We start from the raw sequence: 57,671 nt of genomic DNA, 5'->3' as shown, positions 1-57,671 counted from the left end.
GAGGCAATAGTAAAGATAAGCTAATGCCTTTTTTACTCTTTGTCGTAACATCTTTGCTTCTGTTGAGTGGATGTTCCGGCAAGTCACCGCAAACAAAAGAGTATGCAACCTTAACACCCTATTCCCCTTCTCCAAAACAAGAACTATCATATAAATTACGCAATAAAAATCCCGTAACGCTTACGATCTATGAACAATATAAAAAATGGGTAAACACTCCCTATAAATATGGTGGGACTACCTGTTACGGGATAGATTGTTCCTCATTGGTGCAGCAAGTTTACAAAGACGGTTTTGGATTAAATATCCCAAGAGATACAAAGCATCAGGCTAAAGTAGGAACCTTCGTAAAAAAACCTGCAATAAAAGAGGGAGATCTGCTCCTTTTTAAAACAGGTTATAGTTCAAGACACTCAGGAGTTTATCTTGAAGCGGGAAATTTTTTACACACCTCAACAAAACACGGTGTGACAATCTCTAACCTCAATAACCCCTATTGGAGAGAGAAGTATTGGCAGGCTAGACGTATCCTGAATTACTAAACTATTTTTCTCGGTATATATGATTTTAACGATGTTAATAATTCATACGAGATAGTGCCGGCAAATTTTGCAATATCTCTTGCATCATTAAAAATCAGCAATTCATCTTTATCACTTAAAAACGAGCTGTTATCCATAGAAATTTTTCCGGCAATGCTAACATTTTCAGGTGTTTTATAGATATTTGAACAAGCACGTAAAAAACCGTCTCCGTAACCAAAATCATAGTTACTTACCACCTGTTTCTTTGTACTTTTAAAGTTTGCACCATATCCGACACAATCCCCCTCTTCTAAAATTCTTGAAGAGTTTTTTTCAGCATAGATACTTAGTACCGGTTTTAAATCTATTTGAGGCAGACTAGATGGAAGTTCCAAACATCCATACGTTGCGATCCCTATTCTTGCCATATCTTCATCAAAGTTCTCTTCGCGAAAAAGTGCAGCCGAGTTTGCAGAGTGAAAGGCAAGTGTATATCCGTACTGTTCTGCCAACTCTTTTGACTTCTGTTTGATCAAAGAAAAATTTTGTTTTTGAAAAGAGAAATAATCCCCCTCTTCATCTGCAGATGAATGGTGTGTGAAAACCCCTTTTAGATCTAAAGAGTTTTCTTTAATTAAAGCAAATGCATTCTCCAGTTCTTCTAATTCAACACCGTTTCTATGCATACCGCTATTTGTTTTAAGCTCCACTTTCGTACCTTTTGGGAACTTAGTAATGAGCTTTATATCATTGATAGTATAGTGAATCTTTTCATCTGCTTTTTGTGGCATCTCGGCAAGTACTAAAATATAGTCAAAATATTCATAAATAGCCTCTGCTTCTGTATGCGATCGAACTACTGCTTTACTGATTCCATACTCTTGTGCCATCTTTGCAACTTCGCAAAGTCCATGTCCATACGCATTATCTTTTAAAACAACGGCAACTTTATCTTTGCTTTTAGTTTTATCTGCGATAATGTCAAAATTATAAAAAAGATTGTTTTTATTTAAAGTTATATAAGCCATGGAGAAATTATACTATGTTAATACCAGAGTTTGAAAAACAAAGCTTCACTCAAGTTGTTTTTCCTCATAAAAATACAGACTGGAACTGTTGTTTAGAGGATGCTAAAAGAAATTTTGTAGCTATCATCAATGCGATCAGAACTTTTCAACCTTGTTTAGTTGTGTGTCATGACACAAAAGAGGTACAAAGCTATTTTGAAGATCATACAAATATAAAGTTTATAGAGTACACTGCAAACGATACGTGGGCTCGTGATTCTTCTGCACTAACTGTTGAAAATAACGGTGAAATCAAACTACTTAATTTTACATTTAATGCATGGGGCGGTAAGTTTGATGCCGAACTTGACAATAACATGTCCCCTGCCATCGCTTCTGTTTATTCAGCTCCGCTAGAAGATGTAGATCTTATCTTAGAGGGTGGCGGTGTTGAAAGCAACGGTGAAGGGCTTATCCTTACAACATCGGAGTGTATGCTCAACCCAAATAGAAATAAAGAGTTTACAAAAGAGCAGATGACACAAAAGTTAAAAGAGTATTTTGGGGCTAAAGAGATCTTATATCTTGATCATGGTTATCTTGCAGGGGATGATACAGACTCCCATATAGATACACTGGCACGTTTTATCTCAAAAGATACAATCATGTATGTAGCGTGTGATAACCCACAAGACGAGCACTACGAAGCCTTAAAAAAGATGGAGGATGAACTTAAAGAGTTTGTGATAGAGCATAAACTAAAACTGATCAAACTTCCGATGAGTTCAGCTGTATACGATGAGGATGAAAGACTTCCAGCAACATATGCCAACTTTTTACTTGTTAACGGAGGTGTCATAGTTCCGACTTACAATGTGAAAGAGGATGCTGAAGCTCTGGAGATCTTTAAATGGGCATTTCCCGATCGCAGAATAGTTGGTGTTGATTGCTCAACACTGATCCGCCAACATGGTTCACTTCACTGTGTCACTATGAACTTCGCTAGTGGAGTTACTCTCCTTTAGTTCCTCTTGTTCTAATATTGCCATGCCACTCATAATCAAATATGTGGCAAGGGCAAAACCTATCGCTATCATTACCGTTCGTTTCAATTTTTCCATTTTTGTCATAATAAAATTGTATCAAATACTCTCTTAACAGTTTTGTAACATTATTTGATTAGAATAGACAAATTTTAGTTTAGAGGGTTATTTATGAAGAAAATCATTCCATTATCATTACTTGCCGTATCTTATCTTGTTGCCAACGATCTTCAAGTTGATACTATCAATGTCGAATCAACGGTGATTTCAGAAGTTGCAGAAAATGCACAAACTTCAGCTGATGTTGCAAAAGCACTTAGTGATAAAGTTCCAAGTATCGATATGAACAGAAGAAGCGCTATCGCTAACGATATCTACATCCGTGGTCAAAAAAGGGATAACATTGTTGTAGAGGTTGACGGTACAAAAGTATGCGGTGCATGTCCAAACAGAATGGATCCGCCGACATCACACATTGTTGCAAATCAGGTTGACAAGATAACGGTTATTGAAGGTCCTTACGATGTAGAGAGCTTTGGAGTTCTTAGCGGTGGTGTAAAAATCGAGACTAAAAAACCGACAAAAGATCTTCAAGCTTCTATTAATCTAGGTTTTGGTGCATGGAACTACAGAAAATTCGGTGCTACTGTAAGCGGTGGAAATGATTTTATCAGAATGATTGCAACTGTATCAGATGAATCTAGTGATCAGTATAAAGACGGTAACGGTGATACACTGGCAGAACAAGTTGATAATTACGGTACTTCACTCTTTACATCAACATATCATGACGTACCAGCGTATAAGAAAAAAAGTGCAATGGCAAAAGCTTATATCTCAACTTTTGAAAATCAAGAATTACGTCTTAGTGTAACTGCAAACAGAAGTGATAATGTTCTTTATCCAAACTCTAAAATGGATGCACGTTACGATGATTCAAACATCTATAGTGTTGAATACAATATAGACTCGATTAATGAAAACTATAAAAATGTAAATCTACAATACTACTACTCTGATGTAGATCATCCGATGGATACAATGTACAGACAAACGATGAATACACCAAATTACATGACAAATCATCTTAAAACAACTATGCAAGGTTTAAAACTAAAAAATAGTTTTGATGTTATGGCACATGAAATCTTAATAGGTTTAGACACAAGTAAAAGAACTTGGGAAGGTCAAAAGTATATGTCAAATGCTTCAGGAGTAGTTATGCCTGCTTCTATTGCTGTTTCACTAACTCCTACAAAAACAGAGAATGCAGCGATTTTTGCAAAACTAAAAAAATCATATGCAGATCTTGATGTTGAAATAGGTGCTAGATATGATTCAACAAAAATCACACCTGAAGATACAGCATTACAGTCAAATGATTACACTGCATTAAGTGCAAATATTATGACTACATACAACATTAACAAAGAAAATAAAGTTTTCTTAGGAATCGGTCAAGCTTCACGTGTACCAGATGCTAGAGAGTTATATATGGGTATGCATGCTACTAATAATTTAGACCAAGTAACAAATCAAGAAGTAGATTTAGGTTATGAAACAGATAATCAATATTTTAAATTAAAAGCTAAAACTTTCTACTCTATGTTAGATAACTACATTTATTATCAAGATGGTTTAGCATCAAGCAATTTTAAAAATATAGATGCAACTGTTTATGGTGTAGAATTAAGCGCGTCAGTTTATGCAACTGACACAATCACTATCGATATGGGAGCATCTTATAAAGTTGGTGAAAAAGATCAAGCACTTACAGGTCAAACAGATAAAGATCTAGCAGATATTGCTCCGTTACGTGGAAATATCGGTGTAAACTATGAGTATAGAAACAACTCTATGGCAACTTTAGAACTACAAGCAAGTGACAGATGGGACAAATTTGATGAAGACAACGGTGAACAAGAGATCGCTGGTTGGGCAGTTGTAAATGCAAAAATCAAACATGCCGTAAACAAAAAATTTGACCTTACTCTTGGTATGAACAATATCTTTGATGTTACATATGCTGTAAACAATACATATAAAGATTTAACTCTATTAACTGGTGGAACTACAGGTGATGTTATGCTTCTTAACGAACCTGGCCGTTATTTCTATACTAACTTAGATTTTAAATTCTAAAACTACTTTTTTTAGCACCTTTTCGGTGCTAAGACTTCACTAACACTTGCTTAAGACAATAGCAAAATACAACAAGGCAAACTTATGAATAAATTTTCAATTATTCTCTCTTCGTCATTAATTTTTACAACAATATTTTTTACAGCTTGCGGTGGTGGAGGTTCTTCAGAAAATACTACGACAACAATAGTATCTGAAGATAGAGCTTTCACCTCTACACATTTTTCTGGCTCACAAAACTGTGCGCTTTGTCATAACGGCATTGTTGATGGAAATGGAGCAGATGTCTCTATTGAAAGTGATTGGGCAGCTACTATGATGGGGAATTCTTCTAAAGATCCGTTATGGAAAGCAAAAGTTGCATCAGAGCTCAAACGTAATCCCGATCTTAACACTACTATCAACGACAAATGTACAAAATGTCATGCCCCTATGGCAAATTATGAAGCACATTATCTCAGTGATGAAATAAAAGTCTTTGAGAATGGATTTTTAAACAGTTCTAATGCCCATTACAATGAAGCTATGAACGGAGTAAGCTGTGCACTTTGCCATCAAATAGATGCGACAAACCTTGGTACACTTGATGGTTTTTCAGGAGGCTACTCAATCAATTCAAATCGTGAGATCTACGGACAGTTTATTAACCCTCTCGTTACCCCTATGCAAAACTCTTTAAACTATACACCTGTTCAAAGTAGTCATATAAGTGAATCAAAAATGTGTGCGACATGTCATAATCTTAAAACGCCATTTGTAGACAGTAATGGTGATTTGGTTTCAACAACAGCTGAAAGTGAATTTCCTGAGCAGATGCCATATAGCGAATGGGAACATAGTGACTTTAGCACTACAACGATCTGTCAAGAGTGTCATATGGAAAAAACTGATGGTGTTATTATATCTACTCGTCCGGACAACGGTACTTTATCTCCAAGAAATAACTTTTCACGCCATAATTTTGTAGGCGGAAATAAATTGATGCTGGATATTCTTAACAATAATAAAACGGCTTTAGGTGTTGTAGAGAGTGCAAACTTTACCAAAACACTGACAAAAACTGATGAGCTTATACAAAATGCCGCATCGATCACACTTACAGACAATGGAATAACAAATAATATACTCAGTATTGATGTAAATGTTAGTGCTAATACGGGGCATAAGCTTCCAACTAGTTTCCCTTCACGTCGTGCATTTATTCACTTTACACTTTATGATGTAAATGATTCAGTCTTATTTGAATCAGGAAAGGTAGATGCTAACGGAAGCATTTTCGGTGCTAACGGTGATATGGACAAAACTACCTACGAACCCCATTATGATGTTATTAATTCAGAAGATCAAGTGCAAATATATGAAGCGATTATGCAAAACAGTGATAATGAAGTAACATATACACTGCTTCGTGCAGCAAGTTATGTAAAAGACAATCGTCTTTTACCAAGAGGTTTCGATAAAACAACAGCCACAAGTGACATTGCAGTTGTAGGTGCTGCTAATGGTGGTGATGCAAACTTTATAGGTGGTGGAGACATTGTAACTTACGATATAAATACAAGTAGTTTTTCTACAACTCCAACTCGTGTAGAGGTAGAGTTACGTTACCAGACACTTAGCTATCCGTTTGCTCAAGATCTCTTTGAAGACAACACTACGCAATCTAATAGTTTTAAAACTATGTTTGATGCTTCACAACTAAAAACTACAATTTTAACAACAAAGAGTCTTGACCTTTAGACTCTTTAATAATGCTTTTTAGCCCGTAAAATACGGGCTAAAAATATGACTTAAAAAATTAACCACTTTTTTATATCAAACAAGCTAAAATCCTTTTTATGATAGAAAGATACCCAACGAAAAAAATATATGTCGGAGATGTTGCTGTAGGTGGAGATGCACCTATCTCTGTACAGTCAATGACATACTCGGATACTCATAATGTTGCTGCAACTGTTGAACAGATCAACCGTCTCCATTTTGCAGGATGTGACATTGTTCGTGTAGCCGTTCCCGATATGGAAGATGCATTGGCATTAAAAAGTATCAAAGAACAAATTTCACTTCCGCTTGTAGCCGACATACACTTCAACCATAAGCTAGCACTTATAGCAGCCGAATCTGTTGATTGTATCCGTATCAATCCTGGAAATATCGGCTCTAAAGAGAAAGTTGCTGAAGTTGTAAAAGCATGTCAAGAGCGTAACCTTCCAATTAGAATCGGTGTAAATGCCGGGAGTCTGGAAAAAGAGTTTGATAACAAATACGGTCAAACAGCTGAAGCGATGGTAGCAAGTGCCGAATACAACATCAAATACCTTGAAGATTTAGGTTTTAGCGATATCAAGATCTCACTTAAAGCAAGTGATGTACAAAGAACTGTTGATGCCTATAGAATGCTTCGCCCTAAAAACAACTACCCTTTCCATCTTGGAGTTACAGAAGCAGGGACACTCTTTCATGCAACGGTAAAAAGCTCGATCGGACTTGGAGCACTTTTACTTGACGGTATCGGAGATACTTTAAGAGTTTCAATTACTGGTGAACTTGAAGAGGAGATCAATGTCGGACGTGCAATCCTTAAAGATAGCGGGGCATTACCTGATGGTCTAAACATCATCTCTTGTCCAACATGTGGAAGAATTGAAGCTGATTTAGTAAGTGCAGTAAGTGAGATTGAAAAAAGAACTGCACATATTAAAACACCACTCAATGTAAGTGTAATGGGGTGTGTCGTAAATGCAATCGGTGAAGCGGCTCATGCAGATGTTGCGATCGCGTACGGAAAAGGAAAAGGTTTGGTTATGGTTAAAGGTGAGGTTGTAGCAAATCTTGATGAAAAAGAACTTGTTGACAAATTTGTCGATGAAGTTGAAAAAATGGCAGGGCAGGAGTAATATGCAAGACAACCTATATAATTTAGCTTTTGAACGTAGTATACTGAGTTCAATCGTTTTTGAACCTTCACAGTTTGATGATCTCAGTGTGATGTTAAAAGTAGATGATTTTTATCTTCCAGCTCACCAAGATATCTTTAAAGCGATTATGACACTCTTTCAAAACGACTTACCGATCGATGAGGAGTTCATTAAAAAAGAGCTCAACAAAATGAAGAAGTTTGATGAGCAGGTACTTTTAGAGATTCTAGCAGCCAACCCTATCTCTAATACAAAAGCGTATGTGGATGAAGTAAAAGACAAATCTTTAAAACGTCACCTCTTAACTCTTACAACAGAGATCAAACGTGTAACTGTTGAAGAGGAGTTACCATCAGCTGATGTTGTAGATATTGTAGAGAAAAAGCTCTATGAGATTACGCAAGACAACCAAACAAGCGACTTCCTTGACTCTCCGACCATGACATTTGCAACAATGGAATATATCAAAGAGATGAAAGCTCGCGGTAATTCTGTACTTGTTGGTGTAGATACTGGTTTTAAAGACCTCAACAAAATGACGACAGGTTTTGGTAAAGGGGACTTGGTCATCGTTGCCGCTCGTCCTGCGATGGGAAAAACTTCATTTATTTTAAATACGGTTCACAATCTTATCATGCAGGATAAGGGTGTGGCATTTTTCTCATTAGAGATGCCGGCTGAACAGTTAATGCTTAGAATGCTCTCTATTCAAACTTCTATTCCACTGCAAAAACTACGTGTCGGGGATATGAGTGATGAGCAGTGGAGTCAGTTAAACGGAGCAATTGATCAGATGAACAATGCTAAGCTTTTTGTAGATGACACAGGTAGTGTAAACATTAATCAACTTCGTTCAAAACTAAGAAAACTAAAAGCACAACATCCGGAAATCGAAATGGCAGTTATTGATTACCTCCAAATTATGCAGGGGATTGGAAACCAAGACCGTCACTTACAGGTTTCAGATATCTCTCGTGGATTAAAGATGCTTGCCCGTGAACTTGGGATTCCTATCGTAGCACTCTCACAGCTCAATCGTGGACTTGAATCTAGAAATGATAAACGTCCGATGCTGAGTGATATTCGTGAATCTGGTTCTATTGAGCAGGATGCCGATATTATCCTCTTTGTGTACCGTGATGATGTATACCTCTACAAAGAAGAAAAAGAGCGTGAAAAAGCTGCAAAAGCTGAAGGAAAAGAGTTTACTCCAACCTATGTTGAAAAAGAGGAGGAGGAAGCTGAAATCATCATCGGAAAACAGAGAAACGGTCCAACGGGACATGTTAAACTGGTATTCCAGAAAAAGCTTACCCGCTTTATCGATCAACCGAGTTTTGCACAGGCTACCGAATTTGTCTATGAAAACGTCGATACAAAATCGGCAAATATAGATGTTGGCGGAGCTGATAAAATAGAGATGCCGACACTGTAACATCATGATAGAGAGAGTAGAACTGCTTCAAACAAAGAAGGAGTGGTTCTCTCTTTTTCTTCTCTTTTTTATACTTCTAACACTCAACCTCTCTTATGAATACTACAAATACAAACAACTTATAAAATTTGACTCTGCTCTTGTAGATGCTACTGTTTTAAAACAATATAATAAAACTAAACTGACAAAAACCAGGAAAACAAAACACTACCAGGTATTAAAGCTAAAAGCATCCGAGGGATATACCTTTTATACGATTGCAAAGAAAGATCTTCCTAACATCATCTCTAAAGAGATACACCTTGAAATCTTTACAGGAGAGATTGGTAATATCACCTTTATGGAGTACATCAAAGGATTTTTTGCCTTTAGTAAGATTTTAAAAATTAACAACTCCACTACTACAAAAGATAAGCTTTCACAATTTATAAAAAAGCAGCATAAAGATAAAGAGCTTACAAATATCTATGAAGCGCTCTATCTTGCAAAACCATTACCGAGAAAACTTCAAACAACATTTTCCACTTTAGGGTTATCCCATCTCATAGCAATTAGTGGCTTTCATTTAGGGGTACTCTCAGCCCTGCTCTATTTTCTACTCAAATACCCCTATAGAGTTTTTCACAACAACTACTTTCCCTACAGGAGCTATAAAATAGATAGTTTTTTTATTATCGCGACGGTTTTATTATTCTATACCCTCTTTTTAGAATCACCGCCCTCTTTGCTTCGTGCTTTTGTAATGTTATTAATAGGATTTTTTCTCTACGATCGGGGAATTAAAATTATCTCTATGCAGACACTGCTCTTGACTATTTTGTTAATTCTGGCACTTTTTCCACATCTTTTTTTTAATATCGGATTATGGCTAAGTGTAGCAGGTGTGTTTTATATATTTCTGTTTTTTATCTATTTTCAAAAACTAGGTAAAGTGTATCAGTTTTTTCTCCTGCCTATCTTTGTCTATCTCTTGATACTTCCATACTCTCTAACACTATTTGGAAACTTTTCATATCTGCATCCACTCTCGATCATCCACACGACACTCTTTACACTGTTCTATCCATTTTCATTAGTATTGCATATAGTTGGATTGGGAAGTCTATTTGATCCACTTTTAGTAATGCTATTAAAGAGTGCAGATTTTGGAACTGTTGTAGTTCTTGATCAGAAAATATTATGGCTGTTTATCGGTGTATCACTCGGCAGTATCTACAACAGAGTTCTGTTTTACATTCTCAATATCTTTGCTTTGTCTGTTTTTATATATGCTGTCTATAATGTGACATAATTTCAGACCGTATAAGAAGATGATCCAAGAGACATATATCCATAAAAACAGGAACATCACTATTGCAAAAGAACCGTACATCGTAGCGTATGACTTATTTAAAAATACATAATAGATAAAACCGTTTTTACTGATGCTGAATATCACTGAAACGATTAATGAACTAATAGCCGATGCACGGGGATTCACCTTCGCATTTGGCCCTATTTGAAAGATAAGAAAGAAAACTCCCCAAATAATCAAGTATGGAATAAGAGGAAGGATATTAAAACCTGATGTAAGCTCATTTGAAGCCATAAGAGCCGCAATCTTTCCTGTAATATAAAACGATATCCCGAGTCCGATAGGTGTGAGTGTCATCATAGTCCAGTATGTTGTAATCGACTCCCATAAGCCTCTTGATTCTGCATGAAAAATTTTATTTGCGATATATTCAAAGTTTTTGAAAAACAGCAGAGATGCCACTAAAACAGCAGCTAAACTCATAATTCCCATTTTCGCGGAATTTGCTAAAAAGCCATCAATTTTACTAATTATAACTTCCGATTGTACAGGCATAAGGTTTGAAAAGATAAACCCTTTTATACTCTCATAGTGTTCTTGAAAACTTGGTAATGATGTAAGTAAAGACATCATAATGATAAGCAGAGGAATAATCGTAAAAATAGTATAGAAACTAAGCGATGCGGCAAAAAGAGTGAGCTCCTTATCTACAAACGATAAAACAAAAAGTTTAACCTGTTTGTAAAGTTCAGAAGCTCGTAAGTTCATTTTAGTTGAGTCCCATCTTTGCAGGATTTAAAATGTTGTTTGGATCAAACGCTTGTTTGATTGACTTGAAGAGGGCCATCTCTTCAGGTGTAAATGCCATTGACATATACGGTGCTTTTGCAAGCCCGATTCCGTGTTCACCTGAAAGTGTACCACCAAGGTCAACTGTTGCCTGGAAAACCTCTTCGATCGCTTGATAAGCAATCTTTACTTGTTCAGGATCACTACCGTCAACCATAACGTTTGTATGTACGTTTCCATCACCTGTATGTCCAAAACACGGAATATTTACATTGTACTTTTCTGCAATCGCATAGAACTTCTCTAGAAGTTCAGGAAGAACTGCACGAGGTACAGTTACATCTTCGTTAAGCTTTTTGCTTCCGTACACACTTAATGACGGTGAAGCATTACGGCGGGCAAACCAAAGATCAGCCGCTTCTTTGTCGTCTTTTGCGATCTTAAATTCAGAACAGCCGTTCTCTTTAAAAACTTTTTCAATCTGTTCTAGCTGAAAGTTAAGGTCATCTTCTAAGTTTCCATCAACATCTGTTACAAGCAGTGCACCAGCATCTACCGGTAAACCTTTATGGAAAGTCTGCTCAACCGCGCGGATAGTTAAGTTATCTAAGAACTCCATAGCAACTGGAGTAACACCGCTTGCCATAGTTTTATATACGGCATTCATAGCTTCTGTTACACTTGGAAAGATTCCCATTGCAGTTTTTGTCATTTTTGGTTTTGGAATAAGTTTAAGTGTAATCTCCGTAAGAACCGCCAGAGTCCCTTCACTTGCTATTAAAATACCGCTAATGTTGTACCCTGCAACATCTTTGATCGTTCTTTTTCCCGCTTTGATGATATCACCGTTTGGAAGTACTGCACGAGTTGCCATTACGTAATCTTTTGTGATTCCATATTTGGCAGCTCTCATACCGCCGGCATTTTCACTTACATTTCCACCAATAGTTGAGTAGTCCTGAGATGCAGGATCAGGTGGATAGAATAAACCAACCTCTTCTACTGCTTTTTGGAGGTCCATATTTACAACACCCGGTTGCACGATCGCTACCATATTTTTCATATCGATCTCAAGGATCTTGTTCATATGTTTTTCCATCGCTAACACAATACCACCGTTACTTGGCAGTGCACCACCCGTAAAACCGCTCCCGGCTCCACGAGGAACAATAACAATCTTATGTTCGTTACAATATTTTAAAATCTCACTAACATCTTGCTCATTACGCGGGAAGATAACTGCATCAGGTTCAAAATGCTCACGTGTAGCATCATAAGAGTAGGCAATTAGGTGTGCTTTATCACTGTAAATATTATCATCGCCAACTATTTTTGTAAAATGTTGTATATGTTTTGTATCTAACATCTATTCTCCAATCTTAAATTGTTCAACTAAAGAGTTTATCTCTTCATTTTTACTATTTTTTATCGTCTCATATAACGTTTTATTTGTGTTGTTATTTTGTACTAAAAGTTCATAGTAATGGGGCTCATAACTTTCAAGTTCATCACTACCCTCACCAAACCATGAATCTTCTATTGTCTCAACTCTTGAGTAAAATGGAAGTTGTTCTTTATCTTGTGTTAGCGGAGCATCGCTTATATATAAAATTTTAAAACTTTTGATATCTACAGTATAAAGCTTTTGGTCTAAATAGATAAATAATAATCCTGCACTTGAAGCTGTAGCAATATCGCTAAAATCCTCTTGAAGTGGTGTCGGATGCCCATGCATCGATAAAAGTGTTGCAAAAATATCAGGATGCACCCACTGAGTCTTTACAGATTTTGAGATCTGATAATAGATCTCTTCACTCGGTGCAATTAGAAGTGAACGTGTATATCCAAAAGCAAGTTCTACACTATCACCAACCTTAACTTCCCATTTTCCCTTTGGAAGTGCGTTGTTTCTTAAGAGGTTAAACTCTTTCATCTCTACAACTGCTGTTTTAGTTTGAGGATCAAAACTTTTTACGACACAACTTTTTAAAATAGAGCTATGTTCAGCAGTTATATGATGAACAACATAACCGCTTACCCCTACATCAACTTTATCTATATTTATCGTTGCAGTTCCTTGTTCAAGATCAAGATTAACAATCTTTGAACTTAATAAACCTGCAAATAGGTTAAACTGTATTAAAAGTACTAAAAAAACATATCTCATTAAACTTCTCTTTTGTAATATCTTTGAGATTATATCAAATAAAACTCAGACTAAGCCAAAATTTGATAATCTCTCACAATTATTTATTATAGGTTTATATTTAATGATACGATTTTTCATACTACTTTTTATTACACTCTTTTTCTCAAATACGCTACTGGCTTCTCATGTGGAACGCTTTAGATGGCAAAATGGAGAAACTTACTTAGTCTTTCTAGAGAAATTAAACTTGCCTGTCAGACAGCTTTACTACAACTTAGATAAAGATGACCAACGTTTAACAGAAGAGATGAGAGCAGGTGTTCACTATCAGATCTTAAAAGATACGAACAATGATATTTTACAAATTTTACTCCCTCTAAATGACGAACTTCAGGTTCACATCTATAAAAACGGTGACGGCTATGCATTTGAGGCAATCCCTATTATCAGTACTACTAGAAATGAGGTTTTATATACTCAGATAAACTCCTCTCCAAACTATGCAATACTTAAAAAAACGGGAAGTCGTAAAGTTGCAGGTGTTTTTGTTGCGGCATTTAAACATTCACTTAACTTTAAAAACGATATCCGCAAAGGGGATGAGCTTGTAATGCTTTACTCTCAAAAATATCGTCTAGGACAACCTTTTTCTATGCCCACACTAGATGCTGCTATGATCGAGATGGGTTCAAAAAAACACTATATCTACCTTAATGACGATGATAGATACTACGATGAAAAAGCACATGAGGTTGAGGGTTTTTTACTTGCTCGTCCTGTTAGAGCCAGAATCTCTTCATACTTTACAAAAAGAAGATTCCACCCTGTACTACATAAATGGAAAGCTCACCTTGGAGTTGATTATGCAGCACGCCGCGGAACACCTATTGTTGCAGCAGGAAGTGGTAAGGTTATCTATGCTGCACGTATGGGAAGTTATGGAAATCTTATAAAAATACGCCACAACGATGGTTATGAAACCCGCTATGCCCACCTCAAATCATTCCGCCGAGGGATCTATAGAGGTAAGTATGTTAAAAAAGGACAAACTATCGGTTATGTAGGTTCAACTGGGCGTTCAACTGGTCCACATCTTCACTTTGAACTTCGTAAGCGTGGAGTTGCTATCAACCCTCTACGAGTAGTTCAGGTAACGACAAAGAAACTTAAAGGGAAAGAGAAAAAAGCATTCTTACAACTCAAAAACAACTTTGATGAACGTATAGATTTACACCTTAATAATAAAACTCCATATAAAAAACCTCCACGCTTTGAGGATATGTGTTATATCTATATGATGGATGATATAAATGGATAAAATCACTTGTGTAAAAGCACTTGAAGATCCAAAATATATAAAACCGATAGAGATCCATTACACACAAAAAGATCAAAAGAAAAAATGGGAGGCTATCATCTCCCATGATTCTGTAGCAATTTTATTATGGCATAAAGAAAAAGATGCTTTTATAATAGTAAAACAGCTTCGTCCCCCAGTTTTTAATCTTCATAAAGATGGCTACATGCATGAGCTGTGTGCTGGTATAGTCGATAAAGAAATTCCCCTCTCAGAGATTGCGAAAGAGGAAGTTTTAGAGGAGTGTGGTTATGATATTCCTACAATAAACCTGCGATATGTAACAAGTTTCTTTACATCCGTAGGTATCTCAGGAGCTAAACAAACACTTTATTACGGTGAAATCGATGAGAGTATGAGAGTTCATGACGGTGGCGGTATCCATGACGAAGAGATCGAAGTTATAGAGCTAAATACGAATGAAGCAAAAACCTTTATATTTGATGAGAATTTTCAAAAAACTCCGGGGATGATGATGGCATTTTATTGGTTTTTTGAAAATATCAAAAACTAAAGGAAGAGAACACCTTAAGCAAAATCGATTGGGTCCATATCGATCTCTGCCATAGAGTTTTTACACGACTTTACAGCTTTTATGAGGTCTGTCGCCTTATCTGAACGAAGAAGAATCTCAAACCTATACTTATTTGCCACCTTTTCAACAGCACATTTTTTTGCACCTACAACTTCAATTGTATCAAACTTTTTAAGACATTCTTCCATTTCACGCATCTTTTCTTGCGCTTTGAGTCCATTTTTATCGGCAAAAAGTACACGACAGAGCTTTTTGTACGGCGGATATAGCCCTTCACGAAACATTTTTTCATACTCTAAAAACTCTTCATAGTTCTCTATATATGCCTTTATAAACTCTTCGTTAAATGTTTGTACCAATACCTTGGCATCACTTGCCCTTCCACTTCTACCTGCAACTTGGATCAAGGATGAAAGTGCTTTCTCACGTGCACGATAATCTGCAATGCTGAGCATATTATCAACACCTAAAATAACTGCCAGCTCTACATCATGATAATCATGTCCCTTAGAGAGCATCTGTGTCCCTACAAGTATGTCAACCTCTCTATCGTTAAAACGTTTGAGTGCTTTTTTTAACTTGTTCGCAGTTGTGATCGTATCTCTGTCAAACTGCTCAACTTTTACATCCTGCATCTCCTCTTCGATCTCTTTTAAGGCTTCTGCCGTACCTATACGTGAACTTGAAAGATGATCACTACCACACTCTGCACACACTTTAGGAATAGCTTGCATATAGTTACAATAGTGACACTTGATCGCATTTGCCTTTTGATGTATACTCATTCCTACACTACAATACGGGCACTTGTAGGTTGCCCCGCAATCTTTACATACCAAGTACTTAAAGTTTGCCCGTGTCGGTAAAAAAACTATCGCCTGTTTTTCCTGCTTAATCGTGTTTTTGAGATGGTAAAAAATAAGAGGGGTTAAACTCTCCTCTTTTGCTTCATATATAAACTCTCTTTTTGCACGAAAATGTCCACCTTTAAGTCTTATGTGCGGATATTTTACATACGAATTCAATGATGGTGTTGCACTTCCAAGTACTACCGGAATATTATAAAGTTTGCCCATATATACTGCTAAATCACGAGCATTGTAACGCGGTCTTGAAGATGATTTATAACTGTCGTCATGCTCCTCGTCTACCACGATCAAACCTAAATCTTTTATAGGTAAAAAAAGGCTTGAGCGCGCACCTGCTATAATCTTGGCTCTACCGTCATAAATTTTTTCTAGGGCCTCTTTTTTTTGTTTAGGGGTAAGTTTTGAGTGCCACATAATAAACTGCTCACCGAAATGCTCCTCCAAACGCTTAGACATTTGTGGTGTTAACGAGATCTCCGGCATAAGAAATATTGCCCGTTTATCTTGACTTATAATCTCTTCAAAATATTTCATATAGATCTCTGTTTTTCCACTACCGGTATCACCAAAGAGTAAAGAAACCTCATGCTTATGCAAAAATTTTAACGCCTCATTTTGTCTTTGTGAGAGTGTAATAGAAGATGGAGTACTTTTATTTTCATTATCAACTGTTTTAGAATCTTCAAATGGGAGCATTAAAGCAAAAGCTTCACCCAAAGCACAGATATAGTAACCTGCTATAAACTTGGCTAGTTCATACTGTTTTTTCGAGTAATAGTGTGTAGAAATATCTAAAACTTTGAGTGTTTTAAAATCAGGCTCTGATGTTTCTTCTACAACAACACCATTTTTTTCTTTGTTGTTTAATAAAACAGTAACTTGTGAATAAAGTGAAATTTTTTCTTCTGAGTGGTAAGTTAAAGGCTCTAAGACAGAGCCTATTATGGAGATTTTGTAGTAGTACAATAGAATAAATTATTCTGTTAATTTTTTACAGACTGTATTTGAATGATCACAATTAAACTCTCCGGCTGGGTGAAAGACACCATCTACAGTAGCATCTTCAGGGTAATATGTAAAAGTAATCGAACTCCCACTTATCTTATATGCATACGTATTATTTCCAGTTTTTATCCAGTGTCCGTCACCTTCACCAGAAATTATAGGCATACTTAAAAGACGCGGAGATGTAGAGGATAAAGTAGTATTAGAGTCAAACAATTTCTTCCCTGCTGCATTTGCAGTAACACCGTTATCAAGTCTATTTATATAACTTGAATCACCTTTAATCAATCTTGTTTGTCGCTCCGATATAATTGCTGAACGAATAGCCATCACATCAGCTTTTCCACTAGCTATTCTTGCTTGCGTACCTGTTGAGGCAAATCTTGGTAGAGCAATTGCAGATAGAATGCCCAGTACGACAATTACAAAAACTAATTCGATTATAGTAAAAGCGTTTGTTTTTTTCATAATAAGTCCATATTTTTCTTTGATTAAATCATTCGAAAATAATTCAAGCAAAAAAAGATTATACACCTTTCTTTCGAAAGATGTATAAGTTTGGTACAACTACCCTAGATTAGTTTTTCTTCCAAACTAAAATTGGAGATTCACTTGTACTTGCTGAAACATTTCTTTCAATTGAATATGAAGTATCACCAAATGTAATTGTACGTGTAGTACCATCTTGAAGTAGACCTTCCACATCTGCTGCACTAGCGTTACAGTCAGTCGTCGGATAATCACTCATTTGTGCAGTTAAATTACCTTCCGTAAAGTAATCAGAAATGTTATCATCTGTAGCCTCATCTGCAATAGCACCAGCCCAAATACCAGGTAATACTGTACGGTTCATCGTACCAACGAATGCTTTACATTTTCCAGCTTTCGCTTGCTCAGATACACCAATAAATTTCGGTAAAGCAACTGCTGAAAGAATACCTAAAATAACGATAACGAAGATCAATTCGATCATTGTAAAACCAGCTCTTTTCATAAGAACTCCTTAATTAAGTAAATTGGATTACTCTTGTAACCTTATCGCTAATTATGAGCCTATAAATATTAAAATATGCTTAAACATTACTTTTTCACTAAAAACTAGAGTATTTCTCATTTTTATTATCACAATTATATATTTGGAATAAAAAATGCTTGTCTTTGTACAATAAAAACTAAAAGGTGTATTTATGAGTATAGAGATTTCAAAAACGCATTCACTAATCAAAGATGCTCTTGATTATCGTGCGGCACGTCAAGATATGATCGCTTCAAATATTGCCAATGCAGATACACCTTATTACAAACCTAGAGATATTAGTTTTGAAAATGCACTAAAAGCAAAAGAAGCAGCTCTGTATGCCAAAGATAGCAATCAACTGCAAATGGCTACAACTGATTCTAAACACTTAACACCGAGTGCTCAAAATTCTGAAACGAAAGCAACACTCTTTTTCAGAGATGGTCATATGGCAAGAAATGACGGAAACAGTGTAGATATAGATGTAGAAACAACAGAGATGAGTAAAAACTCTATTATGTTCAATGCTTTAATACAAGCCAATAAAAAAGATGGTGCAATTTTTAAATCTGTAATAGAAGCATCACAAAAAGTAAGTTAGTAAAGGTTTAACAAATGAGTAATTTTTTAAATAGCTTTGATATCAGCGGATATGGTCTCTCGGCTCAACGTGTTCGTGTAAATGTAATATCATCAAACATTGCAAATGCACAAACAACACGGACTGATGAAGGTGGACCATATCGCCGTAAAGAGGTAGTATTTAAAGCTATCAACTTTAATGATTATTACAATAAAGCACTCACAGATGAGACAAACAGTGCTGAGTATCAAGACCCCTTAAATGAAGGTGAATTTGGAAAAAAGGTAAATCCTGCTATAATGAGTGTAGTAGTTGATAAAATCTCTCGTGATGATTCTAAAGCACAACTAAAATATGAACCAAATCATCCAGATGCAGATGCAAACGGATATGTTGCCTATCCAAATATTAATCCTGTTGTGGAAATGGCCGATTTAGTTGAAGCGACTCGTTCATATCAGGCAAATGTCGCTGCATTCGAAAGTGCAAAAAATATGGCAAACAGTGCAATATCACTGTTACAGTAAAGGAAGTTGTAAAAGATGAATAACAATGTAAATAGCTTAGCAAATATCTCAACAGCTGATCTACTTAAAAACAATGCAAAATCAGCTCCATCAAATGCTTCAGATGAATTTGCTAAACAATTAAAATCTGCCATCAACGAGACAAATGAGATTCAACAAGATAAAGAGCAGGCAATTGCAGATCTCGCAACAGGACAAGTAAAAGATCTTCATCAGGCTGCTATGGCTATCGGAAAAGCAGAAACAAGTATGAAACTTATGCTAGAGATTAGAAACAAAGCATTAAATGCTTATAAAGAGATCAGTAGAACACAACTCTAATCTTCTCTTAGCAATACTCCAAACTATATGATCAACCAAAACCAAAGTGGAAAAATCCTTCTTCTCTACGGCATAATATTTACAGGATTTTTAGTATTTCTTGCCGTAATGCTTTTTACGGTTCTTGATCCAAGACACATCCCTTCAAAGTACACGGCTGAAAGTTCAAAAGCATCACGCGGTAGCATCATTAGTGCTGACGGCTTTCACATAGCTACTACCAAAAAACTTTTTAAAGCTGTTGTCAATACCCGTTATATAGACCCGCAAAAAAAAGATCTTTTTGTAGAACTTTTCTCTATCTATTCGGGGATGGAGAAAAAAACTATCCTCAAAAAAATCAATAATCATAAAGGTGTTGTCGTTTTAAGTTACAACATTCCCCAAATCCAAGCACATTATTTAAAAAAACTTGCGTATGAACTTAGACGTTTTAAAGTATTCAAAGCATTAAAAAATCCTCGTACAGGTTTACTCTCAGTTCATGGTCTTAATATTATTGAAAGTGGGGAGAGTCGTGAATATAATTACGGCAACCTTCTAACTCCTATCATCGGTTATCCACATAAACTCGAAGAAGATGGATACACATTTGTAAAAGGTGTTAAAGGATTAGAAAAACGTTTTGATGATGAGCTTTCTGCAAGACAAGATGGGTACTCTCGAGGTAAACGTGATGTCAACAGCTATATATTATTAAATAAAGAGAGTTTTACAAAACCCCAAATTAACGGACTTGATCTAAAGATAACTATCCCTGTAGCTTTACAGATAAAAATAGAAAAAATGCTTGATCAGATGAAAGAGGAACTAAGAGCAAAACAAATTATGCTTGCAGTTATGAGCTCTACTAACGGTGATATCCTTGCAATGGCGAGTTCCAACCGTTACTTTCCAAAAGAGATTAAAAAAAGTGACTACCCCTCTTTAAACAGTGGGATGATTGAGTATAGCTTTGAACCGGGAAGTGTACTGAAACCAGTCACTTTCTCTTTACTCCTGGAAAAAAAACTTGTTAATCCTTATGATCTAGTCAATGGACATAACGGCCGCTTTAAAATTGGTAGAAAAATGATCACTGATGAACATAGATTTGACTGGTTAAGTGCTGAAAATGTTATTGTTCACTCATCAAATGTGGGTATTGCTCAACTAGCCCAAAAACTATCCGGTTTTGAGTTTTATGATGGGCTGAAAAAGTTTGGCTTTTCAAAATCCTCTACTCATGATCTTATCTATGAAAAAAAAGGTTCTATTCCAAGTGCAAAACGTTTAGAAAATCAGATCTATAAAGCTACTTGTTCATACGGGTATGGCCTGCGAGCAAACCTCATGCAACTCTTACGTGCCTATTCAGCCTTTAATAATAACGGAAAGATGGTCTATCCAAAACTTTTACGCTCTTTGATCAACGAATACAATCAAGAGACTAAAATTCCTTACGAAGAACAAGTGGAAGCTATAAAAAGTACAACTGCTCAAAGAATGAAAGATATCTTGATTAAAACAGTAAATAAAGGAACGGGGGTAAAGACGATCACTCCCGGCTTAGAAGTGGGTGGAAAAACTGGGACTGCCCATATCGTTGAAAAAGGGAGATACGTTAACAAATACAACACCTCGTTTATCGGTTTTGTCAATGACAAAAAAAGAAAATATACAATGGGTGTTGTAGTTGTTCAACCGAAAAAGAGTCAGTTTGCCGCACAAACTGCTGTACCCGTATTTAAAAAAGCGATTGATATTATGGTTGAAGACGGGTATCTACAACCAGATATTGTCGAGTAATCTTGTCTTACCGACAACTACTTCTACTAAAATAACAGTGTTCCCTATTTCAGCTTTTTTAATTGGCTCAAATTCACGATTCACTATTTCAACATATCCGATCTCTAAAGGTGATAAAATTGTAAGCATCTCACCTTTGATCTCCTCCACATCAAGAATATTTTTTGATATCATTTTAGAAGCTGCATATAATGATGCCGATATTTTCAGTGCTTCTTTTCTCTCATCAGTACTCAAATAGATATTTCTACTGCTTCTTGCAAGTCCATCAGCTTCTCTAACAGTATCTACAGGAACTATCTCTACATCCATATAATAGTGTTTTACCATTAGTTGAATCAGATTTAGCTGTTGTGCATCTTTTTTTCCGAAATAAGCACGTGTAGGATTCACTATATTTAAAAGCTTCATAACAATTCTAAGAACTCCGGAAAAATGTCCCGGACGTGTTGCACCTTCAAGTACATAGCCTCTAACCTCTGGAGCTTCAATCTTTACTTCATCTTCAAAGTAGATATTTTCCTTACTTGGAAAAAATACAACATCTACACCGGCTAGTTCACATATTTTTTTATCAGCTTCATCACGACGGGGATATTTATCTAAATCTTCCCCTTTTAAAAATTGTGTCGGATTCACAAAAATAGATACAACAACAAGCTCATTTGCTTTTCTAGCATTTTTTATCAGCTCTATATGCCCTTCGTGAAGTGCACCCATTGTCGGTACATACCCTATAGTTTTATTTTGCTCTTTTAGATATGTCTGTAACTCTAATGGTTCATAAATAATCTTCATTTTAAGTCCCAATATAATATAATCGCAATTATATAACAAGTATCTATGATATATCTTTATAACATAGAAGATAATGGGAAAACTATGGATAACTACGAATACACAGAACTTTTAAAAAATATCAAAATAAAAATGGAGAATATTACGGGTGTAGTTGAACCTGCGAAATTGCAAGAGAGACTCCAAGAGATCGAAACACTTGAAAACGATCCTGAATTTTGGAACGATGCGACAAATGCTGCAAAGATCCAAAAAGAGAAAACTCAGATTCAAAGAAAACTAGAAAAATATAATATTGCCAAATCTGCCGTTGATGATGCAGCTGATCTTTATGAGATGGCAAAAGAGGAAGATGATGAAGAATCTATAGAGGCACTTTTTGCGGATGCTCCCGAACTTGAAGAACAGATCCGTTCTATGGAGATCGAAGTTTTACTCAGCGGTGAGAGTGATGCTTCAAATGCAATTCTTTCGATCCATCCTGGAGCCGGGGGAACAGAATCTCAAGACTGGGCAAGTATGCTGCTACGTATGTATAAACGTTGGGCAGAAAGACATGATTTTAAGGTAGAAGTACTAGATTATCAAGCAGGTGATGAAGCGGGTATCAAAGATGTATCTATTCTCATTAAAGGTGAGAATGCTTATGGCTATTTAAAAGTTGAAAACGGTATCCACAGACTTGTTCGTATTTCTCCGTTTGATTCCAATGCCAAAAGACATACATCATTCTCCTCTGTTATGGTTTCACCGGAAATTGATGATGATATCGATATTGTTATAGAAGATAAAGATATTCGTATAGACACTTACCGTGCGAGTGGTGCAGGTGGACAACACGTTAATAAAACTGAATCTGCTATCCGTATTACCCATATAGCAACCGGAGTAGTTGTACAGTGTCAAAATGATAGAAGTCAACATAAAAATAAAGCTACTGCAATGAAGATGTTAAAATCACGTTTATATGAATTAGAACTTGAAGAGCAAAAAGCCAAAGAAGCTGGTATAGAAAAAAGTGAAATTGGCTGGGGGCATCAGATCCGCTCGTACGTTATGCAACCGTATCAACAAGTAAAAGATACAAGAAGTAACGAAGCTTACACAAATGTTCCGGCTATTCTTGACGGTGATATCGATAAGATGATCGAAGGGGTACTTATAGCACAGAATAAAGAGGAGTAATCATCTCTTTATTCTTTCTTTTTTAAAAAACTGTATCCTAAAAACCCTGCGCCAAATATCATTACCATAATCATTAACATTCTAATCTGTTTTTTTTGTGTTTCTTGCATAGCTGCAGATATTGGTGAAGCATTTGATTGCTGTCGTGCTGAAGCCTTTGATGAACTACTGCCACTTACAGAAGCTTCCATACGTGCTAAGTTTGCAGCTGCCCTTTCATTCTCACTTAATACTTTTTGCGGCGCTGCCCAAAAGTAAAGTGCGAATCCCATTACAAGTAAAAAAGCACCTACACTTCTAAAAATAACTGTCTGATGTTTTAAAAAAAATTCCACAATTAACCTTTAGCTTTTAATAAAGCAAAATTATGTCAAAATTCACTTATGAACTTACTTAAAGAATTTCTACTCGAAGATAAATGCTCATATCTAGAAAATATGCAACAAACTACACACTATAAAGTAATAGACAAATGTTCTGCTACTGCTTGTCAAGAGTTAATAGAAAGAGGATATAGAAGATTTGGGAAAATGTATTTTCGACCTATATGTACAGATTGTCATGAATGTCAAAGTATAAAAATAGATGTTAATAATTTTATATTTTCAAAATCTGCCAGACGTGTACTAAAAAAAGCTAAAGATATCTCTATTGTTGTACAACACCCTACAATGACAAAAACCCATCTAGAACTTTTTGATAAGTACCATAAATATATGAATGAAAAAAAGGGGTGGGATTATTCTCCAACTTCTCCTGATCATTACTTTAATTCTTTTGTCAGCGGATATGAAAATTTCGGTTATGAAGTGTTATATTTTTTTCAAGACAAACTTATAGGTGTTGATCTTATAGATATTTTGCAAGATGGAATATCTTCGATCTATTTCTATTACAATCCGGACTTTGCACAATATTCTCTTGGTAGATTATCTTTATATAAACAGATAGAATTTGCAAAGCGATACGAAAAAAAATGGATATATTTAGGTTACTATGTAGAAGGATGTCCATCTTTAGAGTATAAGAAAGATTACACTCCATATGTCACTTTAGAAGGCAGACCGAGTGAGTATGAAGAGTTTAACTGGTCTTGATATTATCTCGTTTTTAACAGCTCTCTTTTTTGTTCTTCACGAACCTCTTTTTTCTTAGCTTCTAACTCTTTTTGCAGTTTTTGCTCTAGTGCTTCTTGTTCTCTTTTGTCTTTTTCTCTTATCTGCTTAATTCTCTCAAGTTCACGTTCTCTTTTTGATTTTATATTTTTTAGCTCAGTCTCTTTTTTCCCTCTAAGACCTGCATCTGCATCAAGAAATGCTTGTATAACACCTGAAGCATTTATATCTTCTTGATGTGCAAAATAGTAGTCAATAATCTCTTGTTTATGTTCATCAGTATTAATAAGACCACTGTTGATTATCTCAGAAAAAAGTTGCGAGTTTTCTGTTGTAATTGAATCTTCATAAAATTTTTTAGCTAATCGCAAAAAGAAATCATTATCTCTGGAAAGTGCTCTTAAACTTGATAAATAGGTTTTTTTATCAAAGTTTGGTTCCCCCTGTTCTATTTTAAAACCAAAAGCTTTTGTAGCATTTACTTTTTGAGTATATTTTTCTATTTTATCCTTGTAAACACTAAATTGATTTATATCTTTTAACTTACTAATATTGTCAACATTATTATATATAACATCACCTAAAGCAGCATATACATCGGGATTTTTCGAAAAAAGTAGTGTAGATAATAATACTAATAAGAACAATTTACGCATTTTATAACCTATTAATTTTTGTGGTATTATAGCAAATTTTTGATTTATTAGATAATGAAGGGGTTATAAGACCTCCAAATGGAAGTCTTATAGAGGATGGATAAAAATTATCCGTTACGTTTTTTGATGATCTCTTCAGATACGTTTCTTGGAACTTCTTCGTAGTGATCGAATTCCATAGCGTATGTAGCACGACCTTGTGTATTTGAACGTAGATCAGTAGAGTATCCGAACATCTCAGAAAGAGGAACGTGAGCGTCAACAATTTTGTTACCGCTTCTATCACCCATAGAGTTAACTTGACCACGACGACGGTTAAGGTCACCGATAACGTCACCCATATACTCTTCAGGTACTTCAACTTCAACTTTCATGATTGGTTCAAGAATAGCTGGGCTTGCTTCACGAGCAGCTTCTTTGAATCCCATTGAAGCAGCGATTTTGAATGACATCTCATTCGAGTCAACTTCGTGGTAAGAACCATCGTAAAGTGTAACTTCAACATCTTCAATTGGGAAGCCAGCAAGTACACCGTTTTTCATAGACTCTTCCATACCTTTTTCAATAGCAGGAACGTACTCTTTAGGAATAACACCACCTTTGATTTCGTTGTGGAATACAAGACCTTCACCAGCTTCACCTGGTTTCATTTTGAATACAACGTGACCATATTGTCCACGACCACCAGACTGTTTAGCATATTTGTAGTTTTTGTCAACTTCGCTTCTGATAGCTTCACGGTAAGATACCTGTGGAGCACCAACTTCAGCTTCAACTTTAAACTCACGCTTCATACGGTCAACAATAATCTCAAGGTGTAACTCACCCATACCAGAAATAATAGTTTGACCAGTCTCTTCATCAGTAGCAACACGGAAAGATGGATCTTCTGCAGCTAGTTTACCTAGAGCGATACCCATTTTTTCTTGGTCAGCTTTTGTTTTTGGTTCAACTGCAACAGAGATAACCGGATCTGGGAAGTCCATTCTTTCAAGAACAACTTTATCTTTTTCAGAACAAAGAGTATCACCAGTTGTAGTATATTTAAGACCAACAACCGCACCGATCTCACCAGCGTAGATCTCTTTAACTTCTTCACGTTTGATAGCATGCATTTTCATGATACGACCAATACGCTCTTTTTTATCTTTAGTTGAATTGTGTACGTATGAACCTGATTCTAAAGAACCACGGTAAACACGGATGAAAGTTAACTGTCCAACGAATGGGTCAGTCATAATTTTGAATGCTAATGAAGCGAATTCACCATCATCAGTTGAAGGAACTGTAACTTCTTGCTCTTCATCATCCATCATTGTACCTTTAATAGCCGGTACTTCAGTTGGAGCTGGAAGGTAATCAACAACAGCGTCAAGTAAAGTTTGAACACCTTTGTTTTTAAAAGCTGTACCAACAGTCATTGGAACAATGTGCATACCGATAGTAGCAGCTTTGATTGCAGCTTTTAATTCTTCTTCAGAGATATCTTCACCCTCTAAGAATTTTTCCATTAACTCTTCATTACCGTCAACTGCAGAGATCTCTTCAATCATTTTTTCACGGTATTCTTCAGCTTTTTCTTGATAATCAGCACGGATATCTTGTGTATTGTATGCAGAACCCATAGCAGCTTCAGCATCCCAAACAATCTCTTTCATTTGTACTAAGTCAATTACACCTTCGAATTGATCTTCAGCACCGATAGGAAGTTGAATAGGAACCGGATTCCCTTTAAGACGCTCACGAATTTGACGCTCTACTTCATAGAAATCAGCACCAGTTCTATCATATTTGTTTACGAAAACGATTGAAGGTACACCATAACGGTTTCTTTGTCTCCAAACTGTTTCAGATTGAGGTTGAACACCACCAACTGCACAGAATACAGATACAGCACCATCAAGTACACGCATAGAACGCTCAACTTCAATAGTAAAGTCAACGTGACCCGGAGTATCGATAATATTAATTTGTTTACCGCTCCATTCACATGTTGTAGCAGCTGAAGTAATTGTAATACCACGCTCTTGCTCTTGCTCCATCCAGTCCATTGTTGCAGCACCATCGTGAACTTCACCGATTTTATGCTCAACACCTGTATAGAAAAGGATACGCTCAGTTGTTGTTGTTTTACCAGCATCAATGTGAGCAGCAATACCAATGTTTCTTACATCGCTTAATTTATGAGATCTTGCCATTTTATAATTACCTTATTATATTACCAACGGTAGTGAGCAAATGCTTTATTTGCTTCAGCCATTTTGTAAGTATCTTCTTTCTTCTTGAACGCAGTACCTTTTTCAGCAGCAGCATCCATAAACTCGTTAGCTAATCTCTCAGCCATTGTTCTTTCATTTCTTTTTCTTGCAGCATCAACTAACCAACGGATAGCTAAAGACTGTTGACGCACTGGACGTACTTCTACTGGAACTTGATAAGTAGCACCACCAACACGGCGACTTTTAACCTCAATAATAGGTTTAATATTCTCAATAGCTTCGTTGAATGTATCGATTCCTGATTTCTCACCTTTTGCAGAGATTACATCTAACGCACTGTAGATAATTTTTTCTGCAGTAGATTTTTTACCATCTAACATTACTTTGTTAATAAATTTCGTTAAAACTTTGCTTCCATATACTGGATCCGGCATAATTTCACGAACAGGAGCTTTTCTTCTTCTCATTTGTTTTTTTCCTTATCTTCAATTTTTTTCAAAAAATTTACTCAAAGTACATCTAGTTGTACCCTGCAGCTATCTTTGAATATATCTTAAAAAAATAGTTCTACTATTTTTTAGGTTTTTTAGTACCGTATTTAGAACGACCAACTAAACGGTTAGCAACACCAGCAGTATCTAGTGCACCACGAACGATGTGATACTTAACACCCGGTAAATCTTTTACCCTACCACCACGTACTAGTACGATAGAGTGCTCTTGAAGGTTGTGACCCTCACCACCAATATATGAAATAACTTCGATTCCAGAAGTTAATCTAACTTTTGCAACTTTTCTTAAAGCCGAGTTTGGTTTTTTAGGTGTAGTTGTGTAAACACGAGTACATACACCACGACGCTGTGGACAAGCTTTTAAAGCAGCAGATTTTGATTTCTTTACTACTTTTTTACGCTCTTTACGAATCAATTGATTGATTGTAGGCATATATTTCCTTTAACTTAATTTTTCCAGTAGAATGTAACTCACTAAAATTTAGAGAGTTATAGACACGAAATACTACAGAAATAGTAATTAAAGTTTGCTTATTTTAAGTGGTTTTTAATTTGTTTTAAAATAGATGTAGATTTTTTGGATAAATAGTTGAAAGTTGTAAAGAGTAGCCTAAAGGCTTACTCCCTACTCTTCTGAAGATTCAAAAGTTACTGTTTTATCTTTGTAGATACCTGTACCAACAGGGATAGTTCTACCAATAATAACGTTTTCTTTTAAGTTGTCTAAGTTATCAACTTTAGCACTTACAGCAGCTTCAGTTAATACTTTAGTTGTATCTTGGAATGATGCAGCTGAGATAATAGAATCAGCAGATACTGCAGCACGTGTGATACCAACAAGGAATGGCTCAGCAATCGCAGGACGACCACCAAGACGGATAATTTTTTCATTCTCTTGAGCAAATTTTGCTTTAGAAACTAAATCACCTTCGATAAACTTCGTATCTCCAGATTTTAAGATCTTAACTTGTCTTAACATCTGAGTGAAGATAACCTCAATATGTTTATCAGCGATATTAACCCCTTGAGAACGGTAAACTTGTTGTACTTCAGATACGAGGTAATTATAAAGTGCTTTAACACCCATAATTCTTAATAACTCGTGTGAAGACAAGATACCAGTAGTTAAACGCTCACCAGCGTGAACAAAGTCACCTGCATTAACAACTGCTTCGTGTGATTTATCTACAAAGTACTCTTTTACAATACCGTTTTCAGAGTTGCTTACAATGATACGCACTTTACCACGTAACGGTTTACCAAAACTTACTGTACCATCTATCTCAGAGATAAGTGCAGTAGCTTTAGGACGACGACCTTCAAATAGTTCAGATACACGTGGAAGACCCCCTGTAATATCCGATGACTTTTGAAGTGCTTTTGGTGTTTTCGCAATGATATCAGCAATTTTTACCTCTTGACCATCTTTAACGAATAAAGAAGATTTAGGCTCAATTGCATAACGTAATAACTCACCATCTTCAGTAGCTAACACGATTGTCGGCTTGTACTCAGATGAGATGTGATCATTAATCATTAGACGAGTTTTACCAGTTAGCTCATCAAGTTGCTCAGTTGCTGTAGTACCAACAATGATATCTTCATATTTCACTTTACCGCTTGCTTCAGAGATAATAGGATTTGAATATGGATCCCATTCTGCAATTACAACTGATTCATCAGATGCAGGTTTAGCGATAAGACTAGTTGATTCAACTACTTCATCATCTTCTGTAACGATAACTGAACCACGTGCGATGTAGTGACGTACAGCCTCACGGTTGTTCTCATCAATTACAGCTGCAAAAAGACCTTTCTCTTTTACTTCGTAACCAGATTTAAGACCTTCAAATCTTTCTAAATAGTCACCTTTAAGTAGGAAGTACTTAACAGTTCCTTGCTCTTTAGCATAGATTTTTTGTGTAACAGGTGCACCGTTATCAACTAATAATTCAGATGCGTATGGTACACGTGATGGTACGTTCCATCCGTCTTTAATAGTTTCAACGATAGAATCTTCTGCTTCTACTTCTGTTCCATTTGCATATGGGAAGTAGTACTTTCCTTCAATTTGACCGCTTACACCAGCAAGCTCATTAGGCTTAGCGATCTCATTTTTACGAAGTGCGTAACGAACAGTTTCATCTTTACCTGTAATGCTTACTAATACTTCATCGTGGATAGTTTGAATTTCAACTTTTCCAGAGAAAGGTGCTTTAATTTTTGGCTCAACAAGTAATACAGCCGCATTACGACGGTTAGCTACTATGTTTTTACCCTCTTTGTTTTGGTACGTTTTAAGGTTATAATAACGGATAAAACCTTCTTTTTCAGCTACAACTTGACGCTCTTGAGCAGTTGAACTCGCAGTACCCCCAACGTGGAATGTACGAAGTGTAAGCTGTGTACCCGGCTCACCAATTGATTGAGCAGCTACAATACCAACAGCCTCACCAGGACGTACAATGTGACCAGTTGCAAGGTTAACACCGTAACATAGTGCACAGATACCCTCTTCACTTTTACATGTTGTCGGAGTTCTAATGTGAGCTGACTTGATTCCAGCCTCAGCAATAACTTTTGCACTCTCTTCGTCAAGTAATGTACCCTCTGCAAAAAGGATCTCATTAGAGATTGGGTCGATTACATCATCAGCAAGTACACGACCGTTAAGTCTGTCTTCTAAAGACTCGATTAACGTATTTTGATCAGAGATATCTGTAATTTCGATACCTTCGTGAGTATGACAGTCATGCTCAACAATTTTCACGTTTTGTGCAACGTCAACAAGTTTACGTGTTAAGTAACCCGCATTCGCTGTTTTAAGTGCTGTATCGGCAAGACCTTTACGCGCACCGTGAGTTGAAATAAAGTACTCGATTACGTTTAGACCCTCTTTGAAGTTCGAGATAATCGGAGTCTCAATAATGTCACCACTTGGTTTAGCCATAAGACCACGCATACCAGCAAGCTGACGAATCTGAGCTGCAGAACCCCTCGCACCAGAATCAGCCATCATATGGATAGAGTTGAAACCGTCTTTATCGTTTTGAACCAGTTCCATCATCTCTGCTGCAAGTGTATTATTTGTATCTGTCCAAACGTCGATAATTTTATTGTATCTTTCTTGTTCAGTTAAAAGACCTGCTTCAAATTGTTTTTGGATCTCAATTACACGGTTTTTAGACTCGTTAATTTTCCCCTCTTTCATATCTGGAACACGAATATCATCAGCTGAAATAGATACACCAGCCTCAGTCGCATGTTTGAAACCTAGATCTTTTAATCTATCTAAGAATGATGCAGTTACACCAATACCACCATGCTTTTGAACATAGTCAACCATCTCATTGATAGCTTTTTTCTTCATAGTTTTATTCCATAATTCAGCAGGAACAAAATCTGGAAGGATTGCTTTAATTAAAAGGCGACCGGCAGTTGTATGGATAATTCTTCCATCAACACGAGTTCTAACTTTTGCATGAATATCAAGCGCTTTGTTCTCTAATGCAATGTTAATTTCATCAACGTTAGCAAATAGTTTATTAGAACCTTTTACACCATTTTTCTCTAAAGATAGGTAGTAGATACCAAGGACCATATCTTGTGAAGGTGTAGCGATCGCTTTACCAGAAGCCGGAAGAAGAACGTTCATAGATGCAAGCATAAGAACTTTTGCTTCAGCAATAGCTTCTGAACTTAAAGGTACATGAACAGCCATCTGGTCACCATCGAAGTCGGCATTAAACGCAGCACAAACTAATGGGTGAAGCTGAATAGCTTTTCCATCAATTAGTCTTGGGTGGAATGCTTGGATCGATAGTTTGTGAAGTGTCGGTGCACGGTTAAGCATAATTGGATAACCATCAACGATTTCAGCAAGACATTCCCAAACTTCGTTTGTTTTGTCTTCGATCATTTTCTTAGCAGCTTTTACTGTAGTTGCATACCCTTTATCTTCTAATTTAGCGATTAGATGCGGCTTGAACAGCTCAAGAGCCATTTTCTTAGGTAAACCACATTGATCCATTCTAAGGTCCGGTCCAACAACGATTACAGAACGTCCAGAGAAGTCAACACGCTTACCAAGAAGGTTTTGACGGAAACGACCTTGTTTACCTTTAATGATTTCACTTAAAGATTTAAGTGGACGTTTGTTTGCACCTTTAACAGCATTTGCACGACGACCATTGTCAAAAAGTGCATCAACAGACTCTTGAAGCATACGCTTTTCATTTCTAACAATAATTTCCGGAGCTTCAAGTTCAACTAAACGTTTTAAACGTTGATTTCTGTTGATAACACGGCGATAAAGATCATTAACATCAGATACTGCAAATTTACCACCATCAAGTGATACAAGTGGACGTAAATCTGGTGGAAGAACCGGTAATACAGTTAACATCATCCATGCTGGATTATTTCCAGAGTTTAAGAAAGACTCAATAACTTTTAAACGTTTGTTGATTGTTTTTTTCTTAGCTTCTGAACGAGTCTCTTCGATCTCTTCTCTTAATTGGTTAAATACTTCAACAAGATCAATAGAGTCTAATAGATCGCGAACAACTTCACCACCCATACGAGCTTTGAAACCTAATTCACCGAATCTTTGAACTAATGTACGGTATTGTTCTTCATTTAATACATCATATTTAGCAACAGGAGTTTTTGCTTCAGCATCATAGTATGCTTCACCACCCTCTTCTACAATGTATGCTTCGTAGTAAAGTACACGCTCTAAATCTTTCATTTTGATACCAAGAAGTGTACCGATACGAGATGGTAATGAAGATACATACCAAATGTGTGCAACAGGAGTTACAAGCTCGATATGCCCCATACGAGTACGACGAACTTTTGTAGATGTTACTTCAACACCACATTTCTCACATACAACACCTTTGTAACGCATCTTTTTGTATTTACCACAAAGACACTCGTAGTCACGAACAGGTCCGAAAATTTTTGCACAGAAAAGCCCGTCACGTTCAGGCTTTAAAGTACGGTAGTTAATAGTTTCAGGTTTTTTAACTTCACCGTTTGACCAAGATAAAACTTTTTCAGGTGACGCTAGTCTAAACTGAAGCTGTTTAATATCCTGTGGTCTGCTATCTTCTGTTACTTCAACTGGTACTAATTTACTCATTATCTTCTACCTCGTCCATAATATCTACATCAAGAGCTAGTGCTTGAAGCTCTTTTGTTAATACGAATAGAGTCTCAGGGATACCAGAAGCTGGTACAGACTCACCTTTTGTAAGTGCTTTATATGCACGTACACGACCATCAACATCATCAGATTTGATTGTAAGCATCTCTTTAAGAACTGCAGAAGCACCATATGCTTCAAGAGCCCAAACTTCCATCTCCCCGAATCTTTGTCCACCAAATAGTGCTTTACCACCAACCGGTTGTTGAGTAACAAGAGAGTATGGTCCAGTTGAACGAGCGTGAATTTTTTCATCAACTAAGTGGTGAAGTTTAAGAATATACATATACCCAACATTTACACGCTCTTTTAGTTTTTCACCAGTTCTACCGTCATAAAGTGCTACTTTACCATCTTCCGCCATACGTGCTGCTTCATAAAGTTTTTCAAACTCTACTGCATTTACACCTTCAAAGATAGGTGTAGCGAACTTAACACCTTTTGCCCAGTCACGTGCATGTTTTAAAAACTCTTCATCATCCATAGCACCGATTGTCTCTTTTGCATTCATTAGACCTGCAATGTCAGCAACTTCAATCATCTTAGCACGTAAGTTGTCTAAGAAATCTTTTTGTTTTGTCTCAAACTGAGCTTGGATCTGGTTACCGAGTTCACGTCCAGCCATACCAAGGTGCATCTCTAAAATCTGACCGATATTCATACGAGAAGGTACCCCTAGTGGGTTAAGACATACATCAACTGAACGTCCATCTTCCATGTACGGCATATCAACTTCAGGAACGATATTAGAAACAATACCTTTATTTCCGTGACGTCCTGCCATTTTATCACCAACTTTTAGGTGACGTTTAGTAGCAACGTAAACTTTAACATATTTCACAACACCGTTTGGAAGGATGTCATCTTTTTCTAAAATAGAAAGTTTTTCTTCATGCTCATCTCTAAATAGACGTTTTTGCTTTTGGAAATGGTTTTTCGTTTTGTTGTACTGGTCTTGAATCTCTTCAGAGAAAGATTTTACAACATTGTTCATAGCAAAACGGTTGATACCAGCTAAGTCATCACCATTGATTAAATCTCCGGCTTTATACTCTTTATCACCGATTTTTACATCGCTTACTAATGGTTCACGAGTAAGAAGTTTAGTTACACGTAACATCTCTTCTTTATCGATCATAATTAGTCTGTCATAGTGCTCACGCTCTAAATGATCACGTTCTTCTTTCTCAAGCTCTAATGCACGAGGATCTTTGTCGTAACCTTTTTTCGTAAATACTTTAATATCTACAACAACACCTTCCATAGATGGTGGACAGTATAAAGATTTATTTACAACGTGACCAGCTTTTTCACCGAAAATTGCACGTAAAAGTCTCTCTTCAGGAGTTGGTTTAACTTCACCTTTTGGAGAAACCTTACCAACTAAGATCATTCCACCTTTTACTTGTGTACCGATCTTAACAATACCAGATTCATCTAAGTGTGCTAATTCATCATCACGAACATTAGGGATGTCACGAGTGATCTCTTCAACACCATGTTTAAGTTCACGAGCTTCAACCTCTTTTTCGTAGATATGTACTGAAGTAAATGCATCTTGACGAATTAACTTTTCAGAAATAACGATCGCATCCTCGAAGTTATAACCGTTCCAAGGCATGAAAGCAACCATTGCATTTACACCAAGAGCAAGTTCACCTTGATCCATATTTGGACCATCAGCAATAATTTGCCCTTTTTCAACTATATCACCTACGTTAACGATAGGTTTTTGCGTGAAAGAAGTGTTTTGGTTCGTTCTTAAGTTCTTTTGTAATGGATAGTAATCGATAAAAATCTCACCATCTTCTTCACCCATTACATAGATATGTTTAGCATCAGCTTTTTCAACTTTACCGCCACGCTTAGCTTTAACACATTCCCAAGAGTCACGTGCTACAAGTTTCTCAACACCTGTTCCAACCATTGGAGCTTGTGCTTTTAATAAAGGCACTGCTTGACGCTGCATGTTCGATCCCATAAGTGCACGGTTGGCATCATCGTGCTCAAGGAATGGAATAAGTGAAGCAGCTACACCAACAACCATACTAGATGAAAGGTCAGCATATTGACAATCTTTAGGGCTTCTTAATAAGATCTCACCATCTTGACGAACAGAGATAAGTTCTTCTACAAATTGACCGTTTTCATCTAATGCATTTGAAGCAGCTGCGATCATCACACCTTCTTCTTGAGTAGCTGTTAGATATACAATCTCTTTTGTAACTTCACCGTCTTTCATCACTTTGTACGGTGCTTCAATGAAACCATGCTCATTAACTTTTGCATATGATGCTAAAGTATTGATAAGACCAATATTTTGACCCTCTGGAGTCTCAATTGGACAGATACGACCGTAGTGAGTCGGGTGAACGTCACGCACTTCGAATCCGGCACGCTCTTTAACAAGACCACCTTCACCAAGAGCTGATAGACGACGTTTGTGAGTAACCTCAGATAATGGGTTAGTTTGGTCCATAAACTGAGATAATTGACCGCCTGAGAAGAACTCAATAATAGTCGATGTAATCATCTTAGAGTTGATAAGGTCATGAGGCATTAGCTCATTCATTGGTCCACTCATAGTAGATAATTTATCACGGATAGCTTTTTGCATTTTTACTAAACCGTTGTGTAACTCGTTACCTAAAAGCTCACCGATAGCACGAATACGTCTGTTACCTAAGTGATCTCTGTCATCGATGTGACCTTGACCATTTTTAACTTTGATAACGTATTTTACAGACTCGATGATATCTTCATGAGTAAGAACCGTTACATACTCAGGTACATTTAGACCTAGTTTATGGTTCATTTTCATACGACCAACTTGAGTTAAGTCATATCTTTCAGGATCAAAGAAAAGTTGATTTACGAATGCATGAGCTGCTTCTTTAGTTACAGGCTCACCAGGACGCATCACTTTGTAAATACGGATCGCTGCTAAATCGTTTTCATCTTCAATCTCTTCTGTTTGTTTTAGAAGTTTAAGTGAATCAGCATCAGCATTAAATGCATTGATAACTGAGCTATCAACACCTTCAGCTAAATCGTTAGCGATTCTGAATTCTGTTACACCGATTTCAGCCATTTTCTTTAACTTAGACTCATCAATGTGTGTCATAGTGTCAAATAATACTTCACCAGTTTCCGGATCAATAATTGGTTCAGCTAAATAACGCTCTAATAAAACTTCAATTGGATATTGAACTTCTGCTAAACCATCTTCAATAAATTTTTGTGCTTTTTTAGCAGATAATCTTTTACCAGCAGCTACTAATGTTTTTCCGTTAGTGTCAACTAGATCATATCCTAAACGTCCAGAATAATCAGTTGGATTAAACTCGATCGCAAAATTGTTATCTTCAATTTTAATTGTTTGAATCGGATAGAACAGTTTTAAGATATCTTGTTTTGAGTAACCTAATGCTCTAAACATAATTGTTACAGGAACCTTACGGCGCTTGTTGATTCTCATGTATAGGATATCTTTTGGATCGTACTCAAAGTATAACCATGAACCACGATCTGGAATAATTTGACCAGTATAGATAAGTTTAGAACTTGCAGTTGTTGATTCTTCCTCTTTGAAGATAACACCCGGTGAACGGTGTAACTGATTTACAACAACACGCTCAACACCATTAATAATGAATGATGTTCTGTCTGTCATTAAAGGAATATCACGAACAAAAATAGATTGTTCTTTAATATCTTTTACACCAAGTTTCTCTTTAGTATTTTCATCTCTGTCCCATAATACTAAACGTGTTTTCATTCTAAGACTTACTGCATATGTAAGTCCTCTTTCCATACATTCACGTACAGTATATTTAGGATTAGTAACTTCAGAACCGATGTATTCTACAGTTAATCTGTTTTGTGCATCATGAATAGGGAATACTGATTGGAATACTTTTTCGATTCCACTTGCATCTCTATCTTTTGATTCTAACATTAAGAATTTTTCATATGAACTTTGTTGAAGTTGTAATAGATTTGGTACTTCTATTTCTTGAGGAGTTTTAGAGAAGTCTACACGAAGACGGTTTCCGGAATATAAAGTGTTTAACATAGGCTACCTCGATAAGTTGTTAATTAATGATTTTTTGCAAATCAACTATCAAATTCTAGGCGTCCCTAGATTTGAAATTTACTCTTATTGCAAAGAGATTTTTTATAGTGCTTATAAACGACATAAGGGCACTTTAATAAGGAGAGTTCCCTCTTCTTACTAAAGCGCCCAGAAAGTGGAGGGATCTAAGCCCTCCATAAAAAAGTGAGTTAAAATTATTTAACTTCTACTGTTGCACCAGCTTCTTCTAATTTAGCTTTAGCTTCTTCAGCAGCTTCTTTATCTACACCTTCTTTGATTGTAGATGGTAAGTTTTCACATGCATCTTTAGCTTCTTTTAAACCAAGACCAGTAAGTTCACGAACAACTTTAATAACACCGATTTTTTTAGCACCAGCGTCAGTTAACATTACGTTGAATTCAGTTTGCTCAGCTCCACCAGCAGCTTCACCACCAGCAACACCAGCAACAGCTACAGGTTGTGCAGATACACCAAATTTTTCTTCGAACTCTTTAACAAGCTCAGATAATTCTAATACAGATAATCCAGAGATGAATTCTAATACATCTTCTTTAGTTACAGCCATAATTTTCTCCTATGGTATTTTTAATTTTAATTTTTTTTACTAGTTTTATCTAGACTAGTAACTAGTTACAAAAAATTAAGCCTCAGCTTCTTTTTTTTGTCTAAGTGCATCAAGACCAAACCCAAGGTTTGTAAGTGGTGCCATCCAAGTTGCAGCAAGCATACCAAGAAGTTCTTCACGTCCTGGAAGTTTAGCGTAAGCATCAATTTGCGCTGCATCAGCTGCTTCTTTGTCTAAGTAACCAGCTTTAACAACTAGTTTCTCATTATCTTTAGCGAAATTAGCAGCAACTTTTGGAGCATTAATAACTTCGTTTGACCAGATAAAGATATTTGTATCTTTAAGTTCAACACCTGTCATACCTGCTTTTTCTAGTGCAATGTTTGCTAAAGTATTTTTAACAACCTGAACACTTGCGTCTTTAGCACGAGCAGCTTTTCTTAACTCTTCTAATTCTGAAACTGTTAAACCTTTGTAGTCACAAATAACTACAGCAGTTGTTTCAGCAAAAGAGTTAGATAATTGCTCGATAACTTCAGCTTTTTTAGATTTAAGCATAAATTTCTCCTTCCCAGACATAAAACTTCAAGTGGGGTAGAAAGGACTTTTTAAGCAACTGTTTCCAGTTTATGCCCCCGACTCTCTTTAGTCCAAGTAATTCAGATTCCCATCAAAAAATGAAAATCTTTACTTTAAGATAAAAAATCTCAAAATAAAAACTTTCAAAACTATCCGAGAAAGTTCTCGGAAGTTTATATTATACTACTTTGTATCTAAAAGTTCAGCTATATCAAGTTTAACAGCTGGAGACATAGTTAAACTAAGTGCAGCATTTTTGATGTAACGACCTTTTGAAGAAGCTGGTTTTTGTTTATTAATAGCTTTTACAAAAGTAGAAAGGTTTTCAGCAATTTTATCAGCATCGAAACTTGCTTTACCGATACCAGCGTGAATGTTACCTTTTTTATCAACTCTGAAGTTTACTTGACCACCTTTAACATTGTTAACAGCAGTAGCAACATCTGGAGTTACAGTACCAGTTTTAGGGTTAGGCATTAAACCTTTTGGCCCTAGGATACGTCCTACTTGACCAACTAGACCCATACAGTCTGGTGCAGCAACAACGATATCAAAATCGATGTTACCTTCTTTAATTTGTGCAACTAACTCATCAGTACCAACAATGTCAGCACCAGCAGCTTTAGCTTCGTCAGCTTTTGCACCTTTAGCAAATACAGCTACACGTACAGTTTTACCAGTACCGTGTGGAAGAACGATCGCACCACGTACCATTTGGTCAGCGTGACGTGGATCAACATTTAAATTCATTGCAATTTCAACAGTCTCGTCAAATTTTGCACTTTTTAGCTCTTTTACAGCTGAAGAAGCTTCAGTGATTGTATAAGACTTAGAGCTGTCAACTTTTTCTAGTAATTGTTTATATCTTTTGCTCATTACAAATTTCTCCATCTAAAAATTCTGCCACACAATTTTAAATCATTGTGGTCGATGATTATTTAAGGGTGATTACTCAGTAATCTCAATACCCATTGAACGAGCTTGACCAGCAATAGTATTTGCCGCCATCTCTTTATCGTCTGTATTTAAATCTTCGATCTTTTGATCAACGATTTCCATAAGTTTTTCACGAGTAATTTTTGCCACTTTGTTTTTAAGTGGATTGTCACTACCTTTTTTGATTCCAGCAGCTTTCATTAATAATGCAGATGCAGGTGGTTGTTTAGTAACAAATGTAAAACTTCTATCTGTATATACAGTAATGATAGTTGGAACTTTGAATCCCATCTTATCTTTAGTTTTTTCATTGAAAGCTTTACAGAATTCCATGATGTTAACACCACGTTGTCCTAAAGCTGGTCCTACCGGAGGAGCTGGGTTAGCAGCACCGGCTTGAATTTGAAGCTTGATATAACCATCAACTTTTTTTGCCATGTTTCTTCCTTTTTATGAATTTAAATTATTTTTTCAACTTGAGTGTAAGAGATATCTACAGGAGTAGCTCTACCAAAAATTGAAACGTTGAGTTTTAAAGTACCATGTTCTAAATCGTACTCGTCCACAGTCGCTGTAAAGTTTGCAAACGGTCCATCAATAATACGTACAGTTTCACCGCTATCAAAAAATACTTTTGGTTTTGGTGCCTGACGATTATTTACACGATCTAAGATAACATTAATATCATGCTCACTTAGAGGTGTCGGATGGTTTCCTTCTCCAATAAACCCTGATACTTTAGGGATAGATTGGATCATGTGTTGAATTTCTGTATTTAGATCAATTTTAGCAAAAACATATCCACTATAAAGAGATCTCTCAGAAACTTTTTTCTTTCCATCTTTTACTTCGATAACATCTTCCGTTGGAACAATTACATCAGTAATATGTTCTTGCAGTCCATACTCTTCAATCATATTGAAGATAGCATCTCTAACTGCTCTGTCACTTCCATAGGTCTGGATTGAGTACCATTGATGTGCCATAACTTTCTCCTTAACCTAAGATTGCTGAAACTACAGATGACATAAGAAGGTCAACTAGAGCTAAAAATGCAGCGATAACAGACACTACAACTATAACAGCGATATATGCTTGCTTTACCTGACCTTTTGTAGGAAAGATAACTTTACTTAACTCTAATTTTGCATTTTGGATATGTTTACCTAAATTCATACGCTCTTTCCATCATCTTGAAATATCATTTATTATAAATTCTGCTCGCAAGCAAAACTAATAATAAATATAGAAGTGGCAGGCGTGGAGGGACTCGAACCCCCAACACCCGGATTTGGAATCCGGTGCTCTACCATTGGAGCTACACGCCTATAAAAGAGAAAAACTGGATTACAGTTTCATCTCTTTATGTACTGTATGCTCTTTACAGAATTTACAGTATTTTCTTACTGAAAATTTTTCAGTATGAGTTTTTTTATTTTTAGTTGTGTGATAGTTACGTCTAGTACATTTCTCACAACCTAAGTGAATTGCTTCTCTCATGTTTTAAACCTTTAAATTGGTTCAAGGTAATTCGCAAAAGCGAATTACGCAAGAATCTCAGCTACAACACCAGCACCAACTGTTCTACCACCTTCACGGATAGCGAACTTAGTACCTTTTTCCATAGCAATTGGGTGAATTAACTCAACAGTAATGCTTACGTTATCACCTGGCATAACCATTTCAGTACCTTCTGGTAAAGTAATTGCACCTGTTACGTCTGTTGTACGTACGTAGAACTGTGGACGGTAGTTAGTGAAGAATGGAGTATGACGACCACCCTCATCTTTACTTAGTACATAGATCTCAGCTGTAAACTTAGTATGTGGAGTGATTGAACCTGGCTTACAAAGAACTTGACCACGTTCAACTTCGTCTTTAGCAATACCACGGATAAGGATACCACAGTTATCACCAGCTTCACCCATTTCCATCTCTTTACGGAACATCTCAACACCTGTAACAGTTGTTTTTTGAGTGTCTTTGATACCAACGATTTCAACTTCGTCACCAACTTTAACAACACCACGCTCGATACGTCCAGTAACAACTGTACCACGACCAGAGATTGAGAACACGTCTTCAACTGGCATTAAGAAATCTTTATCAGTTTCACGCTCTGGCTCTGGGATGTAAGCATCAACTTCAGCCATAAGTTTAAGAATTTTGTCTGACCACTCACCAAGAGTACCAGATTTAGCTTCTTCAAGAGCTTTAAGTGCTGAACCAGCTACGATTGGAGTATCGTCACCTGGGAAGTCATATTGATCAAGAAGTTCACGAATTTCCATTTCAACTAACTCTAATAACTCTTCATCATCAACCATATCTTCTTTGTTCATGAAAACAACGATGTATGGTACACCAACTTGTTTAGAAAGAAGAATGTGCTCACGAGTTTGTGGCATCGGGCCGTCCGCAGCAGAAACAACTAGGATAGCACCGTCCATTTGAGCAGCACCAGTAATCATGTTTTTAACGTAGTCCGCGTGACCTGGACAGTCAACGTGAGCATAGTGACGAGTATCAGTTTCGTACTCAACGTGTGAAGTAGCGATCGTAATACCACGCTCTCTTTCTTCTGGAGCGTTATCGATTTGATCATAATCCATAAGCTCTGCATCACCTTTAACAGCTAATACTGCAGTAATAGCAGCTGTTAATGTAGTTTTACCGTGGTCAACGTGACCAATTGTACCAATGTTAACATGGGGTTTGTTACGTTCAAACTTTTCTTTTGCCATAGTGTCCTCCGACCTTAATTTGTGAATTGAAATGGAATTATATCCAAAAATCATTCAATTATTTCTTAAACTAATAAAATACAACTTTGCTGGAGCTTATGATGGGAATTGAACCCACGCCCTCTTCCTTACCAAGGAAGTGCTCTACCACTGAGCCACATAAGCAAAATTGTAAAATATAAGAAATCATTGCATAATTCTTAAACGAAAAATATTAGTTGTGATTAGATATAAAGCTATATAGATATCTATAAATTTCTTTGTATAAATATTATATATGAAGTAATTTTGGTTGAAATTATACTTCAGCTTCCAGACTTGTTCTTTCAGTGGAGCGGGTGAAGGGATTCGAACCCTCGACAGCCTGCTTGGAAGGCAGGAACTCTAGCCACTGAGTTACACCCGCATATGAACAAATGGTGGTGAGAAGAGGAGTCGAACCTCTGAACCCGTAGGGAGCGGATTTACAGTCCGCCGTCGTTGGCCACTTGACTATCTCACCATCTTAAGATCTGGTCTAACACTGTTTCTAATATTCAAAATTCAATGGTGCCGACACGAGGATTTGAACCCCGGGCCTGCTGATTACAAATCAGCTGCTCTAGCCAACTGAGCTATGTCGGCATCGAATTTGAGCCAGAATTATAGTGCAAAATAAAATTAATGTCAAGGGTTTTTGATCAAAATTGCAAAAAATCTCCATCTTTTACTAATTTAGGGGTGAAAAAGCCCTTATTTTCTTCGATCTCTTGTGCAATTTGCAAAATAAAAGTTGGTTTTATATGATTAATATAAAGCTGAAAATCTTTTCTTTTTACATTTTTTAGACTCTCAAACAACATTTTTGGTGTTAAATGTTTACTCTCAATTGCTAAATTTTCTAATTCATTTGGAAAAGAACATTCTAAGACAACAGTTTGAATTGAATTATCTTTTTCTATCTCCTCTATTGCACTATCTAAATCTCCAGTATCTGCTGTTATTAAAATTGAACTATCTTCACGCGTATATATGTAACCGCAACTTGAATCTGTATGTTCAGTATCAAATGCTCTAATAGATTCATTCTCAGAAATTTTATATTCATGACCAAGTTCTATCTCTGTGTATTTAACTACATGTTCACCGTTTGGCAGTTTTATTTTTGAAAAGTCCGGCCAAACCTCATCGTTGAGAAAATGTTTTTTAATAGCATCAATTGTCCCTTTTGTTCCAAGGATATTAATAGTATCTTTTCTAATACCGAAATAGTTATCTATTATGTATGCTATATCTACTATATGGTCAAGATGCTGATGCGTTAGCCAGATGTTTTTTACATGGATAGATTCTTCCCCTAATGCTTCTAAGAGATTTCCGGCATCTATTACGTCTGTTTTATTCAAAGAGAAAGAGGTCGTTCCAAATCCCTTTGCTTTTGTTCCATAAGCACCGAGCACTTTAATGTTTCTGGTTTTATTAATCTTCTCTTCTACATATTTGTATTCATCTTTAAATGTATCGCGTATAGCATAAAACTGTTCTATGTTCTCAAAGAAGATATCTAGAAGTGTAGGGTCAAAGTGTTTCCCCTTCTCCTCTTTAAAAAGCTCTATGATTCTTTCATCATCCCACGCTTTCTTATACACCCTGTCACTTCCAAGAGCATCAAATACATCGGCTATAGCTGTAATACGACCATAGATATGGATATCTTCCCCAATTAACCCTTGAGGATATCCTGAACCGTCATACTTTTCATGATGCTGGTGCGCTACTATTGCTGCAGCTTTTAATAGCTTTCTCTCAGAACCTTGGAGTATGTCAAATCCAAGCTGAGCATGAGTATCCATAATCTTACGCTCATCCTCATTAAAGCGGCCGTTCTTATTTAAGATACTGTCAGGAATTGCAACCTTTCCAATATCATGCATAGGACTTGCTTGCTTGAGCAGTTCTGCCTCTTTTTTACTGAGTCCGTATTTTAAAGCAAGCAGTTTAGAGTATTCGGCTACACGCTTTACATGGTTACCGGTCTCTTTAGAGCGACTCTCACCAACGGCACCCATTGTAAAGACAACCTCTCTTTGTGTCTCTTCTATCTCTTGTGTCAGTTTTGCAGATACAATAGTCTCTGCTGCATAAGTAGTTGCAAGGGTAAGTCTTTCCATATCTCTATTATCAAAGATACCACCATTACCTTGACGGTTTATAACTTGAAAAGCACCGATTACATTCTCATTATAGTCATACATAGGTATAACCATCATCGATCTTGTTGTATAACCTGTTTTTTCATCTATATATCTGTTGAAACGTTCATCTTTATAAACATCATCAATGATATATCTAGTACCGTTTACTATAGACTCCCCCACTATACCTGAGTCTATAGGTAACTCTATCGGCGCTATACCTTGAGCTACCTTTGTTTTGATGGTTCTCTTATCGTCACTTACAATCCAAACACTACAACGATCGGCACTACTCAATGCTTTACCCATACTTGCCAGCAGTTCAATAACCTCATCATAATTTCTACGTGAAGAAACTTCTGCTAAATAAACAAAAATAAGTTCTAAAAGTTCAGTAGCACCTAATGAACCAATCTCATTTTTCATACTTATTCCACCTTGGCAGTTATTATATCATCATTTTTATCAGAGATCAGTTGATATATCTTCACCTCATCCCTTTTCCCTTTGATAGGGGTATAACCTAAATCTTTGCAGATAAAAAGCTCTTTTACTAACTCATATGTATAGCTGGAGATAATTATATCCACCCCATACTCTTTTGTTTTTGACTCTAATCGTGAAGCAAGATTTACACTGTCTCCAATAATAGTATAGTTAAACCTTTTTGTCGCACCCATATTCCCGACAACAGCTTCACCGGTATTGATCCCTATCCCAATATGTATAGGTTCTATACCGTCATTTTCAAGCTCTTTATTTAGCTGTGCAAGTTTCTCTCTCATATCCAATGCACATCGGCAAGCTGCTTCAGCATGATTTTCAACATCTACAGGTGCATTAAAAAATGCCATTACAGCATCACCTATATATTTATCAAGCATCCCTTTATTATCCATAACCGCTTGAGTCATTGGAGTAAAGTACCTGTTTAAAAGGTGGATCAGTTTTTGAGGGTCATTCATCTCCTCAGATATTGTCGTAAAATTACGTATATCGCTAAAAAGGATACTCAGCTTTTTTTTCTCTCCGCCAAGCTCTAAAGCCTTTTCACTGTTTGCCAGTTTATTGAGTAATTCGCGTGAAAGATAACTTGAAAACGCTTTTTTTATAAATCTGGCATCTTTTTCATGTATATAAAATAGTAGGAACTCTTGAGTTAACGCACTGAGAATCAATGCTAGCAATGGATAAAACATATCTATATATATAGAGTAGTTAACAAAAAGAAGTTTTGCTGATATAAATAAAACAGCATATGAGAGTAAGTATGCTACTACTCTGGAAAAAACCTTCTTCATAAAAAGTATGTAAAGGAGAACAAGCAGTATCATCATTGCTGTAAAAACTAGATTGAGCCACTGTGCTTCGAAGATAAGTTCTTTATTTAAAAAATTAGACAAAAATGTATAGTGGATATATACCCCATAGAGATTCCCTATCGGTGTCGGTACCACATCACCAATCCCCATCTCCGTCACGCCAAAGAGTACGATCTTATCTTTTAACTCAGCACTTTTCACATCACCGTTATATAGATCTAAAAACGAGATCGTTTTATAATCGTTCTTCTTATAAAAATTAAGCCTTGTAAATCCATGTTCATTGACAGGTATCTCTTGCTGATTTAGTAAAAGGGTAGTTACCTTTTTACGATCAACATCGCTGTTAAATTTCAAACGTAAACTTTGTAAGCCCAATGATGGGTAGAGTGAATTATGAAGATAAAATGCGGTTGGATAGAATCTATAAAGCTTGTCGCTAGAAGAGAGTGTTGAAAAAGCACCTTGCAGATTGCAAGAGTCCAAAATCGGTTCTACATTTAACTCTGCATAATCTGCTTTTAAAAACTTATTCCCCTCTTCCATTTTTGTTTGCAGAAGGTCTAAACTGGAATTTTGTAAGATATCAAGCTGAGATTCATCCATCTCTTGTGTGGCATTTGTTCTGAGAAAAAAACCGCATATTGTATTGTCTAAACCACTTAGGGCTTCTGAAAACTTATCATCTGAAGATGTAGGTTCTGAAAAGACCATATCAAAAGCAAGCACATCGGCATCTTGCAGTTTTGCAATCCCCTCACCCAAGATTGCCCTGTCCCAAGGCCAGCGTCCAAAATGGTTTACACTTTTTTCATCAATTGCTACTACCACGACATCCGGGTTTATCTTTTTCTGTGTGAGTTGAAAATTGATATCGTTAAATCTTTGTGCAAAAGATTCTAACAGTTCAATTTTCTCAAATTGAAGGAAAAGAACAAAAAGTACCGTTAAAAATGCAACTACACTAAATCTCATCTATCAGTTTCTCAAAATACTCAAACTCTTTATAATCATCTTTTTCAAAGCTGTCCTCTTTGACAAGATTTTCATCAAAACTTAGTTTATTTTGTTTTTCTAGATCAAATGCTTTTGTACTCATAACTTTTTCATAACCGCTATAACCGTTTTTGTATTCTTCAAAGCCCTCTTGTTGCTCGGCTTTAAAAGCTTCAAAGTCGGCATTGACTTTTTTTCTATAAAGTTCAAACTCCTCTTTGATACTATTGATTCCAACAACTCCCTCTTGAAGCAATACTTCTTTTTGCTCCTCGGCTTTTACGATAAATGTAGTCCCTTTGATTCCTATGATTGCAAAATCTGTTTTGACTTTAAAAGAGTTTTTCACTTTTTTAGAAGTGACCTTATAATAGACACGCCCTTTTTCCTGTTCCATCTGTGAAGAAGTTGCAAAATGGACTATAGAATCTGCATCTAACACAAGTGTAGAGTTATCTATTAAAACGATCTTTGCGTAGGAATCTTTATAGGAAGTGATAATGTCGCCTTCTTGGATCTTATACCCCTCTTGAACCTTCTCTTTTTTAATGCTATCTGATGATTTTACTTTAACATTCCCTTGAACATATTCAACACCACCGATCACCCCAGCGTAAATATAAGTAAAACTCGCTATCATTAACATCAAAAATAGTTTCATATAAGACCTTTATAAAAAGCTTTTATCTGATTATATCATTTTATTAAAAAAAGGGAGAAGATGTTAAAAATACTTTTTTCACCTTCTGAAGGAAAAAATGTCGGCGGTGATGCTACTGCTAAAGATATTTTTGGAGCAGTATCAGCCAGGGATGAGATTTTACGAACTTATAACGAGATCGTGAACAGTGGTGACGAAGAGAAGATCAAAGCTCTTTTTGGAATCAAAAAGTTTGATGATTGCAAAGGGTATATAGAAGATATTTTTGATGCACCGCTTATGAGTGCCATTGAGAGATATGACGGGGTTGCGTATGACTATCTAGAGTATAGTTCATTAGATCAAAATGCTCAAAACTACCTCAAAGAAAATACTATTATCTTTTCAAACCTATACGGACCGCTGCTTGGTGGAGACCCTATAGCAAACTATAAAGTAAAACAAGGCAACTCTATAGGTGAGATAGCACCCGATAAATTTTACAAAGATCGTTTTTCGTATCAGCTCGATCTCTACCTTGCCAAGAGTGACATTTTAGATCTTCGTGCAGGCTACTACGATAAGTTTTATAAAACTACTCAGCCCTACACTACGCTAAAGTTTTTGAAAAACGGGAAAACAGTATCACACTGGGCAAAAGCGTATCGCGGTATAGTATTGCGTGAGATTGCAAAAGCGGGGATCACATCTTTAGAAGAGTTTAATAAACTCGAAATTGAAAATCTTCAAGTCAAAGAGATTAAAAAAACAAAAAACAAAACAGAAATTATTTATGAGATCGTAGAATGAAACAAGATTCACAAGAGTATAAACAAAGAAAAGCATTTTTTGAAAAACTGATTACCCTTTACGGACGTAATGTTGTTGTAGAAGTACTGCAGGATAGCTCAATCGAAGTGCATAAACTTCACTTGGCAAAATCAAACAAACCAGATGGTGCAATCAAAAAGATTATGCAATTGGCAAAAAAGAGGGGTATTGAGATCACATACCATGAGAAAAATGCCCTCAGCCGTATCAGTAAAAATGCTAAGCAGGATCAGGGTGTGGCAATTGATATCTTTTCAAAAACCTATCAAAATGCAGATGCGATCAAAGAGCTACAAGAGTATAGACTTATCGCCCTTGATGGGATACAAAATCCTCAGAACCTTGGGATGATCATAAGAAGCTGTGCAGCAGGTAGTGTAGACGGAATAATACTTCCAAAAAAGAATTCTGCAAAAATCTCTCCGCTTGTTATCAAAGCTAGTGCCGGGACACTTTTTAAAATACCTATCTATTTTTGCGATAGTTTGGAAAATGTTTTAGGGGAACTTCAAGATACAACTGTTTACGCTCTTTCACTTGAAGCGAAAAACTCTTTGTATGATCTCAAACCCTCAAAAAAATCTATTTTTGTTTTAGGGAATGAGAGCGAAGGGGTAAGCCCGAAAGTACAACAACTATGTAATGACTCTTTAATTATCCCTATGAATAGAGGGGTTGAGTCACTCAACGTTGCAGTAACCGCCTCATTGATCGCTTTTATGAGATCATAATCTCATAAGGGCGTTTGATCTCACGGATCACCTCATCAACCGACATATGACGAGATTTTCTTAAAAATTCTCTGCCGTCTAAAAAGATAAGTACCGTCGGGATCGTAAAAACACTAAAGTGTGCAGCTACCTCTTGATCGATCGAAGTATCTACACTCACGATCTCAAACTCTTTAAAATTTGCATCGATCGCTTCAAGCAGTTTTGGTTTAAGTGCATGACACACATTACAAGTAGGTGCTGAAAAGTACACCATCACAGCCAGATTTTCTTTAATTTTATTTTCTATCTCTTCTATTGTTTGCATAGATGAATTTTACTATAATTCCCCTATGAGTTCAATTATATTGAGTATTTTAAGTATCTACATATTTATTGTTATGGGGTATATCGCCAAACGCAGTTTCAAAGAGCAGATTGACGATAAAACGATCACCCTTTTAAATGTATATTTTCTGCAAGTCTTCTTAACATTTTGGGGTCTACTGCTACACCCCGTCGATATTACCCTCCTCTATACACCGAGTATCTATCTTGTCATCGTAATTATCGCACTCATAGTCTCAGCCTTATTCGCCCGCTATCTTTTCACTCAGAAAAAAGAGTACTCAATAGCTATGGTAGCAGCTCTAATCGGTAATACAGGGAATTTAGGGATACCCCTTAACATTGCGATCTTCGGTGAGGAGTCTATCCCCTACACGACTGTCGTAAATCTTGTGAATGTATTTGTAGTTTATACGATCGGAGTTTATTACTACTCACGAGGCAGTTTTGATATTAAAACTTCATTACTTAACATAGTGAAACTTCCTATTCTTTGGGCAGCAGTTATTGCGATCACGTTAAGTGTTTTTCATTATAAACCGAGTGATGAGATTATGAAGATGTTGATGATGGGTGCCTATGCTTCCATGACAATGCAGCTCTTTTTATTTGGTGTCTATCTTTACGGTACAAAGATTAATGAGATCAACAAAACTCTGATCGCATGGGTGCTTAGTTTTAAATTCTTACTCCTACCGCTCGTTACATTTGTCGTACTCTATTTTGTAGAACTCGATCCGATGATTAAGGGGATCATATTTATTGAACTGCTTATGCCGCTGGCTGTTGCCAATGTAAACCTCGCCTCACTCTATGAATGTGAACCAAAAGTAGTAACAGCTTTAGTCCTTATCTCTTCGGTACTCTTTTTAGGAATTATCTTTGTGGGTGTAAAAATTTTAACCTACCTATGAAAATACTTTGAACAAATCAAACACTTATCTTAGACTTGCTTGAAATATTCTATTAGGTTATAATCTATAAAAACTCTCTTAGGTATTGTAGTGAAATTTAAAAAAACAGCTCAAATAATTGACCTTTTAATAGATAATAAAGAAAATATACTAGATGTTTGGTTAAGCTCTAAAGAGACTCAAAATATCTTGAATGCTTACGATATTGAAATTGATACGTTTAGGACTCCTTTTGCAACTCAATTATTTGATTGTTATCTCGATCAAATATTGGGAAAAAACAATCTTCAAGATTGTAGTGTAATACCTGCTTATATAAAATTGATGCTAAAACATCATGCTACGCCTGATAAGATTTTTTTACTACCTATAGAGCTTGAAAACTCTATACTCAAATCTTTTTTTGCAAATAATCTTTCAGATTATGAAATTTATATAGAGACAAACCAACTCACAAAATATACGCTTCAGGCAACTCTTACAGAATTTCAAAAAATTTTTAATGATCAAAAGCAAGAAAACATTTACCATAATGCTATCCTTGAAACAACAAATGACGGTTATTGGATGGCAGATATGTCCGGTAACCTTTTAGAAGTGAACTCTTCTTATAGTAAAATGTCTGGCTATTCTATAGATGAATTACTAACTATGAGCATACAAAACGTTGAAGCGATCGAATCTGAAGAAGAGACAAAAAAACACATTGAGCATATCATTCAATACGGCAATGAAACCTTTGAAACAATTCACATTAAAAAGAATGGAGAAAGATACCCCGTCGAAGTTTCTGTTAGTTTTTCCGAGATTGAAGGGGGACGCTTTTTCGTTTTAGTGCGCGATATAAGTGAACGCAAAAGAGATGAAAAGGAACTGCTGCTCTCCTCTAAAGTATTCTCAAATATGACCGACGGTGTAGTTATTACAGACTCTGCACAGCATATCTTAAAAGTGAATAACAGTTTTTGTAAAACAACAGGATATACAGAGAAAGAGCTCCTTGGAAAAAGCCCAAATCTTTTAAGTTCAGGTTGGCACGATAAAGAGTTTTATAAGCAGATGTGGGAAGAGATCTCTGGAAAAGGGAGCTGGCAGGGGGAGATAGTTGATCGTAAAAAAAATGGAGAGACATATATTTCAGAGACCTCTATAGTCGCAATTAAAAAAGATGATGAGATAACAAACTATATCGCCATATCAAGCGATATCTCACATAAAAAAGAGCAAGAGCAAATAATTAACAATCTAGCATATTACGATGCTCTTACTAAACTACCAAATAAAATACTCTTTCAAGAAAGATTTGAAAACTACGTTAGTCTAGCCAAGAGACACCAAAAACAGATTGCACTCCTTTTTATCGATCTGGACAACTTCAAAAATATCAACGATACGTTAGGTCATTTAGTAGGTGATCAGTTTTTAAAAGATGCTGCCATGAGAATAAAAAGCATTCTTAGAGAAGAGGACACTGTAGGAAGATTTGGTGGTGACGAGTTTGCCATCTTGGTTCAAAACTGGCATTCTTTAAGCAGTTTAGGAACCTTGGCACAAAAGATTATAGATATTTTTAAACAGCCGTTTCTTCTAGAGAGTACAGAGTTTTTTTCAGGTGCCAGTATCGGAATCAGTATCTATCCCGATGATGCACAAACATATGATGAGATGGTTCGTTTAGCCGATACAGCTATGTACCATGTAAAAAATCAAGGTAAAAACAATTATGAGTTTTATTCCAGCTCTATGAATACATCAATTGCTGAAAAAATGCAAATATTAACTGCTCTACACACTGCTTTGGAAAACAATGAGTTTCATCTTACCTACCAGCCTAAGATAAATATAGATACAAATACCGTATATGGGATGGAAGCACTTATTCGATGGATACATCCAAAACTTGGTTTTATTTCACCTGAAATATTTATACCAAAAGCAGAGGACAACGGTCACATCTATAATATTGGACTATGGGTACTTGAAAAAGCTCTCGAAGATACAAAAAAATTACACGATTCAGGTTTTAACGATCTAACTGTTTCCATAAATATCTCGAGTAAGCAGTTAGAGCAAAACTGTTTTCTTGATGATTTTAGAAAAATTATAGATAAGGTAGGACTAAAAAGAGAGTTTATAGACTTGGAGATAACAGAAACACAAGTAATGAATAACATAGAATCTTCATTAGATATCCTTCGTCAACTTAGTGCTCTGGGTATCAAAATGTCCATCGATGATTTTGGAACAGGATACTCATCTCTCAACTACTTAAAACAACTCCCTGCAAGTACAATTAAAATCGATAAAAGTTTTGTACTTGATATAGACAAAGATGAGAATGACAAAGCAATAGTTTCATCAATTATAGCTTTATCTCAATCATTAAATAAAAACATAGTAGCCGAAGGTTCAGAAACAGAGGAACATATTAAAATTCTCAAAGAACTCGGAGTCAACCAAGTACAAGGGTATTTTTACTCTAAACCCTTAAAGTTTGAAGAGTTTGAAAGTTTTTTAAAAGAGTTCCGTTAAAAAGAGCTCTTTTATGATGAACATGAAAGTTTTAGGTTTTTACTACGCGGCGGTGTCGGAATATTTAAATACTCTAACTCCTCATGCTCGCTAAATGGATCAAGTGCCACTTTTAAAAGATCTTCAATCATTCTAAAATCACCCTCCTCCTCTTTTTCGATCGCTTCTTGTAAAAGATGATTTTTTAGTACAAACTTTGGATTTGTTTGCAACATCTTTTTTGAACGCTTTTGTTGTGAGAGTTGCTCTTTTTGAACTCTTTCATCATACCCTTCTAACCATTCTTTCAGAGGTGTTTCATATTCACATAGTGCCAATATCTCAGACTTATCTCCGTCATAAGTAGAAAGGGTTCTAAAAAAACGGCTGTAATCTACAACGCTGCTCTCTAAACTACCAAGCATCCAGCGTATAAGCGGGATATCGTTTTCATCCTCTTCAAAAAGTCCCATCTTATTTTTCATAAGTTCAAGATATTCACTCTCATAGATAGAGATAAAATCTTTCTCCACTAACTTACTCATCTTTATAATATTCACCATAGGTGAAAGGGCATTTGCTAAAACTGAAAGATTCCACTGCATAATACTGGGTTGGTTTTTAAATGAGTAGCGCCCCTCTACATCTGTATGGTTACAGATATAGTTTGCCTCATAATCATCGAGCATCGCATAGGGACCGTAATCTATTGTGCGACCGTCTATCGACATATTGTCAGTATTCATAACACCGTGATTAAAACCCACACTCTGCCAGCGTGCAACAGTTTTTGCACTGTTTTCTACAATCTTCGAAAACATTTTGAAGTATTTCTCCTCATGATCCTGCAATTCTGGGAAAGATTCCTCGATCACATAATCTGCCAAAAGTTGTAGCTTCTCATACTTTCTACGCGTTTTAAAATACTCAAAAGTTCCAAAACGGATCCATGTCGGTGATACACGTAAAACGATAGCACCTTTTTCCAAGCTCTCACGTGCTACGTCTGTATCACTTCCTATCAAAGCCAATGCACGTGAAGTAGCTATTCCCAAACCGTGCATAGCTTCACTCATTAAAAATTCACGAATGCTCGAGCGTTTTACCGCCCGCCCGTCTCCACGTCTGGAGTAGAGTGTAAGCCCGGAACCTTTAAGCTGCAGATTCTGTCCGTTTACCTTGCCGAGGTTCAAAGCTCTCCCGTCACCTAAACGGGGGACAAAATAACCAAACTGGTGCCCCGCATAACACATAGCAAAAGTTTTTGAACCCTCAAGTTTTTCACTCCCATTTACAATACTTAAAAGTTTCTCATCCCTATCTAAGTCTTCATCAACACCTAAAAGCTCTGCACATGCTGGTGAAGTAGCCATCACATACGGTTTTTGAAGCGGCATAGGTTCAACGAGATCATAGAATAATTCCGGTAGTTCTAAATAGGGTGTTGTTAATTTTAAATCAGAAAATTTCATAAACACCTTTTACCATGAGAAAAATTAAAAAAATCTATTCAAATAAATGCGATATTTTTTTAGAGCAAATTTTAAGATTAAATAATTAAACTCATAATATGAATAAAAATTTACAAACAGTATTGCACTATCACGAAACGACAAAACATCATCAAAATAGATATGCCCGATCACTCGGCTATATGGACTGGGCTACGCAACCAAATCCTTTTCGGGAATATAAAGGGACACAAAAACTGCAACTCCCTTTAGCCCTTAAACACAACACACCGCCTTACCATCTTTTATATACATCAGATGTTCCAAAGGCACCATTATGTAAAGAATCTATCTCTCAACTCCTACAGTTTTCTATGGCAATAGCAGCCTGGAAATCTGCAGGAGCTGATAAATGGGCTGTACGATGTAACGCTTCAAGCGGTAATTTACACCCGACAGAATCTTACTTGATCTTACCCCCTCTTCTAACAGATAAAGCTGCCCTTTTCCACTATGGGCCAAAAGATCATCAACTAGAGCTCCTTAGTGAGTTTGAAAGCTCTTTTTTCAATTCACTTCCTAAGGGAAGTTTTATAGTTGCACTCTCAAGCATCTCCTGGAGAGAGGTATGGAAATATGGTGAGCGTGCATTTCGTTATGTTCAACTTGATGTCGGCCACGCTTGGCAAAGCATAGTAACCTCTGCTGCCATGCTAGGATGGAGTGTCCAAAAGTTAGATGGGATTAGTGATGCAGATTTAGCAAAAATATTAGGTCTTAATCAAAGTGAACGTTTTTTTGAAACAGAACTGCCAGATATGTTTTTACTTATCACACCGGAAAAACATGCAACTGCTGTCAACCTCGATCAACTTTATGAAGAGGTTCCTTTAAAATACGACGGTATAGCAAATAAACTCAGCCCAACTATGCAAGAGTGGGATATCATCCCAGCTATTGAAGATGCGACACAAACAACTCCTATTCACAAAGAAGAGATAGAAACGAGCGCTTATCTTAAAGCTCCGACAAGAGAGTCAAAAGATGTAATATTGCAAAGAAGAAGTATCCATGTTATGGATAAAGAGCTCTCATGGATCACAAAAGAGCAGTTCTTTACAATCATTAAAAGCGTAAGCAGTTCACTCGATGGTAAAAGTTGCGCAGTTCACCCGGTACTGATGGTCCACCGTGTAAAAGAGATGCAGCAAGGTTTGTATATACTCATCAGAAACGATACTGATCTGCAGAGCTTAAAATCTTCAATGAAGCAAGAGTATCTTTGGGAAGAGACAGAGCTTGAAAATCTCTACTTTCTTCAAGAGGGAGATTTCACATTTGCGGCTAAAAACATAAGTTGTTCTCAAGATATTGCAAGTGATGGAGCTTTTTCTCTTGGGATGCTTACACGCTTTTCAAACGAACTGCAAAACTTCGGTGCACACAGATACAAAGAGTTATATTGGGAGTGTGGAGCTATTGGACAACAGCTTTACCTAGAAGCAACCTCCTTAGGACTAAGTGGGACAGGGATAGGATGTTTTCTGGATGATATGTTTCACTCTCTTTTAGGATTGCAAGATAATAAATTTCAGACACTCTACCATTTCACAGTTGGAAAAGGTTTTGTAGACAGCAGAATAATGTCACTTCCCCCGTATGGAGAACTCTAATGAAAACAGTTTTATTAACACTACTAATAGGTACATCTGTCTTTGCACAATATGAACAAGGAAAAATTGATATGCATGGAGGCAAAGATGATTACTCTTATGGAAACAGAGGTTTTAGTAATAACTCCAAAGGGATGATGGGGATGTTGAAAGGGAATACAAGGGAAGGTTTCGATCAAAACCGATCGAAATCAAACCCTTCTAAAAAATAATTATTTAATTTTTGAAACTACAGAATCAACTGAGAAACCGAATTTCTCGAAAAGTTGTCCTGCCGGAGCTGATGCACCAAAACTGTCCATTCCGATAACTTCATCAGCAAGACGGTACCACTCTAAACCGCGAGCCGCTTCAATCGCTACTTTTTTCGTCTCAGGTGCAATCACTTCATCGATGTAAGATTTTTCTTGTTCGATGAAAAGATCGTAACAAGGAACAGATACAACATTTACTTTCTCACCTTGCTCATTCAGTTTCGCTTTTACATCAAGAGCTAATTGAACTTCACTACCAGAAGCCATTAGAGTAACAGTAGCGTTCTCATCACTTGCAAGTAGATAACCACCACGTGATGCTTCACCTTTTACAGCAGTTGGTAAAACTGAAAGGTTTTGACGTGAACATACAAATGCAGAAGGAGATTTTGTCATCTCTAAAGCTTTTTTCCAAGCCTCAACATTCTCTGCACCATCTGCCGGACGCCATACATAGAAGTTCGGTAATGCACGGAATTGTGAAAGGTGTTCTATCGGCTGGTGAGTCGGACCGTCTTCACCAACACCGATAGAGTCGTGTGTCCAGATAAAGAACTGCTGGATTCCGCTAAGTGCTGCAATACGAGCTGACGGTTTTAGGTAATCTGAGAATACAAAGAACGTTGCACTAAACGGCATTAACGGTCCGTAAAGTGCGATTGCATTTGTAATTGATGCCATTGCATGCTCACGAATACCGAAGTAGATGTTTCTTCCTTTTGGAAATACACCCATATCTTTAAGGTCTGTTTTGTTTGACGGGCTTAAGTCTGCACTACCGCCTAAGAAGCTTGGAATAGCTTTAGCGATAGCATTCATAACTTTACCGTTTGTACTTCTTGTTGCATCAGCTTTGTCAAATACAGGGTACTCAATACGGGAAAAATCAGGATTCTCTAACGATGAAAGTACTTCGTTTTGCTCTAAAAGAGGCATAGTTTTTTGTCTGTGGATCCATTCACGCTCTAGTAGATCACCCTCTTCGATCGCACATCTAAAACGTGCCATTACATCTTCATCTACATGAAATTTTTTCTCAGGATCAAAACCAGCTGCTTTTTTCGCTTCAGCAATAATATCATCACCAAGCGGTGCACCGTGAGAATGGTGACTTCCCTCTAAGCTTCCCGCACCTTTAGCAATTACAGTATTTGCAATAATAAGTGCCGGTTTTGTTGAAGCTTTTGCAGCAGTGATAGCGATATCGATAGAATCATAGCTATGCCCGTCACACTCTAAAACTTCCCAACCTTGAGATTCAAAACGTCCACGGATATTTTCAGAGATACTAAGATCAGTACTTCCCTCGATCGTAATGCGGTTAGAATCGTAAATAACAACTAAATTATCAAGCTTATTGTGTCCTGCAATTGAACACGCTTCATAAGAGATTCCCTCTTCTAAGTCACCGTCTCCACATAAACAATACACATTGTGATCGATTAAATCAGCAGTATCACTATTTACTTGTGCAGCCATAAATTTACTAGCCATTGAGAAACCAACAGCGTTTGCAACACCTTGACCAAGTGGTCCTGTTGTGATCTCAACACCTGCAGTGTGACCAAACTCAGGGTGACCAGGAGTTTTAGAATCTAACTGACGGAAATTTTTAAGATCTTCGATCTCTAAACCGTATCCCCAAAGGTAATAAAGTGAGTAGATAAGACCAGTAGCGTGTCCACCAGAGAATACTAATCTGTCACGGTTTAACCAAGATGGGTTTTTCGGGTTGTGGTTTAAGTGTTCACTTAAAACTACAGCAATATCTGCAAGCCCCATAGGTGCACCCGGGTGACCCGAATTTGCAGCCTGTACCATATCTGCTGCTAAAAATCTTATAGAGTCCGCCATCTTTTTGCGCATTACGTTATCACTCATCTCTTTTTTCCTTTTGTTTATTATTGTGCTTAAGTAGACTTCTTAGT

At 36.5% G+C, this 57,671-nt stretch carries 50 protein-coding genes, 5 tRNA genes and 2 pseudogenes (1 of these 57 cut by a window edge); 22 read left to right on the top strand and 35 right to left on the bottom strand.

Features of this window, described 5'->3' with window-relative positions; genetic code table 11:
- Positions 1-24: the 3' end of a hypothetical protein gene (locus FJR03_RS01545; RefSeq protein WP_193113916.1), read on the top strand. Its footprint begins 366 nt before the window's first position; only the last 24 of its 390 coding nucleotides appear in the window; its start codon lies off the left edge, out of view; its stop codon occupies positions 22-24.
- A complete protein-coding gene (locus FJR03_RS01540) occupies positions 24-542 on the top strand; it encodes a C40 family peptidase (RefSeq protein ID WP_193113915.1) in 519 nt (172 codons plus the stop codon). The genes FJR03_RS01545 and FJR03_RS01540 overlap by 1 nt, the downstream gene beginning before the upstream one ends.
- On the opposite strand, the gene FJR03_RS01535 is transcribed toward FJR03_RS01540, so the two are convergent.
- Positions 539-1,552 carry an alanine racemase gene (locus tag FJR03_RS01535; protein ID WP_193113914.1) on the bottom strand — a complete coding sequence of 338 codons (1,014 nt, stop codon included), beginning with the start codon at positions 1,550-1,552 and terminating at the stop codon, positions 539-541. The two genes, FJR03_RS01540 and FJR03_RS01535, sit on opposite strands and share 4 nt — an antisense overlap.
- Positions 1,553-1,566: 14 nt before the next feature.
- On the opposite strand from FJR03_RS01535, the gene FJR03_RS01530 reads away from it, so the two are divergent.
- The 6 genes from FJR03_RS01530 (at position 1,567) to FJR03_RS01505 (ending at position 10,360) form a co-directional block, all read left to right on the top strand.
- The gene (locus FJR03_RS01530; protein WP_193113913.1) at positions 1,567-2,556 is read left to right on the top strand and encodes an agmatine deiminase family protein; all 990 of its coding nucleotides are present in this window, start codon (positions 1,567-1,569) and stop codon (positions 2,554-2,556) included.
- A gap of 189 nt (positions 2,557-2,745) precedes the next feature.
- On the top strand, positions 2,746-4,716 hold the full coding sequence (locus tag FJR03_RS01525) for a TonB-dependent receptor (protein ID WP_193113912.1): 1,971 nt from the start codon (positions 2,746-2,748) through the stop codon (positions 4,714-4,716).
- Positions 4,717-4,800: 84 nt separating this feature from the next.
- A complete protein-coding gene (locus FJR03_RS01520; RefSeq protein WP_193113911.1) occupies positions 4,801-6,456 on the top strand; it encodes a multiheme c-type cytochrome in 1,656 nt (551 codons plus the stop codon).
- A gap of 98 nt (positions 6,457-6,554) precedes the next feature.
- Positions 6,555-7,613, top strand: a complete 1,059-nt coding sequence (gene ispG / locus FJR03_RS01515) for a flavodoxin-dependent (E)-4-hydroxy-3-methylbut-2-enyl-diphosphate synthase (protein WP_193113910.1) — start codon at positions 6,555-6,557, stop codon at positions 7,611-7,613.
- A 1-nt stretch (position 7,614) separates the two neighbouring features.
- A complete protein-coding gene (locus FJR03_RS01510) occupies positions 7,615-9,069 on the top strand; it encodes a replicative DNA helicase (RefSeq protein WP_193113909.1) in 1,455 nt (484 codons plus the stop codon).
- Between the two features lie 4 nt (positions 9,070-9,073).
- Positions 9,074-10,360 (top strand): ComEC/Rec2 family competence protein, encoded by a 1,287-nt coding sequence (locus tag FJR03_RS01505; RefSeq protein WP_193113908.1) that lies wholly within the window; start codon positions 9,074-9,076, stop codon positions 10,358-10,360.
- Here the strand turns inward: FJR03_RS01505 and FJR03_RS01500 are convergent.
- From FJR03_RS01500 to FJR03_RS01490, 3 genes are read right to left on the bottom strand one after another with little or no spacing between them, the layout of a single operon-like run.
- Positions 10,268-11,131 (bottom strand): YihY family inner membrane protein, encoded by an 864-nt coding sequence (locus FJR03_RS01500; RefSeq protein WP_193113907.1) that lies wholly within the window; start codon positions 11,129-11,131, stop codon positions 10,268-10,270. The two genes, FJR03_RS01505 and FJR03_RS01500, sit on opposite strands and share 93 nt — an antisense overlap.
- Position 11,132: 1 nt before the next feature.
- Positions 11,133-12,518 (bottom strand): FAD-linked oxidase C-terminal domain-containing protein, encoded by a 1,386-nt coding sequence (locus tag FJR03_RS01495; protein ID WP_193113906.1) that lies wholly within the window; start codon positions 12,516-12,518, stop codon positions 11,133-11,135.
- On the bottom strand, positions 12,519-13,319 hold the full coding sequence (locus tag FJR03_RS01490; RefSeq protein ID WP_193113905.1) for a plasminogen-binding N-terminal domain-containing protein: 801 nt from the start codon (positions 13,317-13,319) through the stop codon (positions 12,519-12,521). It lies immediately after the preceding gene.
- A 103-nt stretch (positions 13,320-13,422) separates the two neighbouring features.
- Between FJR03_RS01490 and FJR03_RS01485 the strand changes: the two genes are divergently transcribed.
- Together FJR03_RS01485 and FJR03_RS01480 are read left to right on the top strand one after the other, a co-directional pair.
- Entirely contained in the window at positions 13,423-14,619 is a 1,197-nt protein-coding gene (locus FJR03_RS01485; protein WP_193113904.1) for a peptidoglycan DD-metalloendopeptidase family protein, read from the top strand.
- A complete protein-coding gene (locus tag FJR03_RS01480; RefSeq protein ID WP_193113903.1) occupies positions 14,612-15,172 on the top strand; it encodes an NUDIX hydrolase in 561 nt (186 codons plus the stop codon). Before FJR03_RS01485 ends, FJR03_RS01480 begins: the two co-directional genes overlap by 8 nt.
- A gap of 14 nt (positions 15,173-15,186) precedes the next feature.
- Here the strand turns inward: FJR03_RS01480 and FJR03_RS01475 are convergent, their stop codons facing one another.
- Genes FJR03_RS01475 through FJR03_RS01465 form a run of 3 tightly spaced genes read right to left on the bottom strand, consistent with a single transcriptional unit; the run spans position 15,187 to position 18,061 of the window.
- The gene (locus FJR03_RS01475) at positions 15,187-17,028 is read right to left on the bottom strand and encodes a primosomal protein N' (protein ID WP_193113902.1); all 1,842 of its coding nucleotides are present in this window, start codon (positions 17,026-17,028) and stop codon (positions 15,187-15,189) included.
- Between the two features lie 9 nt (positions 17,029-17,037).
- Positions 17,038-17,586: a type II secretion system protein gene (locus tag FJR03_RS11775; RefSeq protein ID WP_265738063.1), complete on the bottom strand. Its 549-nt coding sequence runs from the start codon at positions 17,584-17,586 to the stop codon at positions 17,038-17,040.
- Between the two features lie 58 nt (positions 17,587-17,644).
- Positions 17,645-18,061, bottom strand: coding sequence for a type II secretion system protein (locus FJR03_RS01465; protein ID WP_193113901.1), 417 nt, complete (start codon positions 18,059-18,061; stop codon positions 17,645-17,647).
- A 193-nt stretch (positions 18,062-18,254) separates the two neighbouring features.
- Here FJR03_RS01465 and flgB point away from each other — a divergent pair, with 193 nt between their 5' ends.
- The 4 genes from flgB to FJR03_RS01445 are packed head-to-tail and all read left to right on the top strand — an operon-like array spanning position 18,255 to position 21,304.
- Positions 18,255-18,686, top strand: a complete 432-nt coding sequence (gene flgB / locus FJR03_RS01460; RefSeq protein ID WP_193113900.1) for a flagellar basal body rod protein FlgB — start codon at positions 18,255-18,257, stop codon at positions 18,684-18,686.
- Between the two features lie 14 nt (positions 18,687-18,700).
- Entirely contained in the window at positions 18,701-19,195 is a 495-nt protein-coding gene (gene flgC, locus FJR03_RS01455) for a flagellar basal body rod protein FlgC (protein WP_193113899.1), read from the top strand.
- 15 nt (positions 19,196-19,210) lie between these two features.
- Complete coding sequence (gene fliE, locus FJR03_RS01450) at positions 19,211-19,516, top strand: flagellar hook-basal body complex protein FliE (RefSeq protein ID WP_193113898.1); 306 nt, start codon at positions 19,211-19,213, stop codon at positions 19,514-19,516.
- 27 nt (positions 19,517-19,543) lie between these two features.
- Positions 19,544-21,304: a peptidoglycan D,D-transpeptidase FtsI family protein gene (locus FJR03_RS01445; protein ID WP_193113897.1), complete on the top strand. Its 1,761-nt coding sequence runs from the start codon at positions 19,544-19,546 to the stop codon at positions 21,302-21,304.
- Here the strand turns inward: FJR03_RS01445 and panC are convergent.
- Positions 21,281-22,102 carry a pantoate--beta-alanine ligase gene (gene panC, locus FJR03_RS01440; protein WP_193113896.1) on the bottom strand — a complete coding sequence of 274 codons (822 nt, stop codon included), beginning with the start codon at positions 22,100-22,102 and terminating at the stop codon, positions 21,281-21,283. The genes FJR03_RS01445 and panC overlap by 24 nt on opposite strands.
- Positions 22,103-22,186: 84 nt before the next feature.
- Here panC and prfB point away from each other — a divergent pair, with 84 nt between their 5' ends.
- Complete coding sequence (gene prfB / locus FJR03_RS01435) at positions 22,187-23,287, top strand: peptide chain release factor 2 (RefSeq protein WP_193114719.1); 1,101 nt, start codon at positions 22,187-22,189, stop codon at positions 23,285-23,287.
- Positions 23,288-23,295: 8 nt separating this feature from the next.
- Here prfB and FJR03_RS01430 read toward each other — a convergent pair whose 3' ends face one another.
- On the bottom strand, positions 23,296-23,622 hold the full coding sequence (locus FJR03_RS01430; RefSeq protein ID WP_193113895.1) for a hypothetical protein: 327 nt from the start codon (positions 23,620-23,622) through the stop codon (positions 23,296-23,298).
- 48 nt (positions 23,623-23,670) lie between these two features.
- Here FJR03_RS01430 and FJR03_RS01425 point away from each other — a divergent pair, with 48 nt between their 5' ends.
- The gene (locus FJR03_RS01425) at positions 23,671-24,384 is read left to right on the top strand and encodes an arginyltransferase (protein WP_193113894.1); all 714 of its coding nucleotides are present in this window, start codon (positions 23,671-23,673) and stop codon (positions 24,382-24,384) included.
- A 2-nt stretch (positions 24,385-24,386) separates the two neighbouring features.
- On the opposite strand, the gene FJR03_RS01420 is transcribed toward FJR03_RS01425, so the two are convergent.
- The 23 genes and pseudogenes from FJR03_RS01420 to FJR03_RS01315 all read right to left on the bottom strand — a co-directional run bounded on the left by FJR03_RS01420 (position 24,387) and on the right by FJR03_RS01315 (position 47,072).
- Positions 24,387-25,058 carry a hypothetical protein gene (locus FJR03_RS01420; RefSeq protein WP_193113893.1) on the bottom strand — a complete coding sequence of 224 codons (672 nt, stop codon included), beginning with the start codon at positions 25,056-25,058 and terminating at the stop codon, positions 24,387-24,389.
- Positions 25,059-25,165: 107 nt separating this feature from the next.
- Complete coding sequence (fusA, locus tag FJR03_RS01415) at positions 25,166-27,256, bottom strand: elongation factor G (RefSeq protein WP_193113892.1); 2,091 nt, start codon at positions 27,254-27,256, stop codon at positions 25,166-25,168.
- 20 nt (positions 27,257-27,276) lie between these two features.
- A complete protein-coding gene (gene rpsG / locus FJR03_RS01410; protein ID WP_193113891.1) occupies positions 27,277-27,744 on the bottom strand; it encodes a 30S ribosomal protein S7 in 468 nt (155 codons plus the stop codon).
- Between the two features lie 103 nt (positions 27,745-27,847).
- Entirely contained in the window at positions 27,848-28,222 is a 375-nt protein-coding gene (rpsL, locus tag FJR03_RS01405; RefSeq protein ID WP_193113890.1) for a 30S ribosomal protein S12, read from the bottom strand.
- Between the two features lie 192 nt (positions 28,223-28,414).
- Positions 28,415-32,935 (bottom strand): DNA-directed RNA polymerase subunit beta', encoded by a 4,521-nt coding sequence (gene rpoC, locus FJR03_RS01400; RefSeq protein ID WP_193113889.1) that lies wholly within the window; start codon positions 32,933-32,935, stop codon positions 28,415-28,417.
- On the bottom strand, positions 32,928-37,073 hold the full coding sequence (gene rpoB / locus FJR03_RS01395; RefSeq protein ID WP_193113888.1) for a DNA-directed RNA polymerase subunit beta: 4,146 nt from the start codon (positions 37,071-37,073) through the stop codon (positions 32,928-32,930). The genes rpoC and rpoB overlap by 8 nt, the downstream gene beginning before the upstream one ends.
- 215 nt (positions 37,074-37,288) lie before the next feature.
- Positions 37,289-37,660, bottom strand: a complete 372-nt coding sequence (rplL, locus tag FJR03_RS01390) for a 50S ribosomal protein L7/L12 (RefSeq protein ID WP_193113887.1) — start codon at positions 37,658-37,660, stop codon at positions 37,289-37,291.
- 75 nt (positions 37,661-37,735) lie between these two features.
- Positions 37,736-38,218 carry a 50S ribosomal protein L10 gene (gene rplJ, locus FJR03_RS01385; protein ID WP_193113886.1) on the bottom strand — a complete coding sequence of 161 codons (483 nt, stop codon included), beginning with the start codon at positions 38,216-38,218 and terminating at the stop codon, positions 37,736-37,738.
- Positions 38,219-38,422: 204 nt separating this feature from the next.
- Positions 38,423-39,115: a 50S ribosomal protein L1 gene (rplA, locus tag FJR03_RS01380; RefSeq protein ID WP_193114718.1), complete on the bottom strand. Its 693-nt coding sequence runs from the start codon at positions 39,113-39,115 to the stop codon at positions 38,423-38,425.
- 72 nt (positions 39,116-39,187) lie between these two features.
- A complete protein-coding gene (rplK, locus tag FJR03_RS01375) occupies positions 39,188-39,613 on the bottom strand; it encodes a 50S ribosomal protein L11 (protein WP_193113885.1) in 426 nt (141 codons plus the stop codon).
- A 20-nt stretch (positions 39,614-39,633) separates the two neighbouring features.
- On the bottom strand, positions 39,634-40,161 hold the full coding sequence (gene nusG, locus FJR03_RS01370) for a transcription termination/antitermination protein NusG (protein ID WP_193113884.1): 528 nt from the start codon (positions 40,159-40,161) through the stop codon (positions 39,634-39,636).
- Positions 40,162-40,171: 10 nt separating this feature from the next.
- Entirely contained in the window at positions 40,172-40,351 is a 180-nt protein-coding gene (secE, locus tag FJR03_RS01365) for a preprotein translocase subunit SecE (RefSeq protein ID WP_193113883.1), read from the bottom strand.
- 76 nt (positions 40,352-40,427) lie between these two features.
- Positions 40,428-40,503: transfer RNA gene (locus FJR03_RS01360), tRNA-Trp, on the bottom strand.
- A gap of 19 nt (positions 40,504-40,522) precedes the next feature.
- Positions 40,523-40,675 carry a 50S ribosomal protein L33 gene (rpmG, locus tag FJR03_RS01355; protein ID WP_193113882.1) on the bottom strand — a complete coding sequence of 51 codons (153 nt, stop codon included), beginning with the start codon at positions 40,673-40,675 and terminating at the stop codon, positions 40,523-40,525.
- Positions 40,676-40,719: 44 nt separating this feature from the next.
- Positions 40,720-41,919, bottom strand: coding sequence for an elongation factor Tu (tuf, locus tag FJR03_RS01350; RefSeq protein ID WP_193113881.1), 1,200 nt, complete (start codon positions 41,917-41,919; stop codon positions 40,720-40,722).
- Between the two features lie 90 nt (positions 41,920-42,009).
- Positions 42,010-42,084: transfer RNA gene (locus FJR03_RS01345), tRNA-Thr, on the bottom strand.
- Positions 42,085-42,249: 165 nt separating this feature from the next.
- Positions 42,250-42,325, bottom strand: a tRNA-Gly gene (locus FJR03_RS01340).
- A gap of 11 nt (positions 42,326-42,336) precedes the next feature.
- Positions 42,337-42,421, bottom strand: a tRNA-Tyr gene (locus tag FJR03_RS01335).
- Positions 42,422-42,466: 45 nt separating this feature from the next.
- A tRNA-Thr gene (locus FJR03_RS01330) sits at positions 42,467-42,543 on the bottom strand.
- A 56-nt stretch (positions 42,544-42,599) separates the two neighbouring features.
- Positions 42,600-43,244, bottom strand: a pseudogene (locus tag FJR03_RS11575) (MBL fold metallo-hydrolase); the annotation flags it as partial.
- 162 nt (positions 43,245-43,406) lie between these two features.
- Positions 43,407-44,402 (bottom strand): annotated as a pseudogene (locus tag FJR03_RS11875) (HD domain-containing phosphohydrolase); the annotation flags it as partial.
- Positions 44,403-44,521: 119 nt separating this feature from the next.
- The gene (locus FJR03_RS01320) at positions 44,522-46,390 is read right to left on the bottom strand and encodes an adenylate/guanylate cyclase domain-containing protein (RefSeq protein ID WP_193113879.1); all 1,869 of its coding nucleotides are present in this window, start codon (positions 46,388-46,390) and stop codon (positions 44,522-44,524) included.
- Entirely contained in the window at positions 46,380-47,072 is a 693-nt protein-coding gene (locus tag FJR03_RS01315; RefSeq protein ID WP_193113878.1) for a FecR family protein, read from the bottom strand. Before FJR03_RS01315 ends, FJR03_RS01320 begins: the two co-directional genes overlap by 11 nt.
- Before the next feature lie 60 nt (positions 47,073-47,132).
- Between FJR03_RS01315 and FJR03_RS01310 the strand changes: the two genes are divergently transcribed.
- Positions 47,133-47,861, top strand: coding sequence for a YaaA family protein (locus FJR03_RS01310; protein ID WP_193113877.1), 729 nt, complete (start codon positions 47,133-47,135; stop codon positions 47,859-47,861).
- Complete coding sequence (locus FJR03_RS01305) at positions 47,858-48,613, top strand: TrmH family RNA methyltransferase (RefSeq protein ID WP_193113876.1); 756 nt, start codon at positions 47,858-47,860, stop codon at positions 48,611-48,613. Before FJR03_RS01310 ends, FJR03_RS01305 begins: the two co-directional genes overlap by 4 nt.
- Here FJR03_RS01305 and FJR03_RS01300 read toward each other — a convergent pair.
- Positions 48,600-48,920, bottom strand: a complete 321-nt coding sequence (locus FJR03_RS01300) for a thioredoxin family protein (RefSeq protein WP_193113875.1) — start codon at positions 48,918-48,920, stop codon at positions 48,600-48,602. The genes FJR03_RS01305 and FJR03_RS01300 overlap by 14 nt on opposite strands.
- Before the next feature lie 25 nt (positions 48,921-48,945).
- On the opposite strand from FJR03_RS01300, the gene FJR03_RS01295 reads away from it, so the two are divergent.
- Positions 48,946-49,854: an AEC family transporter gene (locus FJR03_RS01295; protein WP_193113874.1), complete on the top strand. Its 909-nt coding sequence runs from the start codon at positions 48,946-48,948 to the stop codon at positions 49,852-49,854.
- 90 nt (positions 49,855-49,944) lie between these two features.
- On the top strand, positions 49,945-52,386 hold the full coding sequence (locus FJR03_RS01290; RefSeq protein ID WP_193113873.1) for an EAL domain-containing protein: 2,442 nt from the start codon (positions 49,945-49,947) through the stop codon (positions 52,384-52,386).
- Positions 52,387-52,397: 11 nt separating this feature from the next.
- Here the strand turns inward: FJR03_RS01290 and FJR03_RS01285 are convergent, their stop codons facing one another.
- Positions 52,398-53,837, bottom strand: coding sequence for a protein adenylyltransferase SelO (locus tag FJR03_RS01285; protein ID WP_193113872.1), 1,440 nt, complete (start codon positions 53,835-53,837; stop codon positions 52,398-52,400).
- Between the two features lie 98 nt (positions 53,838-53,935).
- On the opposite strand from FJR03_RS01285, the gene FJR03_RS01280 reads away from it, so the two are divergent.
- Positions 53,936-55,489 carry a SagB/ThcOx family dehydrogenase gene (locus FJR03_RS01280; RefSeq protein ID WP_193113871.1) on the top strand — a complete coding sequence of 518 codons (1,554 nt, stop codon included), beginning with the start codon at positions 53,936-53,938 and terminating at the stop codon, positions 55,487-55,489.
- Positions 55,489-55,701, top strand: a complete 213-nt coding sequence (locus tag FJR03_RS01275) for a hypothetical protein (RefSeq protein ID WP_193113870.1) — start codon at positions 55,489-55,491, stop codon at positions 55,699-55,701. The genes FJR03_RS01280 and FJR03_RS01275 overlap by 1 nt, the downstream gene beginning before the upstream one ends.
- Here FJR03_RS01275 and tkt read toward each other — a convergent pair whose 3' ends face one another.
- Positions 55,702-57,624, bottom strand: a complete 1,923-nt coding sequence (tkt, locus tag FJR03_RS01270; protein ID WP_193113869.1) for a transketolase — start codon at positions 57,622-57,624, stop codon at positions 55,702-55,704.
- Positions 57,625-57,671: the final 47 nt, after the last annotated feature.

This window comes from Sulfurimonas marina (assembly GCF_014905095.1).
Taxonomy (GTDB): domain Bacteria; phylum Campylobacterota; class Campylobacteria; order Campylobacterales; family Sulfurimonadaceae; genus Sulfurimonas; species Sulfurimonas marina.
This window is presented reverse-complemented; position numbering and strand designations above follow the sequence as displayed.

Excerpts from the sequence above, each read along its gene's own strand:
- FJR03_RS01445 (WP_193113897.1), top strand. The coding sequence starts at position 19,544 with ATGATCAACCAAAACCAAAGTGGAAAAATCCTTCTTCTCTACGGCATA.
- FJR03_RS01495 (WP_193113906.1), bottom strand. The coding sequence starts at position 12,518 with ATGTTAGATACAAAACATATACAACATTTTACAAAAATAGTTGGCGAT.
- FJR03_RS01480 (WP_193113903.1), top strand. The coding sequence starts at position 14,612 with ATGGATAAAATCACTTGTGTAAAAGCACTTGAAGATCCAAAATATATA.
- FJR03_RS01425 (WP_193113894.1), top strand. The coding sequence starts at position 23,671 with ATGAACTTACTTAAAGAATTTCTACTCGAAGATAAATGCTCATATCTA.
- fusA (WP_193113892.1), bottom strand. The coding sequence starts at position 27,256 with ATGGCAAGATCTCATAAATTAAGCGATGTAAGAAACATTGGTATTGCT.
- flgB (WP_193113900.1), top strand. The coding sequence starts at position 18,255 with ATGAGTATAGAGATTTCAAAAACGCATTCACTAATCAAAGATGCTCTT.
- FJR03_RS01485 (WP_193113904.1), top strand. The coding sequence starts at position 13,423 with ATGATACGATTTTTCATACTACTTTTTATTACACTCTTTTTCTCAAAT.
- rplL (WP_193113887.1), bottom strand. The coding sequence starts at position 37,660 with ATGGCTGTAACTAAAGAAGATGTATTAGAATTCATCTCTGGATTATCT.
- FJR03_RS01280 (WP_193113871.1), top strand. The coding sequence starts at position 53,936 with ATGAATAAAAATTTACAAACAGTATTGCACTATCACGAAACGACAAAA.
- rplA (WP_193114718.1), bottom strand. The coding sequence starts at position 39,115 with ATGAGCAAAAGATATAAACAATTACTAGAAAAAGTTGACAGCTCTAAG.
- flgC (WP_193113899.1), top strand. The coding sequence starts at position 18,701 with ATGAGTAATTTTTTAAATAGCTTTGATATCAGCGGATATGGTCTCTCG.
- rplJ (WP_193113886.1), bottom strand. The coding sequence starts at position 38,218 with ATGCTTAAATCTAAAAAAGCTGAAGTTATCGAGCAATTATCTAACTCT.
- FJR03_RS01275 (WP_193113870.1), top strand. The coding sequence starts at position 55,489 with ATGAAAACAGTTTTATTAACACTACTAATAGGTACATCTGTCTTTGCA.
- FJR03_RS01295 (WP_193113874.1), top strand. The coding sequence starts at position 48,946 with ATGAGTTCAATTATATTGAGTATTTTAAGTATCTACATATTTATTGTT.
- ispG (WP_193113910.1), top strand. The coding sequence starts at position 6,555 with ATGATAGAAAGATACCCAACGAAAAAAATATATGTCGGAGATGTTGCT.
- FJR03_RS01310 (WP_193113877.1), top strand. The coding sequence starts at position 47,133 with ATGTTAAAAATACTTTTTTCACCTTCTGAAGGAAAAAATGTCGGCGGT.
- tuf (WP_193113881.1), bottom strand. The coding sequence starts at position 41,919 with ATGGCAAAAGAAAAGTTTGAACGTAACAAACCCCATGTTAACATTGGT.
- rpsL (WP_193113890.1), bottom strand. The coding sequence starts at position 28,222 with ATGCCTACAATCAATCAATTGATTCGTAAAGAGCGTAAAAAAGTAGTA.
- FJR03_RS01525 (WP_193113912.1), top strand. The coding sequence starts at position 2,746 with ATGAAGAAAATCATTCCATTATCATTACTTGCCGTATCTTATCTTGTT.
- FJR03_RS01535 (WP_193113914.1), bottom strand. The coding sequence starts at position 1,552 with ATGGCTTATATAACTTTAAATAAAAACAATCTTTTTTATAATTTTGAC.
- FJR03_RS01500 (WP_193113907.1), bottom strand. The coding sequence starts at position 11,131 with ATGAACTTACGAGCTTCTGAACTTTACAAACAGGTTAAACTTTTTGTT.
- FJR03_RS01285 (WP_193113872.1), bottom strand. The coding sequence starts at position 53,837 with ATGAAATTTTCTGATTTAAAATTAACAACACCCTATTTAGAACTACCG.
- rpmG (WP_193113882.1), bottom strand. The coding sequence starts at position 40,675 with ATGAGAGAAGCAATTCACTTAGGTTGTGAGAAATGTACTAGACGTAAC.
- secE (WP_193113883.1), bottom strand. The coding sequence starts at position 40,351 with ATGAATTTAGGTAAACATATCCAAAATGCAAAATTAGAGTTAAGTAAA.
- FJR03_RS01300 (WP_193113875.1), bottom strand. The coding sequence starts at position 48,920 with ATGCAAACAATAGAAGAGATAGAAAATAAAATTAAAGAAAATCTGGCT.
- FJR03_RS01305 (WP_193113876.1), top strand. The coding sequence starts at position 47,858 with ATGAAACAAGATTCACAAGAGTATAAACAAAGAAAAGCATTTTTTGAA.
- rpoC (WP_193113889.1), bottom strand. The coding sequence starts at position 32,935 with ATGAGTAAATTAGTACCAGTTGAAGTAACAGAAGATAGCAGACCACAG.
- FJR03_RS01505 (WP_193113908.1), top strand. The coding sequence starts at position 9,074 with ATGATAGAGAGAGTAGAACTGCTTCAAACAAAGAAGGAGTGGTTCTCT.
- FJR03_RS01530 (WP_193113913.1), top strand. The coding sequence starts at position 1,567 with ATGTTAATACCAGAGTTTGAAAAACAAAGCTTCACTCAAGTTGTTTTT.
- FJR03_RS01420 (WP_193113893.1), bottom strand. The coding sequence starts at position 25,058 with ATGCGTAAATTGTTCTTATTAGTATTATTATCTACACTACTTTTTTCG.
- rpsG (WP_193113891.1), bottom strand. The coding sequence starts at position 27,744 with ATGAGAAGAAGAAAAGCTCCTGTTCGTGAAATTATGCCGGATCCAGTA.
- FJR03_RS01490 (WP_193113905.1), bottom strand. The coding sequence starts at position 13,319 with ATGAGATATGTTTTTTTAGTACTTTTAATACAGTTTAACCTATTTGCA.
- FJR03_RS01315 (WP_193113878.1), bottom strand. The coding sequence starts at position 47,072 with ATGAAACTATTTTTGATGTTAATGATAGCGAGTTTTACTTATATTTAC.
- FJR03_RS01520 (WP_193113911.1), top strand. The coding sequence starts at position 4,801 with ATGAATAAATTTTCAATTATTCTCTCTTCGTCATTAATTTTTACAACA.
- nusG (WP_193113884.1), bottom strand. The coding sequence starts at position 40,161 with ATGGCACATCAATGGTACTCAATCCAGACCTATGGAAGTGACAGAGCA.
- FJR03_RS01320 (WP_193113879.1), bottom strand. The coding sequence starts at position 46,390 with ATGAGATTTAGTGTAGTTGCATTTTTAACGGTACTTTTTGTTCTTTTC.
- FJR03_RS01510 (WP_193113909.1), top strand. The coding sequence starts at position 7,615 with ATGCAAGACAACCTATATAATTTAGCTTTTGAACGTAGTATACTGAGT.
- prfB (WP_193114719.1), top strand. The coding sequence starts at position 22,187 with ATGGATAACTACGAATACACAGAACTTTTAAAAAATATCAAAATAAAA.
- tkt (WP_193113869.1), bottom strand. The coding sequence starts at position 57,624 with ATGAGTGATAACGTAATGCGCAAAAAGATGGCGGACTCTATAAGATTT.
- panC (WP_193113896.1), bottom strand. The coding sequence starts at position 22,102 with ATGAAGATTATTTATGAACCATTAGAGTTACAGACATATCTAAAAGAG.
- FJR03_RS01540 (WP_193113915.1), top strand. The coding sequence starts at position 24 with ATGCCTTTTTTACTCTTTGTCGTAACATCTTTGCTTCTGTTGAGTGGA.
- FJR03_RS01465 (WP_193113901.1), bottom strand. The coding sequence starts at position 18,061 with ATGAAAAGAGCTGGTTTTACAATGATCGAATTGATCTTCGTTATCGTT.
- fliE (WP_193113898.1), top strand. The coding sequence starts at position 19,211 with ATGAATAACAATGTAAATAGCTTAGCAAATATCTCAACAGCTGATCTA.
- rplK (WP_193113885.1), bottom strand. The coding sequence starts at position 39,613 with ATGGCAAAAAAAGTTGATGGTTATATCAAGCTTCAAATTCAAGCCGGT.
- rpoB (WP_193113888.1), bottom strand. The coding sequence starts at position 37,073 with ATGTTAAACACTTTATATTCCGGAAACCGTCTTCGTGTAGACTTCTCT.